48 protein-coding genes (2 of these 48 cut by a window edge) are annotated in these 57671 nt (G+C 59.8%); 25 read left to right on the forward strand and 23 right to left on the reverse strand.

Annotated features, from left to right (window positions below; all coding sequences use genetic code 11):
- On the forward strand, nt 1-2028 hold the 3' portion of the coding sequence (locus ACVWY8_RS09565; RefSeq protein WP_457394354.1) for a PAS domain S-box protein. 1035 nt of this gene lie to the left of the window's left edge; 2028 of the gene's 3063 nt are visible here — the last part of the coding sequence; the start codon falls outside the window, past its left edge; its stop codon occupies nt 2026-2028.
- A complete protein-coding gene (locus ACVWY8_RS09570) occupies nt 2025-3035 on the forward strand; it encodes a response regulator (protein WP_414380964.1) in 1011 nt (336 codons plus the stop codon). The genes ACVWY8_RS09565 and ACVWY8_RS09570 overlap by 4 nt, the downstream gene beginning before the upstream one ends.
- Here ACVWY8_RS09570 and ACVWY8_RS09575 read toward each other — a convergent pair whose 3' ends face one another.
- Complete coding sequence (locus ACVWY8_RS09575; RefSeq protein WP_457394351.1) at nt 3036-4202, reverse strand: septal ring lytic transglycosylase RlpA family protein; 1167 nt, start codon at nt 4200-4202, stop codon at nt 3036-3038. It abuts the gene before it with no gap.
- 144 nt (nt 4203-4346) lie between these two features.
- On the opposite strand from ACVWY8_RS09575, the gene purM reads away from it, so the two are divergent.
- The 5 genes from purM to ACVWY8_RS09600 all read left to right on the forward strand — a co-directional run bounded on the left by purM (nt 4347) and on the right by ACVWY8_RS09600 (nt 10529).
- Nucleotides 4347-5411 (forward strand): phosphoribosylformylglycinamidine cyclo-ligase, encoded by a 1065-nt coding sequence (purM, locus tag ACVWY8_RS09580; protein ID WP_414387809.1) that lies wholly within the window; start codon nt 4347-4349, stop codon nt 5409-5411.
- Nucleotides 5412-5626: 215 nt separating this feature from the next.
- Nucleotides 5627-6637 (forward strand): ABC transporter ATP-binding protein, encoded by a 1011-nt coding sequence (locus ACVWY8_RS09585; protein ID WP_457394348.1) that lies wholly within the window; start codon nt 5627-5629, stop codon nt 6635-6637.
- Complete coding sequence (locus ACVWY8_RS09590) at nt 6634-7419, forward strand: ABC transporter permease (RefSeq protein WP_011433262.1); 786 nt, start codon at nt 6634-6636, stop codon at nt 7417-7419. Before ACVWY8_RS09585 ends, ACVWY8_RS09590 begins: the two co-directional genes overlap by 4 nt.
- Nucleotides 7420-7466: 47 nt before the next feature.
- Nucleotides 7467-9026 (forward strand): GldG family protein, encoded by a 1560-nt coding sequence (locus ACVWY8_RS09595; protein ID WP_457394346.1) that lies wholly within the window; start codon nt 7467-7469, stop codon nt 9024-9026.
- 18 nt (nt 9027-9044) lie between these two features.
- On the forward strand, nt 9045-10529 hold the full coding sequence (locus ACVWY8_RS09600) for a DUF4340 domain-containing protein (RefSeq protein WP_457394343.1): 1485 nt from the start codon (nt 9045-9047) through the stop codon (nt 10527-10529).
- Between the two features lie 4 nt (nt 10530-10533).
- Here ACVWY8_RS09600 and ACVWY8_RS09605 read toward each other — a convergent pair whose 3' ends face one another.
- The 4 genes from ACVWY8_RS09605 to rpsF form a co-directional block, all read right to left on the reverse strand.
- Entirely contained in the window at nt 10534-11067 is a 534-nt protein-coding gene (locus ACVWY8_RS09605; RefSeq protein ID WP_457394340.1) for a universal stress protein, read from the reverse strand.
- A 209-nt stretch (nt 11068-11276) separates the two neighbouring features.
- Nucleotides 11277-11975, reverse strand: coding sequence for a M14 family zinc carboxypeptidase (locus tag ACVWY8_RS09610; RefSeq protein ID WP_457394338.1), 699 nt, complete (start codon nt 11973-11975; stop codon nt 11277-11279).
- Between the two features lie 27 nt (nt 11976-12002).
- On the reverse strand, nt 12003-12401 hold the full coding sequence (locus tag ACVWY8_RS09615; protein ID WP_414332102.1) for a single-stranded DNA-binding protein: 399 nt from the start codon (nt 12399-12401) through the stop codon (nt 12003-12005).
- 73 nt (nt 12402-12474) lie between these two features.
- Complete coding sequence (gene rpsF / locus ACVWY8_RS09620) at nt 12475-12765, reverse strand: 30S ribosomal protein S6 (RefSeq protein ID WP_011433268.1); 291 nt, start codon at nt 12763-12765, stop codon at nt 12475-12477.
- A gap of 231 nt (nt 12766-12996) precedes the next feature.
- On the opposite strand from rpsF, the gene ACVWY8_RS09625 reads away from it, so the two are divergent.
- The 4 genes from ACVWY8_RS09625 (at nt 12997) to ACVWY8_RS09640 (ending at nt 15737) form a co-directional block, all read left to right on the forward strand.
- Entirely contained in the window at nt 12997-13242 is a 246-nt protein-coding gene (locus tag ACVWY8_RS09625) for an acyl carrier protein (protein ID WP_414343279.1), read from the forward strand.
- Between the two features lie 33 nt (nt 13243-13275).
- Nucleotides 13276-14556 carry a beta-ketoacyl-ACP synthase II gene (gene fabF / locus ACVWY8_RS09630; RefSeq protein ID WP_457394335.1) on the forward strand — a complete coding sequence of 427 codons (1281 nt, stop codon included), beginning with the start codon at nt 13276-13278 and terminating at the stop codon, nt 14554-14556.
- Between the two features lie 12 nt (nt 14557-14568).
- A complete protein-coding gene (locus ACVWY8_RS09635; RefSeq protein ID WP_011433271.1) occupies nt 14569-14838 on the forward strand; it encodes a hypothetical protein in 270 nt (89 codons plus the stop codon).
- Between the two features lie 77 nt (nt 14839-14915).
- Nucleotides 14916-15737 carry an HAD family hydrolase gene (locus tag ACVWY8_RS09640; RefSeq protein WP_457394332.1) on the forward strand — a complete coding sequence of 274 codons (822 nt, stop codon included), beginning with the start codon at nt 14916-14918 and terminating at the stop codon, nt 15735-15737.
- Here the strand turns inward: ACVWY8_RS09640 and queA are convergent.
- The 4 genes from queA to ACVWY8_RS09660 form a co-directional block, all read right to left on the reverse strand.
- A complete protein-coding gene (gene queA, locus ACVWY8_RS09645; protein WP_457394329.1) occupies nt 15734-16912 on the reverse strand; it encodes a tRNA preQ1(34) S-adenosylmethionine ribosyltransferase-isomerase QueA in 1179 nt (392 codons plus the stop codon). The genes ACVWY8_RS09640 and queA overlap by 4 nt on opposite strands.
- Before the next feature lie 83 nt (nt 16913-16995).
- Nucleotides 16996-17577: a dCTP deaminase gene (dcd, locus tag ACVWY8_RS09650; protein ID WP_011433274.1), complete on the reverse strand. Its 582-nt coding sequence runs from the start codon at nt 17575-17577 to the stop codon at nt 16996-16998.
- 123 nt (nt 17578-17700) lie between these two features.
- Complete coding sequence (locus tag ACVWY8_RS09655; protein ID WP_457394327.1) at nt 17701-18408, reverse strand: cob(I)yrinic acid a,c-diamide adenosyltransferase; 708 nt, start codon at nt 18406-18408, stop codon at nt 17701-17703.
- A 1074-nt stretch (nt 18409-19482) separates the two neighbouring features.
- Entirely contained in the window at nt 19483-20694 is a 1212-nt protein-coding gene (locus ACVWY8_RS09660; protein WP_457394324.1) for a phosphodiester glycosidase family protein, read from the reverse strand.
- 323 nt (nt 20695-21017) lie between these two features.
- Between ACVWY8_RS09660 and ACVWY8_RS09665 the strand changes: the two genes are divergently transcribed.
- Nucleotides 21018-21944 carry a D-isomer specific 2-hydroxyacid dehydrogenase family protein gene (locus ACVWY8_RS09665; protein WP_414380950.1) on the forward strand — a complete coding sequence of 309 codons (927 nt, stop codon included), beginning with the start codon at nt 21018-21020 and terminating at the stop codon, nt 21942-21944.
- Nucleotides 21945-22000: 56 nt separating this feature from the next.
- Here ACVWY8_RS09665 and ACVWY8_RS09670 read toward each other — a convergent pair whose 3' ends face one another.
- The 4 genes from ACVWY8_RS09670 to gltX form a co-directional block, all read right to left on the reverse strand.
- Nucleotides 22001-23083 (reverse strand): isocitrate/isopropylmalate dehydrogenase family protein, encoded by a 1083-nt coding sequence (locus tag ACVWY8_RS09670; protein ID WP_414330085.1) that lies wholly within the window; start codon nt 23081-23083, stop codon nt 22001-22003.
- 167 nt (nt 23084-23250) lie between these two features.
- Entirely contained in the window at nt 23251-23559 is a 309-nt protein-coding gene (locus tag ACVWY8_RS09675) for an ATP-binding protein (protein ID WP_457394321.1), read from the reverse strand.
- On the reverse strand, nt 23490-24683 hold the full coding sequence (locus ACVWY8_RS09680) for an RNA-guided endonuclease InsQ/TnpB family protein (protein ID WP_457394437.1): 1194 nt from the start codon (nt 24681-24683) through the stop codon (nt 23490-23492). The genes ACVWY8_RS09675 and ACVWY8_RS09680 overlap by 70 nt, the downstream gene beginning before the upstream one ends.
- A 224-nt stretch (nt 24684-24907) precedes the next feature.
- Nucleotides 24908-26347 (reverse strand): glutamate--tRNA ligase, encoded by a 1440-nt coding sequence (gene gltX, locus ACVWY8_RS09685; RefSeq protein ID WP_457394318.1) that lies wholly within the window; start codon nt 26345-26347, stop codon nt 24908-24910.
- 234 nt (nt 26348-26581) lie between these two features.
- Between gltX and ACVWY8_RS09690 the strand changes: the two genes are divergently transcribed.
- The gene (locus ACVWY8_RS09690; protein WP_457394315.1) at nt 26582-26932 is read left to right on the forward strand and encodes a hypothetical protein; all 351 of its coding nucleotides are present in this window, start codon (nt 26582-26584) and stop codon (nt 26930-26932) included.
- Between the two features lie 286 nt (nt 26933-27218).
- Here the strand turns inward: ACVWY8_RS09690 and miaB are convergent, their stop codons facing one another.
- Nucleotides 27219-28553, reverse strand: coding sequence for a tRNA (N6-isopentenyl adenosine(37)-C2)-methylthiotransferase MiaB (gene miaB, locus ACVWY8_RS09695; RefSeq protein WP_457394313.1), 1335 nt, complete (start codon nt 28551-28553; stop codon nt 27219-27221).
- A gap of 121 nt (nt 28554-28674) precedes the next feature.
- On the opposite strand from miaB, the gene ACVWY8_RS09700 reads away from it, so the two are divergent.
- The 3 genes from ACVWY8_RS09700 (at nt 28675) to argB (ending at nt 31080) form a co-directional block, all read left to right on the forward strand.
- On the forward strand, nt 28675-29109 hold the full coding sequence (locus tag ACVWY8_RS09700) for a BlaI/MecI/CopY family transcriptional regulator (RefSeq protein WP_414344770.1): 435 nt from the start codon (nt 28675-28677) through the stop codon (nt 29107-29109).
- A complete protein-coding gene (locus tag ACVWY8_RS09705) occupies nt 29106-29987 on the forward strand; it encodes a M56 family metallopeptidase (RefSeq protein WP_414423599.1) in 882 nt (293 codons plus the stop codon). The genes ACVWY8_RS09700 and ACVWY8_RS09705 overlap by 4 nt, the downstream gene beginning before the upstream one ends.
- A 154-nt stretch (nt 29988-30141) precedes the next feature.
- The gene (gene argB / locus ACVWY8_RS09710) at nt 30142-31080 is read left to right on the forward strand and encodes an acetylglutamate kinase (protein ID WP_457394311.1); all 939 of its coding nucleotides are present in this window, start codon (nt 30142-30144) and stop codon (nt 31078-31080) included.
- Here argB and ACVWY8_RS09715 read toward each other — a convergent pair.
- A complete protein-coding gene (locus tag ACVWY8_RS09715) occupies nt 31077-31886 on the reverse strand; it encodes a hypothetical protein (protein ID WP_457397050.1) in 810 nt (269 codons plus the stop codon). The two genes, argB and ACVWY8_RS09715, sit on opposite strands and share 4 nt — an antisense overlap.
- A 230-nt stretch (nt 31887-32116) precedes the next feature.
- On the opposite strand from ACVWY8_RS09715, the gene ACVWY8_RS09720 reads away from it, so the two are divergent.
- Nucleotides 32117-33985, forward strand: coding sequence for an ABC transporter ATP-binding protein (locus ACVWY8_RS09720; protein WP_457394305.1), 1869 nt, complete (start codon nt 32117-32119; stop codon nt 33983-33985).
- 21 nt (nt 33986-34006) lie between these two features.
- Here ACVWY8_RS09720 and ACVWY8_RS09725 read toward each other — a convergent pair whose 3' ends face one another.
- The gene (locus ACVWY8_RS09725; RefSeq protein WP_041436551.1) at nt 34007-34213 is read right to left on the reverse strand and encodes a hypothetical protein; all 207 of its coding nucleotides are present in this window, start codon (nt 34211-34213) and stop codon (nt 34007-34009) included.
- Between the two features lie 179 nt (nt 34214-34392).
- Here ACVWY8_RS09725 and ACVWY8_RS09730 point away from each other — a divergent pair, with 179 nt between their 5' ends.
- The 3 genes from ACVWY8_RS09730 to ACVWY8_RS09740 all read left to right on the forward strand — a co-directional run bounded on the left by ACVWY8_RS09730 (nt 34393) and on the right by ACVWY8_RS09740 (nt 36949).
- Complete coding sequence (locus tag ACVWY8_RS09730; protein ID WP_041436554.1) at nt 34393-34764, forward strand: hypothetical protein; 372 nt, start codon at nt 34393-34395, stop codon at nt 34762-34764.
- Between the two features lie 198 nt (nt 34765-34962).
- Nucleotides 34963-36474, forward strand: a complete 1512-nt coding sequence (gene ycf46 / locus ACVWY8_RS09735; RefSeq protein ID WP_457387285.1) for a stress-responsive protein Ycf46 — start codon at nt 34963-34965, stop codon at nt 36472-36474.
- Nucleotides 36475-36598: 124 nt separating this feature from the next.
- Nucleotides 36599-36949: a DUF1257 domain-containing protein gene (locus tag ACVWY8_RS09740; RefSeq protein WP_011433295.1), complete on the forward strand. Its 351-nt coding sequence runs from the start codon at nt 36599-36601 to the stop codon at nt 36947-36949.
- Nucleotides 36950-37072: 123 nt separating this feature from the next.
- On the opposite strand, the gene ACVWY8_RS09745 is transcribed toward ACVWY8_RS09740, so the two are convergent.
- On the reverse strand, nt 37073-38311 hold the full coding sequence (locus ACVWY8_RS09745; RefSeq protein WP_457394303.1) for a phosphoglycerate kinase: 1239 nt from the start codon (nt 38309-38311) through the stop codon (nt 37073-37075).
- A gap of 207 nt (nt 38312-38518) precedes the next feature.
- On the opposite strand from ACVWY8_RS09745, the gene pds reads away from it, so the two are divergent.
- From pds to ACVWY8_RS09760, 3 genes are all read left to right on the forward strand, one after another.
- Nucleotides 38519-39937 (forward strand): 15-cis-phytoene desaturase, encoded by a 1419-nt coding sequence (pds, locus tag ACVWY8_RS09750; protein ID WP_011433297.1) that lies wholly within the window; start codon nt 38519-38521, stop codon nt 39935-39937.
- Nucleotides 39938-40093: 156 nt separating this feature from the next.
- A complete protein-coding gene (locus ACVWY8_RS09755; RefSeq protein ID WP_414388869.1) occupies nt 40094-40981 on the forward strand; it encodes a phytoene synthase in 888 nt (295 codons plus the stop codon).
- A 75-nt stretch (nt 40982-41056) separates the two neighbouring features.
- Nucleotides 41057-41872, forward strand: a complete 816-nt coding sequence (locus tag ACVWY8_RS09760) for an ABC transporter permease (RefSeq protein ID WP_414342371.1) — start codon at nt 41057-41059, stop codon at nt 41870-41872.
- On the opposite strand, the gene ACVWY8_RS09765 is transcribed toward ACVWY8_RS09760, so the two are convergent.
- The 5 genes from ACVWY8_RS09765 to ACVWY8_RS09785 form a co-directional block, all read right to left on the reverse strand.
- Entirely contained in the window at nt 41869-46923 is a 5055-nt protein-coding gene (locus ACVWY8_RS09765; protein ID WP_457394300.1) for a DEAD/DEAH box helicase, read from the reverse strand. The genes ACVWY8_RS09760 and ACVWY8_RS09765 overlap by 4 nt on opposite strands.
- A gap of 268 nt (nt 46924-47191) precedes the next feature.
- Nucleotides 47192-47587: a type II toxin-antitoxin system VapC family toxin gene (gene vapC, locus ACVWY8_RS09770; protein WP_011433301.1), complete on the reverse strand. Its 396-nt coding sequence runs from the start codon at nt 47585-47587 to the stop codon at nt 47192-47194.
- Between the two features lie 2 nt (nt 47588-47589).
- Nucleotides 47590-47793 (reverse strand): type II toxin-antitoxin system VapB family antitoxin, encoded by a 204-nt coding sequence (locus tag ACVWY8_RS09775; RefSeq protein WP_011433302.1) that lies wholly within the window; start codon nt 47791-47793, stop codon nt 47590-47592.
- Between the two features lie 43 nt (nt 47794-47836).
- Nucleotides 47837-52438 carry a DUF559 domain-containing protein gene (locus ACVWY8_RS09780; protein WP_457394297.1) on the reverse strand — a complete coding sequence of 1534 codons (4602 nt, stop codon included), beginning with the start codon at nt 52436-52438 and terminating at the stop codon, nt 47837-47839.
- On the reverse strand, nt 52435-55329 hold the full coding sequence (locus ACVWY8_RS09785) for a helicase-related protein (protein ID WP_457394294.1): 2895 nt from the start codon (nt 55327-55329) through the stop codon (nt 52435-52437). The genes ACVWY8_RS09780 and ACVWY8_RS09785 overlap by 4 nt, the downstream gene beginning before the upstream one ends.
- 97 nt (nt 55330-55426) lie before the next feature.
- Between ACVWY8_RS09785 and ACVWY8_RS09790 the strand changes: the two genes are divergently transcribed.
- Nucleotides 55427-55987 carry a Crp/Fnr family transcriptional regulator gene (locus ACVWY8_RS09790; RefSeq protein WP_187147224.1) on the forward strand — a complete coding sequence of 187 codons (561 nt, stop codon included), beginning with the start codon at nt 55427-55429 and terminating at the stop codon, nt 55985-55987.
- 156 nt (nt 55988-56143) lie between these two features.
- On the forward strand, nt 56144-57163 hold the full coding sequence (gap, locus tag ACVWY8_RS09795) for a type I glyceraldehyde-3-phosphate dehydrogenase (RefSeq protein ID WP_011433307.1): 1020 nt from the start codon (nt 56144-56146) through the stop codon (nt 57161-57163).
- Nucleotides 57164-57197: 34 nt separating this feature from the next.
- On the opposite strand, the gene ACVWY8_RS09800 is transcribed toward gap, so the two are convergent.
- Nucleotides 57198-57671, reverse strand: partial view of a 2'-5' RNA ligase family protein gene (locus ACVWY8_RS09800; RefSeq protein ID WP_457394290.1) — the 3' portion only. The gene runs 87 nt beyond the window's last position; 474 of the gene's 561 nt are visible here — the last part of the coding sequence; its start codon lies off the right edge, out of view; it ends in the stop codon at nt 57198-57200.

The raw sequence follows: 57671 nt of genomic DNA on the forward strand, positions 1-57671 counted from the left end.
AACCCCCAAGCCTGGATCCGCCAGATCCACCCCGACGACCGCTGGTTGTTCCCCACCATCCTCAAAGCCCAATCGGAGGGCAAATCCACCGATGTTGTCTTCCGCATTTATCACACTGATGGCCGCCTGATTTGGCTGCGGGAACGCACTTTTCCCATCGCCGACAAAGAGGGCAAAATCTATCGGGTAGCAGGGATCGTCGAAGACATCACTGAGTCCAAGCAACTGGAAGCCGAACGGCGTCGTATAGAGCAAGCCTGGCAACAAAGCGCCAACCATTTTCGGCAGATTTTTGAGCTGGCCCCCAATGGAATTGCCCTTGTGGACTTGCAGGGGCGATTTATCCAGGTCAACGATGCCTTTGCCCAGATTGTCGGCTACACCCCCGAAGAATTGAAACATCGGCAACAACTGGACATTCTCCACCCCGAAGATGTCAACCCACTGCTGGGGGCCAATGAGGCTTTGCTGGCAGGGAAGGTCTCCGTCAGCCAGCGCCAGATTCGCTACACCCACCGTTCCGGCCAGGTTGTTCATGTGCTGTTTCAGGCCACCCTGCTCACCGACGAGGAAGGACAGCCCACCCAGTTTCTCAACCAGGTGATCGACATCAGCGCCCGCGTGGAGGCAGAAATTGCCCTCAAAGAAAGTGAAGAACGCTTCCGCCAATCCTTTGAATGGGCCCCCATTGCCAAGGCCATGACCCACGTGGATGGCACCTATTTGCAAATCAACGCCGCTTTTACCGAAACCCTGGGCTACACCCTGGAGGATCTCAAAGGGAAAACCGTCCTCGACATCACCCATCCCGACGACATCGCCACCACTCTGGAAAACAGCAACCGCCTGCTGGCCGGCCAGGTGCATCAGTGCGAACAGGAACAACGCTACATCCACAAGAACGGCCAAATAGTCTATGCCATTCTTCGCATCACCCTGGTGCGCACGGCCCAAGGGGATCCCAGCTACTTTCTAAGCCAGATTTTGGACATTACCGAGCGCAAGCAAGCCGAGGCAGCCCTTCGCCAAAGTGAGCTGAGTTTACGGGGCATCTTCCAGCAGTCAGCCCTGGGCATTTCCATCGTCGATCATCGGGGCCATTACCTAAAAGTGAACCCCGCTCTGGAAGAGATCTTGGGCTATAGCGCTGCCGAACTGACCCACATGAGCTTCTGCGACCTCACCCATCCCGAGGACATTCAGGAAGATTGGCAACTCTTCCAGGAGGTTTTGAACGGCCAACGGGATCGCTACCACCTGGAAAAACGCTACATCCACCGCAGCGGAAAGGTGGTTTGGTGCCGCCTGGCAGTCTCTGCAGTCCGGGATCCCGAGGGCAAAAACCTCTTCATCATCGGCATTTGTGAAGACATTACCGAAGAAAAACGGGCAGAGCTGCAGATCCAGGCCGCCCTTCAGGAAAAAGAAGTTCTGCTGCGGGAGATTCACCACCGCGTCAAAAACAATCTGCAAATTATCTCCAGCCTGCTGCGGCTCCAAGCTGACCAGATCAAAAGCCGCAAGTACGCCCGCGTTTTTAAGGATGCCGGCAGCCGTATTCAAGCCATGTCTTTGATCCACGAAGGTTTGTACCAATCCAACAATCTGGCCGCTGTGGATCTCAAGCAGTACTTGCACAATTTGATCTCCAACCTCTTTCACTCTTACGGGGTAAACCCCGAGAGCATTCGCGCCAACATCCGCGCCGAAGGGATCCGCCTCAACCTGGACGATGCGGTCTTGTGTGGCCTGATCATCAACGAGTTGGTGACCAACAGCCTCAAGTATGCCTTCCCGAAGGGCCGCAGCGGGGAGATAGAGATTCATTTCAGCCAAACCCGCAAATATACTCAGTTGCGAGTCTCCGACAATGGCGTTGGCTTGCCCCCGAACTTTGACTTCAAGGAAACTCAATCTCTGGGTTTACAACTGGTTGCAACCCTCACCGATCAGCTACAGGGCAAGATACAATTGAGAAGCAAACCGGGTACCACCTTCATCATTACCTTTCCGAGGAGCGAGCCTTGAAGAGAGTTCCACCCCTTGTCAAAGGCAGTATTCTGGTCGTCGAGGACGAGAAGATCATCGCCAAGGACATTGCCAACGTTCTGAAAAAATTTGGCTACGCTGTGCCCGCCATTGCTTCTTCCGGGGAAGAAGCAATCCGAAGGCTGGAAGAGATGCCGGTGGACTTGGTCTTGATGGATATCGTCCTAAAAGGCGATATCGATGGTATAGAAGCCGCCAAGCGGATCACCGAGCGCTTCAACATTCCGGTGGTGCATCTGACGGCCTACGCCGACGAAGACACCCTCTCCCGCGTCAAGGAGACCCGGCCCTTCGGCTACATCATCAAGCCTTTCAAAGAGCGGGAACTCTACACCACCATTGAAATTGCCCTGCACAACCACCGCCAGAGCCTCGAGAACCGCAAGCTGGAAGAAAAAAGAATCGAAGAGCTGCGGCAAAAACTGCAGCAGCTGCAGCAGTTCTCGGAGGTGAAGGGCACTCTGTTCAAGAAATTCTTGCAGGATCTGAGCGAGCCCCTCTCGAACCTCAGCTTTGCCTTGGGTCTGCTCAAGGATGCCGAGTCGGAGCAGAAGCGGGAGCACTATCTGCAGGTGCTGGAGGATGAGTTTCGCCGTGAGCTGGAGCTGATCCACCAGACCTCTAACCTGGAAAATCTTTTAAACCTGGAAAATGTTGGCCTGTTGAGCCAGTTCAGCCTGCTGCGTCCCCAGGAGCCCAGCCGTAGTCACCGGTTGGAGGAGGAAGCGCCCACCCCTGCAGCCACGGCCCCCCAAGAGTCGGCAGGCTCTGCCCCCACACCCAGCCCCACCGCCGTTACGGCGCCACGGGCACCGCTGCGCCCCCTCAACCAGACTCAGTTGGCGGAACGGTTGGGGGTGGTGGTTTCCGCCATTACCTACTGGAAATTCAAAACCGGGTTTCCGGAGTGGAGCCGCAGCCGGGATCCCGAGGGCATTTCTTGGCGCTATTCCCCCGATTCCAAGCGCTTTTCGCCCGTGCCCTAGCTAGCGTTGCACCACTTCCACCCGCACAGGCGCCAGCCCTGAGCGCACCATCCCCAACACCTCTGCCGCCCGCAGGGAAAGGTCGATGATCCGACCGGGAATAAAAGGGCCGCGATCGTTGATGCGCACCACGGCCTGGCGGCCATTTTTCAGGTTGGTCACCCGTACCTCGGTGCCAAAGGGCAGGGTGGGGTGGGCAGCCGTCATCTCATGGCGGGTTGGGTGCAGGTCATACCAAGAAGCAATGCCCTCTTGCACAGGCCCAACCACGCGGACGGGGGCGGGTTCCTGTTGAGGGGCTGTTTTCGGCTTGGAACCTGCAACAGCGGCTTTGGCGGTCAGAGCAGCCGGTTGAGGCAGGGCCGGAGCTGAAATGGGCGGGGCATCGAGCAGCAGACGGCGGAGACGGTTGGCGGCCAAAACAGCCACATCCACCGGGCGCTGGTTGTCGATCAACAGCACTCCATCGTCGATGCGCAGCAATTCCTTGTTGTTGACCTGAATGGTGTAGAGAGGAACACCCAAGCCTTGTTCGGCCAATTCCAAACCTGCCCAACCTAGGGTGATGGTGGTGTCTTTCAGGGATCCCTGGGCCATTTGGTTGAGCTGGGCCACAAGGGCGCTGGCCCGCATGAGCGGTGGCTCCAGCCCAGGGTGCTCGACAAAGCTGACAATGGGCAGATCCCGCACATAGACAGTAACCACCTGTTGCCCGTCCATCTGATAGTCGTAGAGGGTGGAGATGGGCTGGTTGGTGTGCTGCTGTTGTTCGCCGATCTTGAGAATGGGTTCTTCTGCTCGACGGGGCAGGATCGCCTGGCGAGATCGGTTCAAGGGATGATCCAAGTTCAGGGTACCCAGTTTGGCAGGGGCAAGACCCTCGTGGCCGGAGATAGGGGTTTGGGGGGTTCTCGGCAGCGTTCTGACTGGGGCTGCGGCAGCAGGGAGGGGTTGGGAAGGGGTGGCCGGGGGGGGCAATTTGGATGCAGGTGACAGCTCTGCTGCTCGGGTGTTGGGGGATCCGGTTCGCGTTGAGGCTTGTGCTCGCGGGGCGAAGCTGCCCAACATGCCTGCCGGCAAGCCCAAAGCCGTGACACAGAGACAGCTGACCAAGCCCATTTTGCGGGCGGGATCCAGTCCCTGTCCAAGCTGTTTCCAATTTCGCATGAGGCCGCGCTCCTCTCCAATCCTGTACAACTTCCAAGGCGACGGTTAAAACAGAAGTTAATGTACCATAGGTTTCTGAGTTGACCAGTTTGCACAGTCGGGCACAAAAGCCCAAGTCTTGATAGCATAAGGGGTTTCGGCATCTTGGACTACCGCTCAGCAGGGGTTGACATCGATCTGGGCCAGGCCTTTGTCAGGGGGATCCGCGAGCGCGTTGAACGGATTCAAGTTCCGTCTTCAGGTTCTTCAGAAACCTTGGGTGGCATCGGCGGCTTTGCCGGCCTGTTTGAGCTGCCGACAGGGTATCAAGCGCCGGTGTTGGTGGCGGGCACCGATGGGGTGGGGACAAAGCTGGACATTGCCCAGCAGTGGGGTCAGCACCAGGGGGTGGGCGTCGATCTGGTGGCGATGTGTGCCAACGATGTGCTGACGGTGGGGGCCCGGCCGCTGTTTTTCTTGGACTATGTGGCCACTGGCAAGCTGGAGCCAGAAGCCCTGTGGCAGGTGATCGATGGCATCTTGGCGGGCTGCCAGGAAGCGGGCTGCCAACTGCTGGGCGGGGAAACGGCGGAGATGCCGGGGTTTTATCCCCCTGGGAAGTACGACCTGGCCGGGTTTTGTGTGGGAATTGTGGAGAAGGCGGCCATTCTGGATGGGTCGCGGGTACAGCTTGGGGATCGGTTGTTGGCTTTGCCCAGCAGCGGCCTACACAGCAACGGCTACAGCTTGGTGCGGCGGATTGTGGCCGACCGGGGTTGGCGCTGGGATCACCGGCCTCCCGGCTGGGATCGGCCTTTGGCGGAAGTATTCCTCACCCCCACCCGCATCTACGTGCAGGCGGTGCAGCGGCTGCAGGCAGCAGGGATCGCCATCCACGGCATGGCCCACATCACTGGCGGCGGGATCCCGGAAAACTTGCCCCGCTGTTTGGCCCCCAACCAGGCGGCGCGGCTGCAGCCCCATAGCTGGCCCATCCCACAGGAGTTTCTCTGGCTCCAAGAACAGGGCCAGGTGGAGACCTTGGAGATGTTCCGCACCTTCAACCTGGGGGTGGGCTATGTGCTGGTGATCCCCCCTGAGGCGGAAAATCAGGTGAGATCCCTGCTCCCCGAAGCCTTCCCCATTGGGGAGGTGGTGGCGGCCTGTCCAGGGGAAAGCCGCGTTCTGGGACTGGAACAGTGGGGATCCCTCACAAGCCCTGCCGACTAGCCAACCGATGGATCCCCACCAAAAGGGGGAAAGGGATCCCAGTTCCCTCGACTCATCCTCGCCGTCGCTATGCTAAGTTGGCATATGGCCTCAGCGCTGTTGCCCGCCTTCTTGCCCGAGCCTGCTTCCCGACACTTGTCCTCTTTGGGAATAGGGGTAACTCGGCCTTGGACCGTTTGCTAATCGCTGCTGACCCTCTAGGTTAGGAGTTGCTGATGACAGGTTTACCCACTGCTCGTGCAACCGCGGGTGCCATCGAAGTTGAGCATCTGAGCAAAACCTACGGCAGCTTCACTGCCATCCGCGATGTTTCCTTCCAGGTGAACGCCGGCGAGATCATGGGTTTTTTGGGGCCGAACGGAGCCGGCAAGACCACATCCATGCGCATTTTGGCGGGGTATCTGCCTGCCAGCGAGGGGACGGCGCGGGTGGCCGGGTTTGATGTTCACGAAAACTCGATGGCGGTGCGGCAGCGCATTGGCTATCTGCCGGAAAACCCACCCCTCTACCCCGACGTGACGGTGGAGGCGTACCTGCACTTTGTGGCCCAGATCAAGCGGGTCAGCGCTGGCGATCGGCCCGGGCGGGTGGACGAGGCGATCCGGCGGTGCAGCCTGGAAGAAAAGCGCCACACCCTCATCCGCAAGCTCTCCAAGGGGTTTAAGCAGCGGGTGGGCATCGCCCAAGCTCTGGTTCACGACCCGCCGGTGATCATCCTGGATGAGCCCACCATTGGGCTGGATCCCAAGCAGATTATCGAGGTGCGCAAGCTCATCAAGAGCCTGGCGGGGGAGCACACCATCATCCTCTCCACCCACATCCTGCCCGAGGTGAGCATGACCTGCGACCGAGTGGTGATCATCAACCGCGGCCAGGTGGCGGCCATTGGCACGCCTGCCGAGCTGACAGCCCAGCTCCAGGATCGGCAGCAGGCAAAGCTGGTGGTGGGGGCAACCGAGGCAATGGCCATCCGGACGGCCCTGCAGCCTTTGCCCCAAGTGGAGGTGGTGAGCCTACAGCCCTTGGCGGCGGATCCCTCCCGCTGGCAGGTGCAGCTCAAGAGCAACGCTGCCGCGGACGGCTGGATCCCGGAGGTGGCCAGGGTGCTGGTGCAGGCGGGGATCGACCTCTACGAGATAGGCCGCCCGCAGGCTTCTTTGGAAGAGATTTTCCTGCAGCTCACTACGCAAGAGGGATCTGAGGGCGCATTGGAGGAAGCGGCATGAACGGAGTGGTTGCCATTTTTCGCAAAGAGCTGCGCGGCTACTTCACCTCCCCCATTGCCTATGTGGTGGCCGCGGTGTTTTGGGGACTGGCGGGGTTTTTCTTCTTTAATATTCTGGTGCGGGTGATCAGCTTTTCTCAGCAGGTGGATCTTTTCGCCCAGTTCGGCCAGGAGAACAATTTCGACGCCGCCACCATCCTGTCGCAGCAGTTTCTCAACCTCTTGGGCACCCTCTCCTTATTTCTATTGCCCATCTTCACCATGAGCTCCTATGCCGAGGAGCGGCGGCGAGGCACGATGGAGCTGCTGGCTACTTCTCCCATCACCAACTTGGAGGTGGCCCTGGGCAAATGGTTGGCGGTCTGGGTGTTTTTCATCACGCTGCTGCTGCCGCCGCTGGTCTACCATGTGCTGGTGCTGAGCAGCGCCAACCCGGCAGTGGACTACCGCCTGACCCTGATGGGTTATGTGGGCCTAACCCTGCTGGCGGGTAGCGTTATGGCCTTGGGGTTGTTTATCTCTTCTCTGACAGACAGCACCCTCATCGCAGCAGTGGCCACCTTTGGCTTGATTTTGTTGCTCTGGGTGATCGACGCGGCAGCCGGCCAGGAGGAGAACTGGATTGCCGCGACGCTGCGGCATGTGTCTTTGCTGCAGCAATACAGCAACTGGGTGCAAGGGATCCTCAGCAGCAGCAGCCTCATTCTTTTCTTGAGCATCATCGTCCTGGGGCTGTTTGCCACGGTGCAATCGGTGGAAAGCCTGCGCTGGCAACAGAGCTAGGGTCAGATGGGAGGAGTGTGGTGTTTGCGGCAGCGGTGCGGAGCATTATGAAGGACTGGCGCGCGTTAAAGGACTGGACAGGGATCCTGGGCATCGGCGTCATCGCCATTGGCCTGGTGGTGGGATCCGCCTTTACCGGTTGGACGGCTGTGCCCCTGAGCATGCTGGCAACAGGTTTGGCCCTGATGGTGGTTTGGGGCATCACCCACCGGCAGGAGGTGGGGGTCTTCCTCGGTCTGCGTTCCACCCAGACCAACGCCAACATCCTGGTGGCGGTGGTGGCAATGGCCGTCATTCTGGTGCTGGTGAATGTGGTGGCGGTGCGCTACGACCTGCGGCTGGATCTCACCGAGGAGGGCCTGTTTACCCTCTCGACCCAAACCCGGCAATTGGTGCAGGGATTGGTGCAACCGGTCAAAGTTTGGGTGGTCACCACTGCGCCGGATCCCAACTTGCGGGAACAACTGGAGCGCTATCGCCGCCTCAACCCCAACCGCTTCCAGTTTGAGTTTGTGGATCCCAACCGGGATCCCTTGACCATTCAGCGGCTGCAGGTGACCCAGAACAACACCCTGGTGGTGGAGGCCGGAGAAAGCCGGCAACAACTGCCTCAGCCCCCTGCCCCTGATCTGGAGAGCAAACTGACCCCCGTCCTGTCCAAAGTGGTCAACCGAGGGGAGTTGCTGGCCTATTTCGTGCAAGGGCACGGGGAAGTGGGGCTGGAAGCGAGGGAAGGTACTCCAACTCTGGCCCAGGCGGCGGCAGCCCTGGGTCAGGAAGGCTATCGGGTAGAGCCCCTCAACTTGGTGCAATCGGGGATCCCAGAAGAGGCGGATGTCCTGGTGCTGGCGGGGCCACAGCGGGCTTTGTTCCCCGGCGAGGTGGAGAAACTGCAGGATTATCTGGCGAAAGGCGGACGGCTGCTGTTGCTGATCGGGCCGCGGGTGGAGGCTGGCCTGGATCCCTTGCTGGAAGAGTGGGGCGTGGTCTTGGGGGATGACATCCTCATTGAGGTGAGCAGCGTCAGCCAACTGTTGGGGACAGGGCCGGCGGTTGCCCTGGTTACTACCTACGGGGATCACCCCATCACCGCCCCCTTGGCGGCCCAGCGGCTAATGACCCTGTTCCCCCTGGCCCGCTCTGTGGAAACCGAAGCCCGCGAAGGGATCCAAGCCACGCCCCTACTGCGCACCAGCCCGCAAAGCTGGGGGGAGACCAGTCCTGAGCTGGAAAGTGGCCCCTTGCAATTCGATCCGGATCAGGACAAGCCCGGCCCCCTCACCTTGGGTGTTGCTTTAACCCGCCGTTTGGACGCCGACCAGGCCGACACAGGATCCCCGCAGGAGGCCCGCCTGGTGGTGATCGGCAATGTCAACTTTGCCCTCAACGGCAACTTGCGGCAGCAGGGCAACCGGGATCTCTTCTTGAACACCCTCAACTGGCTGACTGAGCAAACGGAGCAGATCTCCATCCGCCCCAAATCCATCACGGATCGCCGTCTCACCCTGACCGGTCAAAACTTCCGCTGGCTGGTGCTGGGATCGACGGTCCTTTTGCCCTTGGCGGCCCTGGGTTCCGGAGCTGCCCTGTGGTGGCAAAGACGGTAGAGCTGGAGGAAAGCAGGCATGTTCAAGCGAACCACCTGGATTCTCCTGGGTTTGGCGGTGGCCTGTTTGCTGGGCTACTTCCTCTTGGACAACATCCAGCAACTGCGTCAGGAGCAACAGGCGGAGCGAGCGCGGCTGTTCCACTTTGCCACCGACACCATCGCCCGCATTGAAATCCGCCAACAGAAAGAGGGGGAACCCGTTCGCGGCAGCGGTGCGGAGTACTTGGAAATCCTTTTGGAGCGCAATCCAGAAGAAGAGGGATCCCGCTGGCGGATCGTCGGTCCCATCCAGTCGGCGGCGCTGGACTTCCCCATTGAGCAGTTGCTCAACACCTTCTCCCGCCTCACTCCCCAAATCACCCTAGAGGGGGCCACCGACCTAGCCGCTTTTGGCCTGGATCAGCCGCGACACCAAATTGCCCTTTTCCCCAAAGAAGGGGATCCCTACCGCCTAGCCATCGGCAACGACAACTTCGATGGCTCCGGCTTCTACGCCCAGCCCGAAGGGGGACAGGTGGTGCTTCTAAGCAGTGCCCAGAAGGGATCCCTGTTGCCCTCTCTCTTGGCTTTGCGGGACAAGACTTTGCTTCAGTTTGATACAGCCGAGGTGAAAGCCCTGCAAGTGCAGTTGGCAGAGGCGGAGCCGGAAGTTGTTCGCCTGCAGCGGCAAGACGTTCGCGCCAGCGGTGCGGAGCACTTTACTTGGCAGATTGTCCAGCCCCGCGAGCTGCCTGCCGATGAGATCAACGTCAACCGCTTGCTCAATACTCTGGCCCGCCTGCAAGCCGTGGAGTTCCCCGCCGAGACCAAAGACGAGCTCGCCCCCTATGGCCTGGAGCAGCCTTCCGCCCGGCTGACGGTGGAGCTGGAGGGCGGCAAAACCCTGAACGTCGCTTTGGGATCGGAGAAAGATGGCCAGGTGTACGTCATCACCTCTGAGCACCCGGCAGTGGCCACCCTGCTCACCAGCACCGCCGATATTCTCCGCTCCGACTTGGAAGAGCTGCGGGATCACCGCATTGCCCGCCTCAACGCCAACCAAGTGGGCCAAGTCACCTTAGAATCCCAAGGGGAAAAGGTCACCCTCACCCCTCGGCCTTCAGAGAAGGGATCCTTGGAGCTGCGCTGGGAAAACTCGGAGCGACCGGGCCAGCCTGTGGATCTCGGCTCTCTGTTCTCCAGCCTGAATGCTGCCCGCGCCAAAGAGTTTGTGGAACAAGCTGATGCAGAAGCCCAGAGGGTGTTGTCTGATCCGGACCTACGGCTGACCTTTGAGCCCAAACCCGACGCCGAGCAGGATCCCTTGGCCCTGAGCTTGGCCTCCTCTGGCTTGCGGGCCTATGTGCAAAGCAGCCGCCAGCCGGACATTGCCGTGATCGAGCTGAGCACCTTCAACAGCCTGGAAACCGAAGTGAATCGCCTCTTGGAAGGCCAGCCGGAGAGCAAGGACTCCGCCCCACTCACGCAACCGCCTTCCACCCCCTCGCCCCCGAGTTCCTAGAGCCTTAGCCAGCAGGGGTAGCTGTCTTCTCCTCCGCGGTTTGGGTTGCTTTTTTCAGGGCTTCCCCTTGTATCGTCAACACCGAGCAGGGGGCGCGGTGCAGCACGTAGTTGCTGACGCTGCCCAGAAACAGCTCGCTCAGGCCGGAGTGGCCGCGGCGGCCCACCACCACCAAGTCCGCCTCCCAAGAGCGGGCCAGATCGCAGATGACTCGACCGGGGTTGCCGTAGTTGAGGCTGTACTCAGCACGGATCCCGTGCTCAGCCGCTTTCTCCACCAGCGAGCGCAGGTAGTCCATCTGGTTTTGCTCGAAGATGGCGCATTGCTCCCGATAGGACTGCCACAGCTCGGCGCTGATGGTGGAGCTGTAATCTACCCCCAGGATCATCGGCGGCTCTGGGGCACCCGGCTCTTCCTGAGACAGAACATGGAGAATCATCATGCTGGCCTGCATGGCCTTGGCCACTTGGACGGCCTTTTGAAATACTCCCTGGCTCAGCTCCGACCGATCCACTGCCACCAAAATCCTGCTGAACATATCGGCTTCCTCCAGATGGCTAACAGCGGGGCACAAGGCAGAAGCAGCGTGACTTCGGGGTTGACCTCTGACCCCTTTTCCCTCGACTCCAAGCTCCCCTCTGCTCTGCCCCATCTATCTGTGTTGTAGAAGATTTGGGCGAGAAAACCCCAGATATCTTGAACGAACTAGGCAGATTGGCAACGAAAGTTCAGAGATCTTGACACCGGTCAGAAGGCATCGCCTTGGGCTGCCCACTCCAACACCGCCTGCAGCGCCTCGGCCTGCTCTTGCCAGACTTGATCGAGGGGAGTGCCCCGCAGGATTTCCAGCGTTAGGGTTGGGATCCGCCGTTCCTGCCCTGCCCAAGTGCCCAGAGAACCGGGGGTGGGATAGCCAATGTCGGCGGCGACGGGCAAGCCGTTGCAAGCGGCCATCACCTGGGCCAGCTCAAGGGCAGGGCCGTTGTAGTTCACACAGGGGTGTGCCTGACAGGAGTGGGCAGAAAGGATAAATTGGGGCTGAATCCGGGCCAAACTCGTCAACAACACTTGCGTTTCGGGCTCGGAGCCTGGGGCTGCTCCGGGCGGATAGCGAGCTTCCAAAGAGGCCGGGATCCAATCTTGGGTGGGCAGATTGCGGTTGAGATCCACACCGTTGGCATTGAGACGTTGCCCCAGGGCACAGCCATCCGGGTTCAAGCGAGGGATCGCCCACAAGGTCGCCTTCCCGGCCAAGGATCCCCATCTCCCCGAGGCCACATAGCGCTCGATCAGAGTGTATCCTTCCACCTCGTCCCCGTGTACTCCGCCGATCAGCAGCAAGGAGCGGATCCCTTGGGTGAGCTGCCAAAGGTGAATAGGACGTCCCTGCACCGAGTAGCCGATGACCTGCAGGGATCCCAAGGGTTCGCCAAGTTTTTGAGACATGGGGGATCCCGGCAAGTCTCGCAACCGTTAGAACGGGAGATCGTCCGGCTCCGGTGGGGAAACCACATCCCCCTCAGAGGATTCCACAATCGCCGGTTCGCCCATCCCCGTCAGGGAGAGAACGCGAGCGGATCCCAGTTGATGGACACGGCGCGCGGTGATCTCGGCCAGCTTTTCCTTGCGCCCATCTCGCTCCACCACATTCATGTGCAGTTGGCCTTCCACTGTGATTTGGTCGCCCACATGGCAGGTGTCCACCACCCTTTTGGCCAGTTCTCCAAAAGAGGAAACGCGCACCCGGTAGGGCGGCTCATCCGGGCGCAAGCTGGGAAAGCCAATCACCAAGGACGCAACAGCTAAGTTATCAGGGGTGTAGCGCAGCTCTGGCTCAGACAGAACCTCGCCCATCAACACAATCGAGTTCATAACGGAGCCATCCAGGGATAAGGGGCAGCTCAGGGCACTTCCATCATGCCCGCAGGCCAGGATGCCGTCAAACCTAGCCGACGCGGAGAGTCATGTGGCGCAGCACACTCTCGTTGATGCGCAGGTTTTTCTCCCAGGCAGCCACCGCATTGGGTTCGGCTTCGTAGTTGAACTGGATGTACAGACCCTCCTTGAACTTTTTCATCTCAAACCCGGCAAAGCGGCGCTTGCCCCTATTGGTAATCTCCACGTGGGTTACTCCGTTCTCTCGCAGGATTGCCTCCTGACTGCTGAGCAGTTGTTCGAGGGGTTCATCTGACAGATCAGGACGCACAATCAGCATCGTTTCGTAAGCGCGGGGCATGGAAGCAAGTTCTCCTTAGAATCCAGTGGTAGAGACGCAGTGGACTATACTAGCTTTTCTTTCCCACAACCGAAAAGGCTGCCGCCCAATTCCCATACCCTGGCCGCAGCAGCCAATGCAGGTGAGGCTGCTCACAAGAGGGGATCCATTGTCCGATACAATAGGGATTGCTTCATTGGCCGCTGGTTGGCCCGGCCAAGACACGCTGAATCGAGAGTTGGGATTCCAAGCATGAGCGCAGACGAAGTTTATAGCCGTGTTCGCAAGATCGTGTCCGATCAACTGGGCGTGGAAGATGACAAAGTGACCCCAGAAGCCAATTTCCAGAACGACCTGGGGGCCGACAGCCTTGATACGGTGGAGCTGGTCATGGCTTTTGAAGAGGAATTCGACCTGGAGATCCCCGATGAAGATGCAGAAAGGATCGCCACCGTGCAAGACGCTGTCAACTACATCCTCTCGAAGAAAGCTGCCTAATCTGCCTCCATACCCCTGGGCTAACACCGGACGATGGCTACTCTGGATCCCGCCACTGCTCTCAGGCCAACCCGCCGCGTTGTGATTACGGGCCTGGGTGCGGTCACCCCTATCGGCAACTCTCCTGCCGAGTTTTGGCAGAGCTTGCTGGCAGGGCGCTCCGGCATTGGGCCGATTACCCATTTCGATGCCTCCCGCCACGACTGCCGTATTGCCGGAGAGGTGAAGGGATTTGATCCCCTCGACTATTTGGATCGCAAGGATGTCAAGCGCACCGACCGCTTTGTGCACCTGGCGATGGCGGCCACCCGGCAAGCCTTGGAGGACGCTGACTTTCGCATCACCGCTCTCAACGCTGAGCAAGTGGGGGTGATCTTGGGCACCGGCATCGGCGGCATCCGCGTCTTGGAAGAGCAGCAGACCATCTATCTGCAGAAAGGGCCGGATCGCTGTAGCCCCTTCATGGTGCCCATGATGATCGCCAATATGGCTGCGGGTCACCTGGCCATTCATTTTGGCGCCAAAGGCCCCAATTCCTGCACAGTTACGGCCTGTGCCTCTGGCTCCAACGCCATTGGCGATGCCTTTCGGCTCATCCAGAGGGGAGAGGTGCAAGCGGCGATTACAGGTGGCACGGAAGCGGCGGTTACCCCTTTGTCCATGGCGGGGTTTAGTGCCATGAAGGCCCTTTCCACCCGCAACGACACCCCGGAGCAAGCCTGTAGGCCCTTCGATCGGGATCGGGACGGCTTTGTCATGGGGGAAGGAGCAGGGATCCTGGTGCTGGAGGAGTTAGAGCACGCCCGCGCCCGCGGGGCCAAGATCTATGCGGAGATAGTCGGCTATGGCCTCACCTGTGATGCCCACCACATGACCAACCCTGCCCCCGGCGGCGAGGGAGCGGCCCGGGCGATGCGGCTGGCCCTCAAGGATGCCGGGCTTCAGCCTGGGGATGTGCAACACATCAATGCCCATGCCACCAGCACCCCTGTAGGGGATATTGCCGAGGTCCAGGCCATCAAGTCGGTCTTCGGCGAACATGCCCCCCGTTTGGCCATCAGCGCCACCAAGTCCATGACCGGCCACCTGTTGGGGGGAGCGGGCGGCATTGCCACGGTGGCCACAGCTTTGGCCATCCACCACGGCTGGGTTCCTCCTACCCTCAACTTGGACAACCCCGATCCCGAGTGCGAAGGGCTGGATTTTGTACCCCACAAGGGGCGGCAGATGGCTGTCGAGGCCGCTTTGGTCAATGCCTTTGGATTTGGTGGGCACAACGTCACGCTGGCTTTGCGCCGCTACTCTCCCGATTGAAAGGCTTGGCCTATGTCTTCTCCCGAAAGTTCGTCGCCCTCAGTTCGCCAACAAGCCTTGGCCGCTTTGACGGCGGAGCTGGCGCAGCAAGGTCACCCGCCCGAATATGCTCAGCACATGGCGGCGGCGGTTATTTTTCAAGCGGATTTGGATCTGTGTGCAGCTCAATTGGCGCGGGTGCTCAGTTGGCTGAAGCAAAACCATCCTCAGCTCTATCCAGAGGCAGTGCAATTGGTGGACACCACTCGGGAAGAGTTCGAGCGTCGCGTCCAAAATGGATAGACAAGCCATCTGCTGTGATCTGAAGCAGGGATCCGGCAGTTGGGTTGCGGTCGTTAGCAGAGGGTGATGTCCCCCCTATGGGACTGCAAGGGGTGATCTTGAGCTGGAGTGGAGTGGTGGCCGATGACGAGAGCCTGCACCTACAGGCCATCAACCAACTGCTGGTGGAAGAGAACCTGCGCCCCTGGAACCTGTGCTGGCCGAAGTCGGGATCCCCTGGGCAGCGGGAGCTTTACCGGCTGCAATACCTGGGCCGACCGGATCGAGAGCGCCTGCCGGCTCTGTGGGGGGATCAAGGGCGGGTGCTCAACCCCAAGCAGCTGGAAGAGCTGCTGAAACGCAAGGCCCTATACTACCAGCAAGCTTTGCAGGGGCAAAGGGAGCTGCCTCTCATTCCCGGCCTGAGGGAAACTTTGGAGACGCTGGAGCGGCTGCAACTGAAGGTCGGCCTGCTGTGCGGCCAATCGGCAGCCGAGGTGACCGCTTTTCTGGAGCGTTTCCAGTCCTGTTGCCCGGCCCTGATACAGTTGACCGATGTGGGCTCCTATCAAGTGACGGGGGATGATGCAGGCCCAATATTTTCCCCAGGACACTTGCACCGCCTGCTTTTGCAGCGGATGGAATTGCCTGCCCAGGAGTGCTTGAGCATTGAGGCCACCTACCCCGGCATTCAGGCAGCCCGTTCGGCAGGGATCCCGGTGCTGGCTCTGGCCACCTTCTTTCCTCTGCACATGCTGCAGCGGCGGGCCAATTGGGCGGTGGACGGCTACCATCAGGTGGAATGGGATCGCATCCGGAACTGGTTTGCCGGCGGGCAAAACCGTCCTTCGACCCCAGTTGAAGCAGAAGCGGAGGCCGGTTCCTTCAAGGGATCCCAGGGAGGTCAGCCCCAGCCCTAGGGCAAGATGAGCATGCCATCCCCAAAGGAATAGAAGCGATACCCCTGCTCGATGGCCTCTCGGTAGAGATCCAGCAGCCTTTGCCGCCCAATCAGCGCAGCCACCAGCATCATCAGGCTGGAGCGGGGCAGATGAAAATTGGTGACCAGTCCTTGAATCACCCGCCAGGAGTAGCCGGGGTAGATGAATAGATCGCTTTTCCCCTGCCAAGGCTGCAAGGTGCCAGAGGCTGCCGCGGTTTCCAAAGAGCGCACCACAGTCGTTCCCACCGCGATCACCCGCCCCCCTCGGGCTTGGGCTTTTTGGATGGCTGCCACCGTTTCTGCCGGCACCTTGAGCCACTCGCTGTGGAGACGATGCTCGGTTACCCGCTCCGCTTCCACCGGTCGGAAGGTACCCAGGCCGATGTTCAGGGTGATGTAGGCCGTTTGGATCCCTTTTTGGGCCAGCCGCTCCAGCAGCTCCTGGGTAAAGTGCAGCCCTGCCGTGGGAGCAGCCACCGAGCCGGGGTGTTTGGCCCAGAGGGTTTGGTAGTCTTCAGGGCGAACTTGTCCTGAGCCCGGGGATCCGGAAGTCTTGATGTAGGGAGGAAGCGGGATCCGGCCCACCTGTTCCAGGATTTCCTCAAAAGGTTGCGCCCCTTCCCACTCAAACTGCACCACTCGCCCGCCGGTTTCCGGGTCCAAAGCCAGAACAGTGGCCCTCAGCCCAGAGGGGGATCCCTGCTTGCTCCAAAAACCAATCCGATCCCCCACCTTCACCCGTTTGCCCGGCCTGACCAAAACCCGCCAGCTCCACGCCTGATCCGGCAGAGGTTGCGCAGCGGCAGGGATCCCTTCCAGACAAGGCTCCAGCAGCAACACTTCGACCCGCGCCCCGGAGGGTTCCTTGGCCCCGAACAGGCGGGCCGGGATCACCTTGGTATCGTTGAGAACCAGCAGATCCCCCTCCCGCAGGTAGTCGGGCAGATGGCAGAAGCGGCGATGCTCGTGCCTATCTGGGTACACCACCAGCATCCGCGCCTGATCCCTGGGCTCCACCGGCGTTTGCGCAATCTGGTCTGGAGGGAGAGTGTAATCGTAGGAAGCTGTAAGCAGATCGGGATTGGACTCCCTATCGCCCAAAGGCTCGGCCTCACTGGGGGGAGCAGCAGCAGGCGAAAAAGAGTCAGGCATGGAGATGAATCAAGATGGGGTTCTACGTGGATCCAGCATAGCCAACCGGATCCCGCCAACCCTCTCCCTTTTGAGGGAAGCAGCTAAACCTTGGCCACCACCACCTGCTGCGGCTGATCCTGATACTTGCCGGCGCGGTCGGCGTAGGTCACTTGGCAGGGATCCCCTTCCAGAAAAAGAAGCTGGACCACCCCTTCGTTGGCGTACACACGGCAGTCGGCGCTGGAGGCGTTGGAAAACTCCAGGGTGAGATAACCCCGCCATCCCGCCTCAGCGGGCGTCAGGTTGGCAATCAGGCCCACCCTGGCATAGGAAGATTTGCCAATGCAGATCACGGTAATGTTATCCGGAACTTGCAGCCGCTCCAAAGACACCCCCAACCCATAGGAGTGGGCCGGGATGATAAAGTAATCCCCCATCTCGTCGTGGTGCAGCTCCACCGCTTCCAGATTCTTGGGGTTAAACCGCTTGGGATCCACCACCGTGCCGGGCACATGGCGAAAGATCTTGAACTCCACCGGCGACAGGCGGATGTCGTAGCCATAGGAGGACAGCCCGTAACTCAAAACAGGCCGAGACTCAACAGCGCGCACCAGCTCAGGACAGAAGGGCTCAATCATCCCTCGCCGCGCTTGCTCACAGATCCAGCGGTCGTTTTTCAACATGGCTACAGCCGGCTTCCTGGAGAGTGAGGGCACATCTGGTGGACAAGCTCCAGTCTTATTGGGACTCCGCCCCCCTGACGCGACCCGTGTTGCCTAGGTCTTTCGGAGCGGAAACTGTTTGCGCTAGCGGTGCGGAGCAACATGGGCTGCTGTAGGCATAGCACCTGTGCCGCTGACTTGAGGGGGATCCAGAGAACAGGCAACATTCCCATCGGCAGTGCGGAGCCCTGGGCCTGGGATGCCACGTAGGCGCAGCTGCGTGATCAAGTCGGCCCGCTCCAGAAACGAATCTGGCATCTCCGGCCCGGTGATCACCATGTCCATGGAGATGGGGCGTTGGTCGATTAAGCTCAGCACTTCCGCTTCTGGGATCAGGCCCAACTTCACAGCCAAGCTCAGCTCATCCAACACCACCAAGTCATAGCGGCCACTCCTGACAGCCTCCTGGGTAAATTGCCACAGCTCATCCAATGCCACCCGCTCCTCAGGCTCTAGGTGAGGTGTATCGATGCAGCGGTGCAGGCAACAACGAACCCACTCCAAGGATCTGCCCAGGGAGAGACGATTTGCGGGCCCCTGATTGATCCCACCCTTGAGAAATTGCACGATCAGCACCCGCGTTCCCTGGCCTGCCAAGCGCATCGCCTGAGCCATGACGGGCGTAAACATGCCCCGGCTGGGGTGGGTGTAAAGCTGCAGGGATCCCTGGGGAACCAACTGGGCGGAGAGGGATCCATTCTGCTGAAGGAAAAGCTCGCCGGCAGCAGGGCTGGCTTGAGCCGCAGGCTGTTTGGCGCGGGCTACAGGAGCGGCATCCTTGGAGGAAGGCATAGGATTTGGAGAAGCAGTGCAAACCACGTTCTATCTCGCGAGCAGGCTAGAGAACACGGCCCTAGGTTACAAGGCCTACAAGTGGTGGAGAGCGTCGGCTATGGATTCCATGAAACACCACCTGTGCGTATCCGTCAATGAGTCGGTTCTGCTTCTAGCTGGCATACAAATCATCCCCAATAGAGTAATAGAAAATACAATCCTTGCCCATCCTAGCCTTTTGGCACAAGAGGCAATACCTGAAAAGCTTTGACAGGGGATCTCAATAAAATTTCAGGCCTAGCCCAGAAGCTTGTGTGCAGGGCTATCTCACTTGAGTATAGAGGTGCTCTATAAAAATTTGAGAAAAAGATCAATTTCTTCCAAATAAGATTAACTCTCACAAACAGGAATGCCAGTACCAGCAGCCCACCCACGAGAGAGGAGCAAGGGTCAACCTACCCCAAAAGCCTTGTCCACCAGGAGAGATAGTCATTTTTAAAATAACTATACATTTGGTCGGGAGCCGGGTAGGCCTACACATTAGCGAACATTCGTAGTAGAGAGAATTGTAACCAAAAGTCCAAGGAGTTAATTTCTAACCTCGAGAGTGAAGAAATATAAATTCGTCAATCATCTTCGTCAAAAAATGGATTATTGACAATACTTTTTTGAAAACCAGCATCTGATTTAGCAGAAGCGTAAAGAATTGCGTGCCTTTTATACTCTGAGGTCGTCTTCTTCAAGAGATCGCCTCTTTGATCATTTTTCTTACCGGTCTCAAGGCCAATGTTTTCTACTTAATTTAATCTCTATTTCTGTTATGAGAAATGAGCATTGGGCGTTCAGTTTGGATCCCACTTAAAATTGACCTGAAAAAGCTCTGGGGCTTTGGGTGCTGAGATTGCCGGGATCCCATTGCGCAATCAAAGCCGAGTCCTTCCTCTGGCGAGGAGAGATTTTTGTTGAGAAGGTAGATCCAATCCTGGAGAATACTTGACCCCTCCTCCAATCAGCCAGAAAGTCCGGGGATCCCACCCTCGATCCCTGGATCAAAGGGAAAAGACTCTATCCCGCCGGCACAAAAGTTTTCTGTCACCGACTTGGGCTTGGGAAAAACCCTAGGCCATTGTGAACTCGGGGTGTGCGCCGCCGGGAGGGACTGGGATCCGTCTCACTGTTGGGTGGGCTGGCTTCTGGGTGTCGGTGTTCCAAATTGACGGCTTCTCCCCCCAGCACCAAGGTGGAAGCATTGCCCCCATCCAAGTTCAGGGCATGGCGACAGCCCAATTGCTGCATCAACTGTGCCATCTCCAGCAGGGTGAGCCCTTGATTTTCCTGGGCATTGCCGGCGGTAACCAGCAGCAAATGTCCGCTGTCCAGTTGGCCGATGGCACTGCGGGCGGCTCGCTGCCTGCGAAAGAGAGGCTGAAATCCCTCCAATCGGGCATCCAAAACCACCTGCCCATCCAAGAGCAAGAGCGGCCCTGCCCCTAGGATGTGGGGATAGGCCTCCAGCTCGGGCGGATCCAAGCGCAGATGAAGGCTGAGGCGATCCCCGGGAACCAGCTTGCGGGCTTCTAGGGCACCTTCTAGCCCCCGCCCTGCCAATACATACCCCTCACTGGGAATCTGTACCGTCAAACTGCCGGCCAGGCCCGCCACCAGAATTTCTTGCACCTGATCCTGCCGCACCATCACGAGCATTTCGTCGTCCGTTTGGGTGGTGTAGGTGGATCCCCAGTCGGGGGTGAACTGGGAGATGCCGGGCAGGATATAGCCTGTATTGATGCCCACCACTGGGATTTGATCCCCAATGGCATTGCGCAGCTCTGCTTGCATCTGCAGACGGGCAAAGCGCACGGATCCCCCTTCTTGCCCTGCCGTCCCATCCGACCAAGCGATGACCCCACGACCCAAAATGGGGCTGGAGATCCAGCGGCCATCCCGACGAATTGCCCCCAGCGGCTGACGGGTGTTGCGGTTGAAAAACCCACCGTTAATGGCGGCTACTGCTCCCTGTTCGGGGCCAAAGGAAGACAGCTCCCCCAGACCCACCAGCCCCGCGCGTGCAGCCCAGATAGGCCGCAGTTGGCCGGCTGCGAGAGAAACCACCACGATAGAAACGGGGATCCGATTGTCTCCAACCCAAACCTCCTTCTGGTACAAAGGGATCCCTTGCACCACCCGCACCGGCTGCACACCGAGGGTCACCTGAGCTTGAGCAGCCACGCTGGGCAAAAAGAGAGCAGCAGTGCAGGCTAACCCCCAGCCCATGACCCAGGCGCTCAGCTTGGTTTTGGACATGTCTTCACGTCTTTAGGGCTTCACCATTGTCATTGGGAGATGCTCATCCCCCTGCGGCAAAGGTTCCCATCACAATGAGCGACAACAGGATCCCGGGAAAGAGCAGCGTCACCAAGATCAGCAGTTCGGATAGGGTCATTGGGGAATGCTACCTACTTAAGGATTGAGCCAACACAGCAGCCCTAATTTTCACCCTAGCGATCCTATGGAAGTGGCCCAGGATCCCTTTGGGATCCCTTAACACTCGATCACCGGTTTGGCTGCCCGTGCACGCCATCTCCGGCAGTATCCTGGCAAGGGGAAAGCCTCATCCAACGGTTCCTATGGGCATCCAAGGCAAACGCATTGCCGTCGAACCCGGCCATCTTCGCCCCTGGCTCAAAGAGGCTGTTTTGGCAGGGGGCGGCGAAATTGTGCCCCTGGCAGAAGCAGAAGCCTTGGTCTGGGCCGATGCCTTTGATGTGCCTGGCCTGAAGCGTTGTCTGGCGGAAGGGAAAGGGATCCGCTGGGTGCAGCTGCCCTGGGCGGGGGTAGAGCCTTTTGTCCGGGCAGGGGTTTTGCATCCTGCCTATGTGTGGACTTGTGGCAAGGGAGTCTATGCTCAACCGGTGGCAGAACATGCCTTGGCCTTGACCTTGGCCGGCTTGCGCGACTTGAAGATCCGCGCCTTGGCCCAAACGTGGCAGGAGGGCTCCGGTACCAGCCTCTGGGGCAGCCGCGTGGTCATTTTTGGGGCCGGGGGCATCGCCCAAGAGTTGATCAAGCTGTTGCAGCCTTTTCAGTGCTCCATCGACGTGGTGCGTCGCAAGGCGGATCCCTTGCCGGGGGCCACGCGGGTGGTGACACTCGCGGAACGGCAAACGGTGTTGGCAGGGGCAGATGTGGTGATCCTGGCTTTGGCCCTCACGCCGGAAACCGAGGGGATCATCGCCCAAGCTGAGTTGGAGCAGATGGGATCCCAGTGTTGGTTGGTGAATGTGGCGCGAGGCAAGCACATCGTGACCTCCGACTTGGTGGCCGCCCTGCAGCAGGGGGTCATTCGCGGGGCCGCCTTGGATGTCACGGATCCCGAGCCCCTACCGGATGGGCATCCCCTCTGGAGCTTGCCCAACTGCCTGATTACCCCCCACACTGCTCTTACCGATGCCATGATTGTCCCAGCCCTCTCTAAGCGGGTGCGAGAAAATGTGCGGCGCTTCCGGGCCGGGGATCCCTTGCTAGGGGTGGTGGATCTGGCTTTGGGGTACTGAGGCCCCCAGTCCCTCCCTTTTGAGGAGCCTGGGATCAGAACATTTGACGCCAAACCCTACTGCGGAGCCATCTCCTGCACGCGGGCAGCAATGGCCTCTGCCATCTCCTGAGTGCCGACGGGATCCCCTGTGGCCAGGTCATAGGTGACCTGCTTGCCCTCGGCGATCACCGCCTGCACCGCCGCCTCCACCCTTGCGGCAGCCTCCCGCTCTCCTAGGTAGCGCAGCATCATCGCCCCGGAGAGGATCAGAGCGCAGGGGTTGACTTTGTTTTGGCCGGCATATTTGGGAGCAGAGCCGTGAATGGCCTCAAAAACCGCAATGCCGTCGCCAATGTTGGCTCCTGGCGCCACCCCCAGCCCGCCGATCATCCCCGCGCACAAGTCGGAAATGATGTCCCCATAGAGGTTGGTGAGCACCAGCACATCGTAGAGCTGCGGCTTTTGCATCAGTTGCATGCACATGTTGTCCACGATGCGATCTTCAAACTCGATGTCGGGGTACTCCTGGGCCACCTCCCGCGCCACCTGCAAAAACAAGCCATCGGTGAACTTCATGATGTTGGCTTTGTGAACTGCCGTCACCTTCTTGCGGCCATTCTGGCGGGCGTACTCAAAGGCAAATTTGACAATGCGGCGGCTGCCGAAGTCCGAAATGGGCTTGATGCCAATGGCGGATCCCTCGCGGATGGGTTTGCCGGAGAGGCGCATCATTTCCTCCCGCGCTTGGATGGCTTCCGGCGTGCCCCGTTCAAACTCGATCCCGGCATAGAGATCTTCAGTATTTTCCCGCACCACCACTAGGTCAATGTCTTGAAAAGGGCTTTTGACACCGAGCATGGATTTGGCCGGGCGCAGATTGGCGTAGAGATCCAGCTCCTTGCGAATGGCTACGTTGACCGAACGAAAGCCAGTACCTACGGGAGTGCCAATCGGCCCTTTGATCGCCACTTTGGTTTCCCGAATGGACTCCAACACCTGGGGTGGCAAGGGGGTGCCGTATTTTTCAATCACCTCCACCCCTGCCTCTACCGGGATCCATTCGAACCGAACCCCAGTAGCCTCCAAGACCGTGGTCATCGCCTTGGCCACTTCCGGGCCGATGCCATCCCCAGGGATCAAAGTCACACGATAGGCCACAGATGCTTCTCCTCGCAGTGTCAACGACAGTGCAAAAACTCCGTCCTGCCGGCGTGAGAGGATCCCTCCACCAGACAGGTTAGAGAACCGGGAACCCTTGAGCTTAAACGACTATAGAACAGGTTGAGACTGAAAATGCTGCGTCTGCTACCTCAGAAAAGGGGGGGCTAGCCGCAAGATCGGGGACTCGGCGGCAGAGGGACTCGCAGCTCTACAACTGTGCCACTGCCAAAGCGGCGATTACGCCAAGCAATGCTTGCCCCGATCAACTCGGCTCGGTAGCGCATGTTGAGCAACCCGTGTCCATAGCCAGACGGCTGGGCGGGATCCACCCCACTCTTGGACGCCGGCATACCACAGCCATCGTCGATGATCTTCAGCTCCAAGTGGGTGTAGGGAGCGTAAACTACCCGACCCTGACTGCTTCGCAGTACAGGGCGGGCTTTCGGTAGCCCTGCAGTTGGCAAGCCAACCACGAACCTCTAGGCTGGTTTACGACAGCCCCCAAGAGCGCAATCACATTCGCACCATTCAAATCCGCATCCCCTTCCCATCCACAGTGCCCACACTTGAACGACTTGCCACTGCGGTAGGATTGCGCAGGATCGGGATGGATATGCAAACACCGGTGGCAGGTCTGCGACGTGTAGGCGGGCGGCACAAGAATCAGAGAAACCCCTGCAACCCTCGCCTTGTACTCCAGAAACTGACGTAGTTGGTAGAACGCCCAACTGTTGGTCCTACGCCGCTCGGCTTTGCTGCGTGGCTGTTGATTGACCCTTTCCCGGATCCCTGTCAGGTCTTCCAGAGCAATAGCGCTGTTGGTAGCTTTTGCCCTAGAGACAATAGCTTTGGAGATGCGATGATTGACCCACGTTTGAAAGCGTCTCTCCTTGCCAGACAGCCGTTGCAACAGTTCTCTGCATCTGCGCCGCGAACTGCGTGTGCCCTTACTGGCTTTGCGTTGGAGTACCGCCCTCAACCGGGAGTAGTGGTCGCGGACTCTGTTCAACTGCTGTCCATTCCAGTTGTCCCCCTCTGACGTATGGGCAATATCTGTCCTTCCCAAGTCCACCCCGATCACCTTGTCGGTATCTTGTTGCTTGGGTGGTTTTTTCTCTACGCAAATCTGGATGGAGTAGGAGCCATCCTTCCGCTGGACTAGGGTGGCCGATTTGGGGTTAGAGCCAGCCAGCATTCCCCTCTGGTAGTTACCAATGGCTAGCTCAAAGCGTTCTCTCCCTTCAACCGTGGTCAGCGACACCGTCCAGTCTTTCTCGCGGAATGAAAAGATACGTGCGTCGTAGGTAACGAACCTACGCTTGAACTCTTTAACCGGACGGTTGCGCTGTCTCGCCACTTTGCGAGCGCCGGCCACCCGTCTGCACACCTGTTGAGCCAAGTTACTGGACAAGCCGAACCGGGCTCGAATCTCGTAGTAGCAAAGGGATTGCAGTTTGACCGCGTTGACGATCTTCTCCGGCGTGTTCTGGTTGACCCAGTTCAAGGCTTGGCCAAAAGCCTCCATCGTCGCGTCCAATTTGGCGGCTTGCGACTGGGACGCCTTGAGCTTACAGGAGACGTTCAGGACTTGGCTCATAAGTTCATTGTACTTCATCAAAGCGCATTCCTCCCGGCACTGACCCTACGGGTACAGTGCGGGGCTCCTGCGATTTCTAGCTGAGAAGAGAGCAGCACCAGTTCTTGGACAATTTGGTTTGCAGCCTGTAGCTGGCCTAGCAGCATGGGATCCCATCGCGGCAGCGGTGCGGAGCACTTTCAACAGAGGCAACCGAAGGCTTAACAGCAAGAGATAAACTTCCATCAACAAGAAACCAACTTCTGCACAGCCTCTAACCGCCCCAAGGCCCAGCCCCGCCGCTGCAGAAGCGCAAAAGATTGCAGCAAATCCGGCCCCTCTAGATCTCCTGTCAGGGCGGCCCGCAAACTCTTCATCAGCAGGCCCTTTTTCATGTTCTGGGCTTTGGCCACCTGATCCACCAGCGGTTTTAAGCTGTCCGCCGAAACCTGGGGCAGCTCGGCAGCAGCCAACGTGGTGGCCATTGCAGCCATAGCCTCTGCCACCCCAGGCAGGCGCAACTGTTCCAGAGCTGGCAACGTGTAGCAGAGGGGCTCCTGAAACAAAAAGCGGCTGAGCGGAGGAGCTTCTGCCAGGTGGTCGATGCCATCGGCAATCAGGCGGGCCACATCTTCTAACCAGGTGGGATCCGGCACCTCGGAAAGGTCAAACCCTGCCGCCTGCCAAAAGGGGGTGAGCCGCTCCACCAGTTCTGGCGGAGAAAGCCGCTTGATGTACTGGCTGTTGATCCAGTTGAGCTTGTCCCAGTCAAAGCGGGCAGCCGCACGGTTAACCCGGTCAAAGTCGAACAGCGCAGCCGCCTTTTCCAAAGAGAAAAGCTCTTCCCCATCCGGGGGCGACCAACTGAGCAAAGCCAAATAGTTCTTGAGAGCTTCCGGCAAAAAGCCCAGTTGCTGGAACTCTGCTACCGAAGTTGCCCCATCCCGTTTGGAGAGCTTTTTCCCCTCCGGGTTCAGGATTAAAGGAGAATGGGCGAACTGGGGAGGTTCGTGGCCAAGAGCGCGGTAGAGCAAAATCTGCTTGGGGGTATTGCCGATGTGATCTTCGCCGCGAATCACATGGGTGATGCCCATGTCGATGTCATCCACCACCACCGCCAAGTTGTAGAGAGGGTAGCCATCCGCTCGGGCAATGACCATGTCTCCTCCCAAATCCTGGGTGTTCCAGGTAATGGGGCCGCGGATGAGATCCACCCAAGACACCTCTAGGGGCTCCTCGATTTTGAAGCGGATCACTGGCTGCCGCCCCTCGGCTTCGTAGGCTCGTCGCTGGGCTTCGGTGAGAAAGCGGTGGCGGTTGTCGTAGCGGGGGGCTTTGCCGGCAGCCTTCTGGGCAGCGCGCATCTCCTCCAGCTCTGCCTCGCTGACGTAGCAGCGGTAGGCCAGCCCTTGATCTAGAAGCTGCTGCACCACTGCTTGGTAGCGCTCGATGCGCTTGGACTGGTAGACCGGCCCTTCGTCCCAGTCTAGGCCCAACCAGGCCAGGCCCGCCAAAATGTTGCGGGTGTAGCGGGGCAAAGAGCGGTCGCGGTCGGTGTCCTCAATGCGCAAAATGAACCGGCCACCGTGGCGACGGGCATACAGCCAGTTGAACACTGCCGTCCGGGCGGTGCCGATGTGCAGATTTCCAGTTGGACTGGGGGCAATGCGAACACAAACACTCACAGGTCTAAGGATCCCAAGCAGAGTATCCCGATCCTAGTCGGCGGCGAGATCCTTTGTCATGTTGGCCCTCCATTGGGTTGCAGGCGGTTGCCAATCGAGGCATTTCGAGTAGAATCCGCCTTAGCTGCCGGTCAAAAGGTAGGCTTCATGGGGATCCAAGTCAATGAGCAACGTTCAAACCCCGCTTTTTTCCGGTATTGAGGAAAAGCTGTAGCGCAGGAGGAATCCCAGCACATGCGTCTGACTTCGGCCATTCTTCTGGGTTGTCTGTCCGCCGGGATCCCGATTGGATCCGCCTTGGCCCAAATTGCCTATCCTTCCTATCCGGTGGGAGATGCCCTAGACAGGATCCTGTTGGATACAGGTAGGAATGTGGATCCGGTCACTTTCCCTGAGGAGGTGGTACGCTCCCAGGCCCGGCAGACCACCGCCTTCTTCACCACGCTGCTGAACCAACGCACCAACATCCCACCCCTGCGCTCGCTAGATTTGCCCAGTCCCTATCAGGCTTCGGTTCGTACCCAGGCCGGGTACTACCGCGTGACCCAGACAGAGCCCGTTTTGGATTTTGAAATCTTGCGCTAGGCAGGGCAGGTATTCGGGGCCTGTTCCAGCGCCGGCCTGTTGCTGTTGCCAAAACGTTGTGTATGAAGCTCCGTTCTACTGCTGCGCGGAAGAAAGCTAGCTAGGGCGGTGGTTGTGCCCTGGTCGGCGTGGCGGAAAGGGCAGTGACTGCCTGGCGGTTGCCTTAAAGCTGTTCACCCAGGAGGGCATGGTTTTTCTCAGCGAAACAGCTCCCTGGAGAGGCGCTCCGCCGGCGCAATCGGACAAGAGGGAACTGGGGAAAGTTGTGTTTGTGAGAGCCTTCATCCTATGGCCCGCTCGCGCGGACGGTAACTGCCTCTCCGGTCAGCGAAAAAGCTCGCGTGGCGGTAATGCGCACCGGCACCAGGGATCCCTGCAGTTGCTCCGGATCCCCTTCAAAGAACACCAAGCGATTGCCGCGGGTACGCCCCATTGCCTGGCGGGGGTTTTTCGGGTTGGGGCCTTCCACCAGCACCTCTTGCACCTGGCCTAGGAGTCGGGCACTGCGGGCGGCGGCCACCTCGGCCACCAGTCGGTTCAGCCGTTGCAGGCGGTCGCTTTTTTCCTCCTCGGGCACTTGGTCGGGCCACTCAGCGGCGGGGGTGCCGGGACGAGGGGAGTAGGCGGCGGTGTTCACTTGGTCAAAGCCAATGTCCTGCACCAGTTGCAGGGTTTCTTGGAACTGAGCTTCGGTCTCTCCCGGGAAGCCGACAATGGCATCGGCGCTGATGGCCGCTTCGGGCATGTATTGGCGGATGAGCTGGATGATCTGGCGATAGCGCTCGTGGGTGTAGCCGCGCCGCATCCGCTTGAGCACTTCGTTGCTGCCCGCCTGGAAGGGGATGTGGAAGTGCTCGCAGACTTTGGGCAGCTCGGCGCAGGTGGCGATCAGCTCCTCGGTAAAGTAGCGCGGGTGGCTGGTGGCAAAGCGAATCCGTTCAATGCCTGCCACCGAATGGACGAAGCGCAACAAGCTGGCCAGGTTGGTTTTCGGATCCAGATCCCGTCCGTAGGCATCGATGTTCTGCCCCAGCAACGTCACCTCTCGATAGCCTGCTCTGGCCACGTCTTCGATTTCGGCGCGGATGGCCTGGGGCTGGCGGGACTGCTCTTGCCCTCGCACCCGCGGCACGATGCAGTAGGTACAACGCTCGTTGCAACCGTAGATGACATTGATCCAAGCAGTGACCTGGCTGTCGCGGCGGGGCTTGGTGATGTCTTCTGGGATCTCAACCGGCTCGGTGGCCACCACCTGGTTTCCGGCTTCCACCTGCGCCAGCAAATCCCCAAGGCGGTTCACGTACTGGGGGCCCATGACCAGATCCAGCTCAGGGACGCGGCGCAACAATTTCTCCCCCTCTTGCTGGGCCACACAGCCGGCCACGATCAGCTTGATGGCCGGGTTCTTGCGCTTGCGCTGTGCCTGGATGCCCAGGTAGGAATAGACCTTCTGCTCAGCATTGTCGCGGATGGTGCAGGTGTTGTAGAGAACTAAGTCCGCCTGCAACTCATCTTCGGTGGCCACATACCCCAGGGACTCCAGGATCCCGGCCATGCGCTCGGTATCGGCGCGGTTCATTTGGCAGCCGAAGGTGATGGTGTGGTAGGTGGGAGCAGCCATGGGAAGAAACAGTACGAAGAACCACCATCTTCGAGCTTAGCGGATCCTTAAAATGGCTGAGGGGTTTGAGACTGCAACAGTTAATCTAGCTAGATAGAAATTCCTACACCGGCAAAGGCTCATGTTGCCCAAGCATCGTCCCAAGCAACTGTCGCTGGGCCCTCTGGAGTCGGAAATCTTGGAGATCCTCTGGGATCTGGGCAGTGCCAGCACCCGTCAAATCCACGAGCGCATCTTGGCCGATCCGGATCGGGAGCTGGCCTATGCCTCCGTGACCACAGTTTTGCAGCGCTTAAGCCAGAAGGGCTGGGTGAGCTGTGAGCGCCGCACCGATCCCCAAGGGCGGAATCTGCCCATGCTGTGGCGGCCTCGTCTTTCGCGTCAGGAAGCGGCCAGCCTCAGGGCCTTCACCCACCTGCAGCAGTTTTTGGCTGTAGGGGATCCCGATACGGTGGCAGCCTTTGCCGATAGCCTGGATCAGGCCAGTGTGTCCCAGTTGCAGGCGATTGCCGAACGGCTGCGGGCAGCCCGTCAAGCCAGGAGGGATCCGCGATGAGCCACTTGGGCATGTTACTGCTGGGCTTGGGCCTCAGTTGCCTGTGGCGAGCCCAGGTGCGCCTGGACAGGAGTGGGGGATGGGGCCGACGTTGGCAGCGGGCTTGGATCCACTTCTTGCTGCCCCCGCTGCTGTTGCTGACCACTGCTTTGGCCTTGGCCTGGATGGGGCCGTGGGGACAAATGGCCGGGGTGGGGGGCTGGTTCTGCTACGGCTGTGCTCTGCTGTTGCTGGCCGTGGCCGGCGGCGTGGCCTTGCACTGGATTTGGGAATACTGGCGCTCCTATCGACGCGCCCACCTGCAAGCTCTGGCCCAGGTGGATTTGCATGGCTCTCCGGCCTATGTGCTGGATTTGGAGATCCCTTTTGCTGCCCAAGTGGGGGTGTGGAATGCCCAGTTGGTGGTCAGCCGCGGCCTGCTGGAGCAGTTGGATGATGAGCACTTGCGGGCCGTAATCGCCCACGAAGAGGCCCATCGCCACTACCGCGATACCCTGTGGATGTTTGGGGTGGGCTGGCTGCGACGCCTCACCGGCTGGCTGCCCAACACCGAGGCCCTCTGGCAGGAATTGCTCACTCTGCGGGAACTGCGGGCGGATCGCTGGGCGGCCCAACGGGTGGATCCCTTGCTGTTGGGAGAGGCCCTGCTGCAGGTGGTGGGCTATGGCGTGGTGGAGCAACCGGCGGCGGCCTGGGTTGGCTTTGCAATGGCCGTGAGTTCAGACTCAGGGCAACGGCTGCAGGAGCGTATCGATGCCCTGCTGCAGCAGGCAGAGTCAGGGCCCGTCGATCCCCTACCCCATTCTTCTTCCATTCGGGGTTGGGCCTGGTTGGGGTTGTCCCTATTGCCTTTGCTGGCGATCCCGTTCCATACCTGAAGATTGACGGCGATTCCTCAACCAAATTGTCCTTGGGTTGGGGAAGCGAGCTTGAAAAAAAAACACCAGTTGACGCCCAAAGCCTGAGATCTGCTTTGCAAGCAGAATGGGATACTCTAGGTCAGGTTTTCTGGACTTCTAGGGACTTACAGCAGTGCAAACCAACTCTTCCCTTTCTGAGGCGACCGGGTCGGCGTGTGATCCCCTTACGCGGGCGCAGATCCTCATCGAGGCTTTACCCTACATTCAGCAGTACCAGGGCCGCGTTATTGTCATCAAATACGGCGGCGCAGCCATGGTGCACCAAGAGCGACGGGCCGAGGTGCTCCGAGACATCGTCTTTCTGGCCTGTGTGGGGATCCGCCCGGTGTTGGTGCATGGGGGGGGGCCGGAGATCAACAGTTGGCTACAAAAACTGGACATTCCCTTCAAGTTTGTGGATGGCTTGCGGGTTACCGATGCCGCCACCATGGAAGTAGTGGAGATGGTGTTGGTGGGCAAGGTCAACAAGCAGATCGTCCAGCTCATCAGCTTGGCCGGCGGATCGGCGGTGGGGCTGTGCGGGCGAGATGGCAACTTGATCAAAGCGCGATCCCAGGGCCGGGCAGAGATCGGCTTTGTTGGGGAAGTGAGCAGCATCAACCCCCAGTTGCTGCAAACCCTATTGGAAGGTGGACAGATTCCGGTGATCTCCAGTGTGGCTGCCGATGAGACGGGCCAAGCCTACAACATCAACGCCGATACGGTGGCGGGAGAACTGGCGGCTGCTCTGGGGGCAGAAAAGCTGATTTTGCTCACCGACACCCCTGGCATTCTCAAAGATCCTCAGGATCGCAGCTCTCTGATTACGTTGCTGGATATCGAGACGGCCCGCCAGCTTATCCAAACAGGTGTGGTCAGGGGCGGCATGATCCCGAAGGTGCAGTGTTGCATTCGCGCCTTGGCACAAGGGGTACGGGCAGCCCACATTCTGGATGGGGGATCCCCTCACTCTCTGCTGCTGGAGATTTTGACCGATGCCGGGGTGGGCACCAAGCTGGTTCCTTCTCAGTTTTCCGCTCAGTTGGAAGGACTGAACAACGGATCCCGCTAGGCTTCCTTGATGAAGCGCAGGATCTCCCGCACATGGCCGAGAAACTGGCTATCCACACTGAGCTGAGCCACAGCTTGGTGGGTCTCCTGGCGCAATTGCCTGTGCTCCAGCTCGTTGCTGGCCCGGAACTGTTCCAGTTGGGCCTTGAGCGCGGCCAGCTCCTGCCGTAGGTAGCGCCGGGTTTCTTCCTCTTGTTGGGCCCAAGAGCCAGGTTTGCCGGGATCCCATTGCTCCTGCAACTGCTCGACTTGGCGCTGCAACTGCTCTAGTCGTTCCGCCAGCTCGAGGGCATCTTCGCGAGGGATCTGGATTTGCCCTTGCAACTGGGCCAAGCGGTCGGCCAAATACTCGTAGCCCCGGATGGCCGGGCGCAGAGCCGTTAACAACACCGCAGCCACGGCGCTGGGGTAGCCAATGGGGGTGACTTGCCCAGCGGCCAAGCCATAGAAAGCCAGAGCCGACAGCCCATGCAGGGCAATGGCTATGCGCAACGACCAGCGGCTGAGCTTTTGCAGGAAGGCAAACGTCGAATCTTCCACCGGGATCCCTCGTTCCTGAGACACGACCGCCTCCTGCTGAACGGCCTTGGCCTGAAAGTAGAGGTTCCAGGGAAGGGTGACGATCACCACCAGCCACCAAAAGCTGGCGATCCCAATGGCCCAATCGGCCAGCTCCCCAATGGGTAGCCCAAAAGCCCGCAGCAGGACAAACAGGATCCCGCCGCCGATCAACAACAGCAGCCCCGCCACCCAAACTGGGAAAGAGATTTTCGAGTAAGACACGGAGTAAGAGGTTGAGTAAGACATTGCCGGTTTCTCCTCATCAAGCTGCCTACAGCCTGCCCGAACCGAGCGGCCAGAAGCTCCTGAAGCGGCCAGTTTTCCGTCCGTCCCAGAGCCATTAGGGGTGCAGCTATAGCCATTCCCAGTGGCGAGGAAACCCTTGCGGATCCCAAACTCCCTCTCCCTCAGGGAGAGCGCTTAGAGTAGATCAGTGCTCTCTATGAGTTGTCTTTGTTGTTCTCGGGTGTAAGCCTGTGAGCCTTGCCGCCTCTCCCCCCGATACCGATTTAAGTAGGGATCCCCGCCCGCGGCGAGCCAGCGATTGGCGGCTGCTGCGGCTCCTCTGGCCCTACGCCCGTCGGCACCTGAAGCTACTGTTGGCCGCCTTGGCCTTTCTGCCTCCCTTGGCGCTGGCGGATGCGGTGCAGCCCTTGATTCTGCAGCGGGCTCTGGATGGCCCCATTGCCCGAGCGCTGGAACGAGGTGAGGCCGGGATCCTCTCCGACCTTTGGCCCTATGTGGGTCTGTTGATCCTGACGGTGCTGGTTCGCTGGCTCTTCCAAGCCCTGGAAGGGTATGTCAGCCAAAAGCTGGGGCAGTTGATGACCCGCGACATCCGCGACGATCTCTTCGCCCACATTCTGGCCTTGCCGGCTCAGTTTTTCGACCGCACCCCGGTGGGCAAGTTGATCACCCGCATCACCAGCGACGTGGAAGCCTTGGGGGATGTCTTTTCCACCGGTGCCGTCGGCATTGTCAGCGACCTGTTTACTCTGGGGGTGATCGCGGTGGTCATGCTCAGCCAACGCTGGGATCTGGGCTTGCTGCTAATCCTCATCGTCCTGCCCATCAGCGCTGTTGTCCTCGAGTTGCAGCGCCGCTTTCGGGATGCCAACTTTCGCGTGCGCGAAGAACTCTCCAAGCTGAACTCCTGGATCCAGGAGAACATCTTGGGCATTACCGTGGTGCAACTGTTTCGCCGGGAGCGGCTCAATAGCGAGATTTTTCAAACCATGAACCGCCGCTACATCCGGGAAGTGGATCAAACCATCCTCTATGATTCCGCCCTTTCTGCCGTTTTGGAGTGGGTGTCTTGGCTGGCCGTGGCGGCTTTGCTCTGGGTGGGCGGGCAGCAGGTGATGTCAGCCGGTAGGGGCTCACTTGGAGGGGGATGGACGGGATCCCTGCCCCTGCCCAGGGAACCCCTCACCTTCGGTAGCCTCTACGCCTTTATTCTCTTTTCGCAACGGTTTTTCAACCCGCTGCGGCAGTTGGCGGAAAAGTTCACCGCCCTGCAGGCGGGGTTCACCGCCGTCGAGCGCATCGATGCCATCCTCAGCCTGCCGGTCGCCATCCGGGATCCCGCTCAGCCCCGCCACTTGCCCCCCAATGCCAGAGGAGAGGTGCAGTTCGAGCACGTCTGGTTTGCCTACAACCCCGGGGAGTGGGTGCTCAAAGACCTCACCTTCACCATCCGCCCCGGAGAAAAAGTGGCCCTGGTGGGGCCCACGGGAGCCGGGAAAAGCTCCATCATCCGCTTGCTCTGCCGTCTCTACGACGTAACCCAGGGATCTATTCGCATTGACGGCGTTGATATTCGGGATCTCCCCCAGGCTGAGCTGCACCGCCACCTAGGGGTAATCCTGCAGGATGGATTTTTGTTTTCCGGGGATATCCAGCAAAACATCACCCTAGGAGAGAAGGCAGATCTAGCGGCAGTGGAGCAGGTCGCCCGCCAACTCAACCTGCATGACTTCCTCCGCAATTTGCCCCAAGGCTACGCCACCCCTTTGCGAGAGCGGGGCAGCAACCTCTCCAGCGGCCAGAAACAGCTTATCAGCTTTGTGCGGGCCATGTGGCGGGATCCCAAAATCTTGGTTTTGGACGAAGCCACCGCCAGCCTGGATGTGGGCACCGAAGCCCTCCTGCAATCCGCTCTAGACACCCTGCTGCGGGATCGCACCGCCCTGATCATCGCCCACCGCCTTTCCACCATCCGCGATGTGGATCGCATCTTGGTTCTGCAGCGGGGGGAACTCAAAGAGCAGGGATCCCATGCCGAGCTCATGGCCCTCAGCGGGCTCTATGCCAGCCTCTATCGGCTGCAAGATCTGGGCGGCTAGCAGGGTGCTTCTGCCCAACCGTCAGCGACTGGCGCCAAAGCGAGACCGAATTGCCTTTAGGGTGGTGAAGCTGGCATCCGCGAACGCGATGCGAGCCTTGCAGAGTAACAGATTGCCGTTATCCACGGCAGTGTCTCTCAAGCTGGCCAAACCATCGCTGGCCTGCACCAGGGCACGGCGGCCCCAGCTAGAGAAATTTTTGCTGAGGGTGTTGATCAAGCGTTCCATAGGGATTGGACATTCCGCTCCTTAGTCTTCCACCTAGCCTACTCCCCCAGCCGCAGGTATCCACAGAGGGCCATCAAGAAAATTGTTTGTTACAGATTGTTAAAAACTTGCCGTCAAGCCGGCAGACTGGCTATGATAGGCCCCAAGTTTGGCAAGCAATTCAAAGAAAGCGGTTAGCCATGAATCATCGGCCAGAGGTAGTGGAAGGCACAGAGTCCAAGCAGAAGGTGACCCTGTATCTCTCACCTGAGCTGCACCGGAATCTGAAGATTCGGGCTGCCGTGGAGCGGGAGCCGATGTCGGCAGTGGCAGAGAAGGCCATTACCTTCTATCTGCTTCACCCAGAGGTCATTGAAGGGGTACAAGGTAGCGCCTATCGTGTCCATCAATGTCCCAAGTGTAGTCACCCATTTGTTATCCGCGATGGAGAGGTGGTTTCCCTGCACCAGACATCGGCTGCCGAAGCCATCCTTGAAGAGGTGGAGCCAGAATACTGGGGATCGGCTGCTGGCTCGGAAGAGCAACGGCAGGATGCTCTGGTACCCTGCTAGAACGCTCCCAAGCGGGCCCCCTTCAGGAACTTGAGCTGATAGGAGCAGACAGCAACACAGAAGGCTTCTAAAATCCTCTCAAAATCCATCCAACAAGGGCGTACTCCCAAGTGCAATCCAATACCTAGGCAACTCGAACCCCATTTTTCAACCGTTCTGGCGGCTCCTGAAATTTCCCCTCTGCAGTTGGTGTTTCCCATGCAAGAGCTAAGCATCCTCATTCAAGCTCAATACCCACTGCTGTACCTGCTGACTCCAGAGGAGGAACGGGCAGAAGCGGCTCTGGCAGCAATTGCCCGCACCCTTAAGCCTCAGCGTCGCCTATTCATTTGGACAGTTACCCACGGCATCGTCGAATACGGCAACCCCCGCAGCCTCACCCAGCACAACACCCAATCCCCCCAGCCCGCCATCCAGTGGGTAATGGAGCAAAAGGATCCCGCGATCTGCGTCTTCAAAGACCTACATGACTTCTTGGACAACACCGAGGTGAAGCGCTGGCTGCGGGATGCTATTGCCAGCCTGAAGGGATCCCACAAAACCATCCTGCTCATGTCGCCGGTGCAGGTGATCCCGGTCGAGCTGGAGAAAGACATTTGCGTAGTGGACTTCCCCCTGCCGGACATGGCCACATTGGAGCGCGCCCTCAACCGCCAGCTGGAGCAGATCCCGCGCTCCCTGCCTTTGGCTCCTGATACCCGCGAAAAGTTGCTCAAGGCGGCCCTGGGCCTAACGCAGGACGAGGCAGAAAAAGTCTACCGCAAGGCTGTGGTGATGCATGGTCGCCTCACCGAGGCAGAAGTAGACATCATCCTCTCTGAGAAGAAGCAACTGATCCGGCGCAACGGCATTCTCGAGTTTATCGAAGAGGACGAGACCATCGACGCCGTTGGCGGTCTGGAAGAGCTGAAGCGCTGGCTGCTGCAACGTTCTGAGGCCTTCACCGAGCGGGCCCGCGCCTATGGACTGCCCCAACCCAAGGGTATGCTGATCCTGGGCGTGCCTGGCTGCGGTAAGTCGCTGATCGCCAAGACCACTGCCCGTCTCTGGGGCCTGCCCCTGCTGCGTCTGGACATGGGCCGCGTTTATGATGGCTCCATGGTGGGCAAATCGGAAGCGAATCTGCGCAGTGCCCTGCGAACTGCTGAATCTCTTGCCCCTGCCATCCTTTTCATCGACGAGCTGGACAAAGCCTTTGCTGGATCAGCAGGCTCCAGCGATTCTGACGGGGGCACCTCCAGCCGCATCTTTGGCTCTTTCCTAACCTGGATGCAGGAGAAGCGCTCGCCGGTCTTTGTTATGGCCACCGCCAACCGTGTGGACCGTCTGCCGGGCGAATTCTTGCGCAAGGGCCGTTTTGACGAAATCTTCTTCGTGGACTTGCCCAACATCAACGAGCGCATCGAGATCTTTCGGATCCACCTGCAGAAGCGGCGGCGCGATATCAGCCGCTTTAACCTGCGCCAGCTAGCTGCCGCCTGTGAAGGCTTCTCCGGCGCAGAGATCGAACAAGTTTTGATTGCTGCCATGTACGAAGCGTTTGCCCAGAACCGCGAATTTACCCAACTGGACATTTTGGCAGCAACGAAAGCAACTCAACCGCTATCTCGCACCATGACGGAGCAAGTGGTAGCGTTGAGGGAATGGGCCCAGCAGCGGGCTCGGCCTGCAGCGGCCTCTGTAGCCGAGTACCAGCGGCTGGAGTTCTAGGAGGAGGTGAGGATCCAAAGCTACCTTGACAGAAGCAGGGACGGCAGGGCCCAAACCTTCCCCAAAGAACAGTGCCCATTGTTTGTGTCGATGTTCCAACCCCTATACAAAGGAGAGAAACACCATGTCTCATTTTAGCACCCTGCGTACCAAAATCACTGACGGTCAAGTCCTGATCAACTCTCTGCGCGATCTCGGCTACACCGTTAAGCTGAACGCCGACGTGCGTGGCTACAACGGCCAGCGTGTTCGCGCTGACATCGTGGCTCAGTTGGAAGGCGACTACGATCTGGGCTGGTCGAAGAATCCCGACGGTTCCTACGACCTGATTGCCGATTTGTGGGGCGTGGCCAAGAAGCACAACCAGACCGAGTTGATCAACTCCATCAACCAGAAGTACGCCGTCAACAAGACCTTGGCCGAGGTGAAGCGTCCTGGCCTGAACAACGCCAACGTTAAAGTGGTGGTGCACTAAACCGGATCCTGTCTCGCCATCGCTGCAGCGATCTACACCGACTAAAGTTAGTAGGGGCTGAATCCAGCCCCTACTTTTTGGCTTGGTTTTTGGATTGGAGGGGCTGCGGCCCGAAGGAGGAACCTACGCTTCTGTGAGAGCGGCAATGCCGGGCAGCACTTTGCCTTCCAATAGCTCCAGGCTGGCTCCGCCACCGGTGGAGATATGGGTCATTTTGTCGGCCAGGCCCACTTTTTCCACGGCAGCCACCGAGTCTCCCCCGCCGATGATGGTGGTGGCTCCCGCTTGAGTGAGATCGGCCAGGGCGCGGGCAATGGCTTCTGTGCCCAGGGCAAAGCGGTCGAATTCGAACACGCCCATTGGCCCATTCCAGACCACGGTTTGGCACCCCTGCAGGGCAGCCTGGAAGGCTTTGATCGATTCCGGGCCGATGTCCAAGCCCATCCAATCCTCGGGGATGGCGTGGATGGAAACGGTCTGGGCCTGGGCATCTTTGTCAAACCTATCGGCTACCACCACATCCACCGGCAGCAGCAGCTCCACCCCCCGCTCTTTGGCTTTTTCCATCAGGGAGCGGGCCAGATCCAGCTTGTCGGTTTCCACCAAAGACTTGCCGGTTTGGATCCCTTGGGCTTGGTAAAAGGTAAAGATCATGCCGCCGCCCAGCAGGAGCTTGTCCACTTTTTCCAGGAGCCGCTCAATGACGCCGATCTTAGTGGAGACTTTGGAGCCGCCGATGATGGCCGCCAAGGGGCGCCGCGGATTCTCGATGGCGCCCGAAAGAAACTGCAGCTCCTTTTCCACCAGGTAGCCGGCCACAGCAGGCTGGAGGTAGGCGGTGACGCCGGCAGTAGAGGCGTGGGCGCGGTGGGCACTGCCAAAGGCGTCGTTGACGAACAGGTCGGCCAGTGAGGCCAACTTGCGGGCAAATTCCGGGTCGTTGTCCTCCTCTTCTGGGTAGAAGCGGACGTTTTCCAGCAGGGCCACCTGGCCGTTTTCCAGGCGGTTCACTACCGCCTCGGCCTCAGGGCCGATGCAATCGGGGGCAAAGGCAACCGGCTGGCCCAGCAATTGAGAAAGACGGGTGGCTACGGGGGCCAGGCTATTGCCCTCGCGGGCGACCTTAACCGCGCCTGTCTCTTTGTCCTTCTTGACGGGGCGGCCCAGGTGGCTGGTGAGGATCACTTTGGCGCCTGCCTGGGTGAGGGCCTGGATGGTGGGCAGGGAGGCGCGAATGCGGGTGTCGTCGGTGATGTTGCCCTGGGGATCCAACGGGACGTTGAAGTCGGCGCGCACCAGCACGCGCTTGCCGTTTAAATCAAAGCCAGATGACAGCAGGGATCCCAGTGTTTGTTTGGCCATCGTTGTTTTCCCCCGGACTGCAGAAAATCTTTATTTTTTCTTCCGTATGTATCCTACCAGCGATTGGGATCCCGGCAGTGAGACAGATGGGCTTCGGGATCCCCTTGTTCCGCTGCTTTTGCTGGGTCGGCCTTCCGTCTGCCCCTTGGCCCCGGCAATTGTAACGGTTTGCAAATAGAATAAAAATGTTGCTTTGTCGTTACCCTCATGCGTGTTGCCATTGCTGGTGGCGGGCTGGCCGGGCTGGCCTGTGCCAAGTATCTCTGCGATGCCGGGCATCAACCGCTCCTCTTTGAGCGGCGGGATGTTTTGGGTGGCCTGGTGGCTGCCTGGAAAGATGCCGACGGCGACTGGATCGAGACGGGGCTGCACAACTTTTTTGGCGCCTACCCCAACACGTTGCAGCTGTTCCGGGAGCTGGGCATCTCCGATCGCCTGCAGTGGAAGGAACACAGCTTGATTTTCAACCAGCCGGACAAGCCGGGCACCTATTCCCGCTTTGACCTGCCGGATATTCCCGCTCCTTTCAACGCCATTGTCGGCATCTTGCGCAACAACGACATGCTCACCTGGGGGGAAAAGGTGAAGTTTGCCCTGGGGCTGGTGCCGGCCATGATTCGCGGCCAGCGCTATGTGGAGCAGATGGATCGCTATAGCCTCTTGGAATGGCTGCGGCGGCAGGGTATTGACGAGCGGGTCAACACCGATATTTTCATTGCCGTCTCCAAGGCCCTGGCCTTCATCAACCCGGAGGAGATCTCGGCCATGGTGCCCCTGACGGCCTTGAACCGCTTTTTGCAGCAAAAAGATGGCTCTAGGATTGCCTACCTAGACGGCGCTCCCCCAGAGCGGCTCTGCCAGCCGATGGTGGACTACATTGTCGCCCGTGGGGGGGAAGTGCATTTGAAGGCGGCGTTGCAGGACATTCGTCTCAACCTCGATAACAGCGTGGCCGGGTTTTGCTTAGCCACCCCCTCTGGGCCGGTGGAGGTGACTGCCGATGCCTATGTCTCGGCCCTTTCGGTGGACGCGCTCAAGGAGCTGCTGCCGGCGCAGTGGTGGGGGATCCCCTTTTTCCAAAAGCTGCGTGAACTGGAGGGGGTGCCAGTAATTAGCCTGCAGATCTGGTTTGACCGCAAGATTACTCACATCGATCACTCCTTGTTTTCCCGCTCGCCGCTATTGAGCGTGTATGCCGACATGAGCAACACCTGCCGGGCCTATGCCGATCCGGAGCGGTCCATGTTGGAGCTGGTGCTGGCTCCGGCTGCCGAGTGGATTGATCGCGGCGATGAGGAGATCTTTGCCGCCACGCTGGAGGAACTGAAAAAACTCTTTCCCCAGCACCTTACCGGCCCCAACCCCGCCCGCGTGCGCAAGTGGGTGGTGGTGAAAACGCCGCGCTCGGTCTACAAGGCTACCCCTGGCAGACAGCAGTATCGCCCCACTCAAGTTACCCCTATTCCCAACTTCTTCTTGGCGGGCAGCTACACCCTACAGCCCTTCCTGGGCAGCATGGAGGGGGCCATCCTCTCCGGCAAGTGGGCGGCGGAGGCCATCAACAAGGGGATCCCATTTCAACGCGCTTCTGTCTCGGCCTCAACTCTGGCAGCTGCGGGGGTCTAGCTCTCCGCCGTCCGCCTCCTATGCCTTTTGAATCTTTCTTTTCCCCACAACCTCTTCTAGGCTATCCGCGGCGTCCGCTTTCCCGTAGTGTTGATATGTGCCCTCGCCGTTCCTCTTCCTTCTCTATCCTGGCCCTGTGCTCCTGGAGATAGCCAGATGAGTCCGCTTGAGCAATCTTTTGCCCTCTGTCGCCAGATTACGGCCAAGCACGCTAAGACTTTCTACCTGGGATCCCTGCTCTTGCCCCAGTCCAAACGGCGGGCCATCTGGGCCATCTACGCTTGGCTGCGGCAAACCGATGAGTTGCTGGATGGACTGGAAGCCAGCCAGGCAGAGGTGGAGGTCACCCGCAGCAAGCTGGAGCAGTGGGGATCCCATCTGGAGTCGCTCTTCCAGGGAGGCGAGCCGCAAGTCCCCACGGACCTCGCTTTGATCCACACCATCCGCACCTACCGCCTTTCCATCGAGCCGTTTCGCGAGATGCTGCGGGGGCAGAGCATGGACTTGGATACGCGGCGCTACGCCACCTGGGAGGATCTGCGGGTCTACTGCTACCGCGTGGCCGGGGTGGTGGGGCTGATGTGCTCGGAGATCATGGGGTTTGTGCCGGGCCGGGATGGCCGCGAGGAGGCGGTGGCGCTGGGGATCGCCATGCAACTAACCAACATCTTGCGGGATGTGGGAGAGGACGCCCGCCGCGGGCGGATCTACATCCCCCTGGAAGATCTGCGCCGCTTCAACTACTCCGAGCGGGACCTGTTTAACTATGTTATTGACGAGCGCTGGATGGCTTTGATGGACTATGAGATCCGGCGGGCTAGAGAGCTCTATGCCCAAGCGGAACGGGGGATCCCTACCCTGCAGCCGGACTCCCGCTGGCCGGTAGCCGCTTCCTTGATGCTCTACCGGCAGATTCTCAACGCCATCGAGCGCAACCACTACCAGGTTTTTCGCACTCGCGCCTACGTATCCACCCTAAGCAAGGCGTTGGCGCTGCCGGTGGCCTGGTGGCGGTCGCGGCGCTCCAACTACTACGGTTACTAGTAGGGAGCAGCAAGCAGTTCCCCACGGCCGCGGCAGCAGAAAACAAGAAGACCTCTAATACAGCGAAGAAAACCTATGGTAAGCCGTGCCCTGACCCTACCCTATCAGCGAATCTGGGAAGACAGTTTAACCATCTTCTGGCGCGACTGGCTGGATCTGCGGGGGCGAGTTTGGCAGGTGGTGGCCTCGGGGCTGGTGGCTCCCCTCATCTACATTGTTGCCTTTGGGGTGGGCCTAGGGGGATCCCTGCGGGCCGAAGCTTTGGCCGAGGTGGCCGGATCCACGGCGGCAGGTTCTTATTTGCGCTTTATCTTGCCGGGGATGGTGGCTCTTTCAGCCATGACCATCAGCTTTGCCGGCACCACCTTCTCCATTTGTGGATCGCGGCTATTTACCAAGAGCTTTGAAGAGCTGCTGCTGTTGCCGGTGCACCCCTTGTCTTTGCATCTGGGCAAGGTGCTGGCGGGCATTGCCCGCGGCCTGCTGACGGCCTTGGGGGTGTTGGCGGTGGGGGTGCTGGGTACGGGGGCCTGGGGCCTGCTTCACCCCTTGTCGCTGTTGGTTCTACTTTTGGATTGCGCCGTCTTTGCCGGCATTGGGGTAATTGCTGGCTTGAAGGTGCCCAGCCTGGAGAGTGTGGGCGTGCTAACCAACTTTTTGATTACGCCCATGTCTTTCCTAGGGGCCACCTTTTTCGATCCCGCCCAGTTGCCGACCTACCTGCAGGTGCTGGTCTATTGCCTGCCCCTTTCCTACGCCAGCATTGGCATGCGGGCAGCCGCCTACCAGCCGCTTGCGGAGTTTCCCTGGTACACGGTGGGAGTTTTGGGCGGCTTGGCGGTAATCCTGGCTTTTGTGGGAGCTTATCTGTTTTCCCACCAGCAGGACTAGCTGCCCTTGCCAAATACTTCTGGGTAGCGAGCCAGCTGCTCTTGCAAATCTTGGTTGTAGCGCAGAACAAGCACGCGGTAGCCCCGTCCCTGCAGCTGCGAGCGCAGTTGGCGATCCCGTTCCGCTTGGGCAGGCTGGTCGTGGACTGGGCCATCGCAGAAGATGCAGATGTTGGGGCTGTAGAAGAAGTCAACGACGCAGTCGGGATCGGCAATGGCTTTCTGGGCATCCTCAGGCAGCCGATACCCTCCTGCTGCCAGCGTTTCGAGAAAGCGGCGCTCCAGTTCAGAGCGAGGGTCCAGGAGCTGGCGCAGCCACTCCAGGTGCTCTTGACGGGAGCGGCCCAGGGAGCGCAGCTCGGTGCGGCTGTTGGCCAGCAGGCCCAAAAGATCCCGGATCTGATAGCGGTCAAGCTGCAGCGCTTCCCGTTGGTTGGCATAGCTGAGCAGGCATTCGTAGCAGGCTGCTCGGCATTCGGGCCACAGGTCTTGGATCCCGGCCTCTGAAAGCTGGAAGTGACAGATCTCCAGCGCCACTTGGGCCACTTCCGCTAGAGCCTGGGGCTCTTCCACCAGGCGCCGCAGGACGCCAGCGCCCCCTTCTGCTGTTTCGTAGAAGAGCATGGCCTGATGGGATCCCTGGCCGATGCACTCGGCGGCCAGCTCTGTCTCTTCTAGCTCAAAGGTCTCTTCGATCCCTCGCTTGAGGGCATAGCGCAGGGTGGTCTCCAGGGCCTGCGGATTCTCCACCCCTGGCTGAACTAGGCGCACCAGCAACAGGTTTTGGGTACTGCGCACCGCCAGGCGAATGGACTGCAGGGGGACTGGGTTGGACGAGCCTGCCCTGTTCCGCTCAAGCTGATCTCGCGAGGGAACTTCCCCATTTTCAAAGTTGACCAAAAAGCCGCGCCCTCCACTTCCCCGCCAGCCGTGGTTGATGCGTAGCAGGGTGGCCGCCGGGGCATAGCGCAACTGCAGCAGGGGAGTTTGTCCGCTCAGCACATCAGCTTCTTGGACGCGGTAGCCAGAGCTTTCGGGAGCAAACTGGAAGAAGGTCTGCAGCTCGTAGCCTTGCCGCCGCCGCTCCTCTTCGTCAGCTGTGATGCGATCCCGCCGCCGCATGCGCACATTGGGCATTTCCAGAAGCTGGGTAAAGAGGCTGTTTTGCCCATCGAACTGGGTGCCGCAGACGGGGCAGCAATCCAGGTGGGGATCGGCAAAGGCCCCACAGCTAAAACAGAGCTTGTGGCTACTTTTGCGCTCCTCCAGGCCGCCGGGCGGAGCCTGAAACGCCACTGCTTCCCACTGGCAGCCCTCATGGTAGAGGAAGTTGTGGGGAGCAAACTCGCGGATAGCCAAAAAGCGAGGCCGGGCGATGAACTCGCCCTCGCTGCCGCGGGGCACCCAGGCCCGCACCGGCAAGGCAGGGAAGTTGTAGCCGGGCAAGAAGCCTTCGCTAGCCAAATAGCGGTAGGGATAGAAGTCGCTTTCCTCCCGCTGGGTTCCAATCTGCAGCAGCAAGTTGCGCTGGCGCAGGGCTTCTTGCTGGCGGCGCTCGGCTTCCTGTTGGTCTTTCTTTTGGCGAGTCGTCTGGAGCTGGCGGTTAGCGGCTTCCAACTGCTGCGTGGCAGCCCGATAGAGCTCTCGCCAGCGATCGAAAGCTCGGTCAAAAGCCTGGGGTGCCTCTTCAATGACCTGCTGAAGCCAGCGCTCGCTAAACCAGCCGCTTTTATCTAGGAGTTGGCGATCGGCGGCCAGCAGCTTCTGCACCTGCTCCTTCACTTGTTGGCGGGCAGACTCCTCAAGTTGGATTTGCTGGGCCACTGTCTCCCTGAGGGGCAGCTCTTCCCGATCCGCGTCGATGACGGTTTCAATGGAATTGCCTAGGGGCAGGCGCACCTGAGCCAACCAAACGGCGTGGATGTGAGCGCGCAGCAGCGATTCGTTGGCTAGATCCAGGCGGGGAGGGCGCACGCGACCGGCCACCATCTCGGGGCGGCGGCGGAAGTAGTACTGGTCGTGGCTATTGAAAGCCCCGCAATAGGTGATGATGAGTCCCGGCTGCCCCTGGCGGCCTGCCCGACCGCTGCGCTGGGCGTAGTTGGCGGGTGTGGGGGGCACGTTGCGCAGATGCACCAGATCCAAATCGGCAATATCGACCCCCAGCTCCAGGGTGGGCGAGCAGATTAGGTAGGGAAGGCGGCGATCCCTCTCCTCGCCGCGAAAGCGCTTTTCTCGCCGCTCCCGCTCCCCTAGGCGAACCACCTGAGCCGTGTGCTCTCTGGCCTCCAGGGATCCCAGCCCTGCTGCCCCGGCCTGGTAGAGGCGCTGGAAAAAGAGATTAACGGGGCGGCGGGCAGAGGAGTAGCCGCTCTGCTCGGCCCGGCGGGAATACAGAGGATCTGGCGGCGGCGAGCCATCGCCCAGGCACCAGCGCAGACAGCCAGCGTTGAGCTGGTAGGCTTCCTGGCCATTCTCCGAGTGGCGCCGCAGCAGGTCGTAGCTAACTAGGAGAGAAAGCAGGGATCCCAGAAGCTCGTCGTAAGCTTCTCTGGTCAGCTCGAGATACTTGATGAGAAAGCGCCCAATAGCGCTGCGGTGGCCCAGGCTGAAAGTTGTTATGTCCTTTCCGTCGCAGCTTTGGCGGGCAAACCAGGTGGCCGTCCGCAGCTCGTCGTACTCTTCTAGGCCCCAAAACTCGTTGAGATGTTGCTCGGCCCGCCGGCGCAGCGTTCTCTGGGGTTCTTTCTCGAGCAGACGGACATCGATGGCCAATTTCCGCCGAAACTGATCCAATACGGCCCGCAGCAGGCCCTCTCGCTTGCCAACGGTTGCTTGGCCAAACCAGGGGTGAAGGGAAGCCAGGGCAGGGCTTTGGCAAAGCTCTTCGAGCCCGCGGTATTCGATTTTCAGCAGCCCCACCTGTTCCAGGTTGGGATGGGTGACCCGCCAGCCGCGCCGCAGATCTTCGTAGAGACGGTATTCTGTCAGGTCTGTAAAGGTCTGCCAAACGTCCTGAGCAAGGGAAGACTGGGGATCCAAATCGGGGTTTTGGGTAATGTCGGCAAGGCTCAAGCCTGAGGCCTGCACCACTGCCGGGGCTACCTCTGAGAAGTCCAGCTCTTTTTTCTCCTGCAGGGCAGCATAGAGCGCGGCCCGCAGAAGGGCCACATGCACAAAATCGTTGAAGTGGCCGGCCTGCAGGGAGGCGTCCTGGCGGTTGTCGGTAAAAGTCAGCAGCTTGCTGCAAGCGGCCTGGGTTTGCTCGGCATGGCGCAGCAGGGAGGTGGCAAGGATGGTGGTGGCGCTGGAGCGGCCTTCGCTGGAGAGGGAAGCCAGCTTGACAAACTCCCGCTCGCGGCCACTGTAGTACTCGCCGCAGGCCAGGCACAGGGAAAAGGGGTGGGGCTGCCACCACATCTTCTGCGCCTCCGCCTGGGGGTACTCGGAAAAGGAGCCATCCGGGCGCACCCAGACGGCTTGGGGGACGCGCTTTTTCCAGTGGGGTTTGAGCCGGTTTTCAGGGGTGTACCAATCTTCCGGGATCTGCTCCAGCGACCACTCGTTGTCAAGAGGATCCAAGCTGAGGTAGCCGGCCTGCTGGTCTTCGCCTTCCTCAACCTCTTCCCCCAGAGGATAGGGCAGGAAGTGAGTCTTTGACCTGAGGACGTGGTAGTAGTCCTGGCCACAGTGGCGGCAGAACTTGACGGGGAAAAACAGCTTTCCTTCCCCTGCTTGCACTTGTCCTTCCAGGGAAAATTGCCGCTTTTCCCGACTTTCCAGGGTGGCATAGAGGGTGCGGCCCTGGGAGATAAACTGGTGCAACTTCAAGGCCGGGCCGCGGCTAGAGCCCTCCCGCAGGCTGCTGGGGTGGGCCAGAAACTGGCGTAGGGACTCGGTGCAGCTCTCAGGGGTAGTGCTGGTCAGCTCTGCCAGTTGGGCGGCCACCTTGGAGAGCTCCCTGGGCACGCGGCGCTTGAGGCTGCCGTCAGGACTCTCCAGGCCCAGCTCGTACTCCAGCCAGCGCATTAGGGGGTGGCGGCGCAGGGTGGCCAGGTCTGTTGGCCAGGGCGGATCGAGGGCGTTCTTTAGCTCTGCTGGGGTGGGGGGGCCGCCTTCGCTGAAGGGAGCCAGGGTTTCTTCAATAACATCCTCCAGCTCAAAGCAATGGCCGAAAAAACGGCTGGCAAAGGCGGCTACAGTCTGGCGGCGCTCCTGGGCGTCGGCTTCTGGTCGGGAGATCATGGTGGCGCTGGTGCCGATGTGAACCAAGTCCTTGGCGGCGCAGCGTCCCTTGAGGCGGCGAACCAGCATCGCCACATCGGCCCCCTGCCGGCCTCGGTAGGTGTGCAGCTCGTCAAAGACCAGAAAGCGCAGCCCTCCCATCTCGGGATTCAAAAACCGCTGATCTTCAGGACGAACCAGGAGGAGTTCTGCCATCACATAGTTGGTGAGCAGAATTTGAGGTGGATCCCGCCGTAGCTGGTCTCGTTCGTTTTCCGAAGTTTCCCCGGTGTATCTGGCAAAGCGCAGCGGAAAAGGGCGATGGTAGGCGCGCTCGTAGCGCTCGCGCAGAGTTTGTAAAGACTGGTATTGGGAGTTAACCAGGGCGTTCATGGGATAGACCACCAGGGCCGTCACCTGGCCCAGGGATCCCCCCTGGCGAATCCAGTTGTCAATGATGGGCAAGAAGTAGCAAAGGCTTTTGCCAGAGCCGGTGCCGCTGGTAACGACAAAACTCTTGCCTGCTAGGGCCTTGGCAACAGCTTCCTCCTGGTGGCGGTAGAGGCGGAAGGGTCTGCCATCCTCAAAGCGGAAAATGCGGGCTGTTTCTTGGGCAATGCGCCCCGCCTTGGCCAACTCGTCAACGGTTGGACCAGATACATAACTAGGGCTGAGCTGGAGGAGGGGTTCTGGCCAGAGGTGGATCCCTTCCTCTAGAGCTTGATTCACAAAGGCTTGCGCCCGTTGGTCGCCAATGAGAAAAAAGGAGCGGACAAAATCGCGATAGTCGTCCAGAACAGTGGCGTGGAGATCAAAGATGGTGGACATCGAATCTGCCCTTAAGGCCCGCTTGGTTAGCTCAAGCCTAGCTTGAAGATGCCGCAAGTGGTGTTTGAAACCGCACCCACCAAGATCTACGGCCCGCTGAACGGCAAAAAGATATCTCCGAAGTGGGATCGGCAATGCGCCAGCTTCCCCCACACCTCCAGTACCCGCCGACGGCTGCAGCGTTCTCCGAATGCAGGAACCAGAATCCCTTGCCTTTAGGCAGGGGGTATGTCAAGAGAAAACTGGTCTGCAGAAGGCCACCTCTGCCTCATGGACGAATAACCCGCAATCCTAGATGCGCCTCGTAGCCATCGAAGTCACTGTCGTGGTGGAGGAGCGGAACATTGTTCTCAATGCACCAAGTGGCAATCAAACTGTCTATTGTTTTGCGCACCGTCACGCCTTTGCGACGCAACAAGCGAAAGTTCTGCGCACTTTTCACCGCCAGGGAGGGGTTAACCATTTGCACCTGATGCAATTTCACCAGAGCACAGCGAGCCTGCTCGAAATCGGCATCTTTGCGAAAGCCCTGCAAGACTTCTGCCAAAATCAGGTCGCCCACCAGGATAAGAGTTTGATCCAGGGCCCAATCCAGATAGTCGGTGTGAAGCGATGAAATGCCGTTGAAGTAATCAATCCAGATGGTGCTGTCCACCAGGATCATCCTCAGTCCTGCAGGCACGACAGGCGTTGCTGCTGCAAATTGCCCTCCCATTTCAACTTGCCGCGTAAGTTGCGGATCTCAGCTTGCTCGTGTAGGCGAATCAGGACACGCAGCGCTTCGTGAATCACCTCGCGCTTGGTCTTGAGGCCGGTTACCTGGCGGGCACGCTCGATCAGGTCGTCATCCAGGACGATGTTGGTGCGCATGAGGAGCCACTTGTGTGTATAGAAATGCAGATCTATGTGTATTCTAAGCTTTTATTGAGTGCTGCGCCAGCTTCTCCCACGCCTCCAGTACCAGCCGCCGGGTGCAGTATTCGCCGTATTGACGTATCTCCTTCTCCTTCAGCACGCGAAAGGTTTCGCCGGGGAAGGTGCTAGCGGCAACACGGGCAGCATACCCCGCCGGGTCGAGCAGGTCGCGCACCTCTTCCCACGGATCGAGGATGTCGGCAAGTTCGCGTTCGGTCAAATCCGCCGGGTCGAGGATGTAGCGCAGTTGCTTGCGCGTCAGGCCGTAGAGCTGGGCGTAGTACGCATCGAGTTCGGCACGCAGCACCGCGCGGCGGTCTTCGTCCCAGCGAAAGGGCGGAAAGGGGATGCCCTTCTGCGGGTTGGTTTCGATCTCCGGGTAAGCGCTGATCCAGGATGGCAGGCGCCATTCATGCCTGCCGACAGCAATACGGTTTGCATCCCACGCAACATGGATGGCTGCCCGCAGCCCGTCATCAGCTTCGTTCCACACATCGTCGGCGAAGGGCTTGAGATCCCAGGCAGTATAGGTCAGTTCCAGTGCGCGCGGCACAATGAAGGCGAGATCGGCGGGGGTGTAGGCAGTGGGGGGAAAAATAGGGAGTTGGCGGAGGATGAAGGAACTAAGATGCGTCCCACCAATTTTCTGGCGCAATGCCCAATCAAAAATCAGGACATTTAGATTGGCTAGAAAACACGAGAGATGAATAGCCGAAATCTCACCCGTAAGGACTATGGGCATCGTATGTCCTACCCCAACTCTGGGCAGCAGGCTGAAGATGGCAGTGCGCTCGTTGGTGGCGTTGGTCACATCGCGGAAGCCGAGCAGCCAGCCGCGTTGCCACGCGCCCAGGCGGGCTTGCACTTCTTCTGCCGATACCCAGTACCAGGGCTGGACGAGGAAGTGCGGATCGGCGTGCTGGCGCTCGTCGGGGGTGGGCAGTTGGGTGCTGGAACGCGAATCCACTCCTTCATACGTGCCGTAGCGGTGGTCATAGTGCCAGATCATCTTGGCTTCGTAGAGGGGGAGGTAGCCCTCACCCCCGGCCCCTCTCCCAAGGCTTTGGGAGAGGGGAGAAGGATGCTCGTAGGAATGGGCAGTGACATAGGCAGCAATTTCTTGGAGGACTTGTTCTGTGTGGTCGAATATCTGCTCATTGGTAAAGCGCAGCATGGCAAAGCCATGTTCGCGCAGGATTTCCTCCCGCAAACGGTCGCGTTCCTGCTGAGTGGGTTCACGGTGCACGGCGCCATCTATCTCAATGATCAGGCGGGCATCGTCACAGAAGAAGTCGGCGATGAATTGTCCAATCGGATGTTGACGCCGGAATTTTCGGCCTAGCAGCCGACGGTCACGCAACAATTCCCAGAGCAGGCTTTCGGCGGTCGTCGCCTCGCGACGCAACTGCCGCGCCCTGGCAATCAGTTCCTGGCTGGCCTTGGGTAATTCGTACCCTCCTTCTCCCGCAGCGCGAGAAGAGAGGTCGGGGGCTGCGATCCTTCCCCCCTCTCCCGCAGCGTGAGAGAGGGGGCTAGGGGGTGAGGGCACAAACACATTCCCCACCAGCCGGTAACCTTGCTTTTCCAGCTCTGCACGGGTGCGGAAGAGGTGCGAGTCGTTGGACATTTGGAACATCGCCATGAAGCGCACGCCCCAAGAGTTTTCTCCCGTGTGTTCGTTAACCAACACCGGCACGCGCTGATAGATGGCGCGGGTCAGGTCGGCATCCTGGCGAGTGCGGAAGACGGGCAGGGTGCGGGTGTTGGGGTTGATGCGGGCAATGTCGTCCGCTGTGAGGGTGAGAACGCGACGCGGGTCGCGCAGGTGTTCAGGGCGGGTGGCGAAAAATGAGAACGTGAGAGCGGGAGAGGTCTCGTGTTCTCCTGCTCTCTTGCTCTCCTGCTCTCCACAAAGGGTGAGCAGGCAGAATTTCATGCGGCTGTCGACCGCCGGGAAGAGTTTTTCACGATTTTCGAAGTCGAACAGGCTGAGCAGATGTCCTTTTTCCACCAGATCGGCGAAGAAGAACTGATTGGTGGCGTCGGTGGCAATGCCGGTGGGGACGATGATGCCCGCCCGTCCCCTCAGCAGGTGACGCACGCGCTCGGCGAAGACGGAGTAGGTGTTGATGCGCCCGCGGCCGGTCAGGGGGTACTGTCCGCTCGCGCGCAGGAAGCGGCTGGCGCTTTCGGCGTTGTGCAGGGCGCGCTGGTAGTCGTGCCAGAGGGCGGGGTTGGTCTGGGGCAGGTCGGCAATCAGGCGTTTGCGGGCGGCGGCGTTGGGCGCGCGGGCAATGGCGGTATCGCGGCTGGCGAAGAATTCTTCTTCCTCCAGTTGGATTTGCTCCCAGGGCGGGTTGGAGAGGATCACATCAAAGCCGCCACTTTCAAACACCTCTGGAAACTCCAGCGGCCAGTGGAAAAACCGGTTCTCGACGGCGAGGGCCTGAGCAGTGGCAAGGGCCTGGGAGGGGGTTCTCTCCTGCAGTCGATCAGCCACGGCTTGGGTGGTAATGGCCCTAGAGAAGTCAGGGATCAAGGGCTGGAAAAAAGCGGCTGTCCACAGGTTGCAGGCTTCCACTAGCTTTTGGTGTTGCGGGTCTTGGCAGTAGCGGCTGTAGAGCTGCTGCTTGCGGCTAACCTCTGCCGGGGAGTTGTCTGGAATGGCTTCTAGCTTCTGTCGCTCCTGGCTAAGCTCAGCCACCACCTGGTCAGTGTCAAAAGCAAGGGAAAGCTGCCCTGTTTGCAAACTCTGGCACTCGGTGCGATTGCGCTGCTTTAGCGAGCGGGCAGCCTCCTTGGAGTCAGCGCTAACCGGGGTAAAGGCTTCATCGGGGATGCCCTTTTCCAAAATCGCCAAATCCAAGACGCCCACCAGCGAATCGCCGCACTTGATGTGGTGATCCAGGAAGGTGAGGGGCTTGCCGGCGCAGTGGGCCTCCAGCCACAGGGCCACCCGACAGAGCTCCACCGCCAGCGGGTTTTTGTCCACGCCGTAGATGCAGTGCGCCACCACATCGCGGATGGCCTCGCGGACACGCTCGGGGACGGGTTCCTCTTCGCCGGTGCGGATCTTTGCCAGTTCCTTGCCCAACCTGCGGGCGGCAGCAAGCAGGAAGTGACCGGATCCGCAGGCGGGATCACACACACGGATGGACAAAATCGCTTGCTCTTTTTCCTCAGGTGGGCAAGCGGCTTTCAGCCGTTCTTCGATCACTGGCTCCAGCGCCGAGCGGATGAGTTCGGCCACTAGCTCCGGCGGGGTGTAGTAGGAGCCTGTGCTCTTGCGCTCTGAGCCGTAGCTCAACTCAAAGCGAGGCGCCCCTTGCCCAGTTACAATCTGAGGCTGGTAGTCGAGCAAGCTTTCGTAGACGGATCCCAGTTCTTCTACATCCAGCGCCGCGTAGTTGACCCGCCGAAGGGGAGAGGTGGGGTTTTCTCGGTAGTAGGCTAGGTGCGAAAAGGCTTGCAGCAGATCCCGGTTGCTCAGGCTGCACTCATCCAGCTCCAGAGGGGCAAACAGCTCTCCGTTGAGAGGAGCAGCCCCCAGCAACTCCGCCAGCTCCTCTTGGGAAAGCACCCTCCAGAGCACCCGCAAGCTGCACCAGAGATCCTCGTGTTCGTCTTGGGCACTTTGCCGATCCAAAAACCGCCGCAGCCGCGTCACGCTGTAGTGCTCGCGATAGAGCGCCGCGCTGCTCATCAACCCCCGCTCTTCGGAAACCAAGAGGAACAGGAACCGGTAGACCAAGCGCAGCAGTTGGCGGTAGAGCTCCCTGGGATCCGACAAGAGCCGCGCTCTCAGCCTCTGGTTCTTGGGATGGGCCAGGAACCCATTTGCCAGCAACCTGATGCACTCCTCAACCCCCTCCCGCAGCCGTTCCCGTACCCGGCCACCCTGCTCCAGGGCCTGTTGGTAGTACTTTTCCAGCAGACAATCCCCTGCTAGCTCTGCCGTTTGGGGCAAGCGGCTGCGGTGCAGCAGCCGAAAGAGGATGGCAAAGTCGTTAAACCGCTGCTCCTCTAGGATCTGCTTCAGGTCAAACTCCACATAGGCCTGCCGACGCACATAGGTGGAGTCCCGCAGGAGGCGCAGGGTCAATCCGTTGGTAACAATGCCCCAGAGGTGCTCGCTGCGGTTGAGATACTCCTGCAGCAGCGAGTGGGGTGCCAGGCGAGGCCGGCCAGAAGCCGGCACGCGGCCCAGCTCCTGGCGCGCGCCGACGATGTGCACCGGTGGCGCGTCTTCCGCCTCGCCCATGCGATGCGAGATGGGGAAGTTCATTCCGTCCACCTCGCAGGCGCGCGGTTGATAGCGCACCTCGATCCCCAGCAAACTGAAGAAGGGGATCGCCCAGGCATCGCGGGTGATGCTGGTGGCGAGATCGCTTTCGGGCAGGCGCTGCAGGCGGCTCTGGAAGGCCTCCCAGTACTTTCGACAATCGGCAAAGACCGCGGCAATCTCTTCGACTGGGCTGCGCTTGCTGTTAAAGCCGAAGTCTTCTGGCTTCTGTCCTGGCAGATCCCCTGCCAGCAGCTTTTCGAGAATATCGGGCCCCAACAGGCCTCCTTCGATGCGTACCCCAGAAAACTCGCTCATCGGCAAACCACCGGTTGGAGAACAAGGAGTCCTAAAAGATCGGGGGGAAGCTGCGGCTTCACCTTCAGCCCCCGCCCCTGTAGGGACACGGCTTGGCGGATGCGCCTATGGGCAGCCTCCAGCTCAGCAGCACGCTGCAAAATCCGCTCCCGCGCCGCCTGCTGCAGCCGGTGATCCCTTCCCCAGTTTTCCTCTGTCTCCTGCCACGGGCCGAGACAGGCCAGGAGATGCTGAACCAGCTCCCGCTTTTCCGCTAGCGGTAGGTTCTCATCCGGCTTGGCCGTGGCCAGCAGTTGGAGAGCTGCGCCCGTCTCCAGCCAGCGGGCCTCGCCGCTCTCCAGGCCAACACCGCCTAGCACCAGCACCTCTTCCGCCAAGAGAGGCTGCCCCTGGGGTTGCTCCACCAGGTAGCGCACCCGCAGCAGCAGTAGAGTTGTAAGATCAACTACCGCTCGGGTGCGTAGAGCGCCGCAGCGGGAGACGACAGCATCCCCTTTCTCTGGGTTGTCGAGAGCTTCCTCCAGCAAAAACTGGGCCAGGGCAACCACGACGCGGTGGTTGCGGCCAATGTATTCGGCACCTTCGGGCGTGGGCGAGTCGAAGCTGATTAGCCAACGCCCGCCTTTGGGAGAGGGCAGGGCCAGGCGAATGGCTTCCGGCAAGGTGGCAGTGGCTTCGGAGCCGACGCTAACCTGGTAGACCCCCGACCGCTTCCCTGGGGTTATGGCTAGGTTGAGGCGCTGGGCGGCAGCCAGGAAGAATTCGCGCACAGCTTCGGGATCCCCTAGCACGGCATCGGTGGCCTCCAGCTCCCGCTGCACTGCCTCAGGCTTGAGGGCCCGCTGGGCAAAACGGGTGCGGTTGCGCCGCTCCTGTTCGACAGAGCGATCCCAGCGCCGGTGAAACTCATCCACTTCCGGCACGCCAAGATCGAGGGTTAGCTGGCGCTCGGCGGACCAGTGTCCCTTGCGCAGGAAGAGGGCTTCGAGCACAGCCTGGGTAACGCTTTCGCTAGCCTCCGGCACAGGCACGTGGGTGCCCAGGGTGCGGTGGATCTCCCGCGCTTTGTTGAGCAACACCTCCAGTACCACGCCATCTACGGGGTTGTCGCGGCCAAAAAAGCGGATGACCTTGACCCGGCTGGCCTTTTGGCCGTAGCGATCCACCCGGCCCTCCCGCTGCTCCAGCCGATTGGGGTTCCAGGGCAGGTCGTAGTGGATGACGGCTGTAAACTTTTCCTGCAGGTTGATCCCTTCCGAGAGGCAGTCGGTGGCCACCAGCACCCGTGGTCGGTCAACTTCCAGGTTCGCGATCTTGGCCTCCCGCTCCTCGTCTCCCATCCTGCCCGTTACACAGGCTACTTGGGCTGGGGATCCCAGCTGTTGCCGAAGGTAACTGTCCAGATACTCCGCAGTGGCAACGTAGCGGCACCAGAGGATGGGATGAAAACCTTCCTGAAGCAACTTTTTCACCAGCTCGATGGCCCGCGCCAGTTTGGTGTCGTGCTCTGGGCCCTGGAGCTGTTTGGCCAGACGGGCCAGGGCCTGCAACCAGCGGCGGTCGCTATCCGGCAGGGTTGGGTCTGCGGCTTCAAGAGCTGGCGTTGGCAGCTCATCGTCGGTACGCTCTTCTGCCGACTCGAACACCCAGCGGCTCAGTTCTGCCTCAACCTCTTCTTCTGCCTCCAGGGTTGCTCCGCTGCGATTGTGCAATGCCGCTACTGCTGCCGCCGGGCTGGACATTACGCAGCGCAAAAGGGCCAGCGCTCCCCAGTAGCGCACTCGCTGCTGGCGCTTCTCTAGTTGCTGCCCTGTGCACACCAATTCCGAGCAAAACCCATAGGTGTCCTCGAACAGCTTGCGCTGCCCCTCAGAAAGGGTGTAGGTTTCATCTTCAGCTTCCCGGGTTGGAAAACAGGTGAGCTCCTGCCAAGTTTCCCGAATATCTCGCCGCGTGCGCTGGACAAAATGACGGGCTAGCTGGACGCGTTGGTCTTCGTTGAGATCCTGGAGATCCCATGTCTCGAACTCGGGCCGCAGCAGCCCCAGCAGCGAGCGGAAGGCCTCTTCGACACCGCTGTGGGGAGTTGCCGTCAGCAGGATCAGGTGGCGGTTGGGGTTTTGGGCCACCGCTTTGAGCAGACTGTGGCGCTCCTGCTGGTTTTTGCCATGGGCCGCCGCTGCCCCATGGACTTCGTCGGCAATGACCAGCTCAGGACAAAATTGCAGAAATGGGTGGCGGTTGCGCTCGGTCTTGACGAAGTCAATGCTGGCCACCTGGACAGGAAAGTGCTCGTAGAGGCTGCACCCAACAGGGGTTTTTCGCTCCAATTGCCCCACCGTTCCCGAGCGGATGACCACTGGCTCCAGGTTAAACTTCTCGGCCAGCTCGCTGGCCCACTGCTCGCACAAATAGGGAGGGCACAGGACACAAAGGCGTCGGATCTCGCCGCGATCCAAAAGCTCCCTGGCTATCAGCAGCGCCTCGATGGTCTTGCCCACCCCTACGTCGTCGGCAATCAATAGCCGCACCGGATCGAGGCGCAGCGCCATGAGCAAGGGCACAAACTGGTATACCCGTGGCCGAATCGAGAGGCGCCCCAGAGAGCGAAAGGGAGTTGCGCCCTCCCGTAAAATCAGCCGGGCCGCCTGCCAGAGGAGAAGGGTACTGGTGGCATCGGCAGGATGATCCCCAGAGGGCCAAGGAAAGGCGGTAGGCTCCACTCGCTCGAAGGGCAAGGTGCCGCCCACAAGGTTCATCAGGTGTCGGTGAATGCAAACCGCATCTTCTGGGGTGCCGGTGAGGGGCCGCAGCACCACAATTTCTTCTGAATCAGCGGGGAGCACCACCCACTCGCGGTTGCGGCAGCGGACAATTGAGCCAGGCTGCATGGGATCCCTGGGAGCGACCTACCTTTTCCATTGCATCTTAGATACTCTTTGGGGACAACTCTCTCCCATCTCCCAATACCCTGCCGGCAGCGGTAGGATGAAACGGAGCCGGCCTCAGGTACCCCTCTGGCCCACCGACATCATGAGCAGCCCCCGTTATCCGTTTGAGCGTGTTCGCGAGCACTTGCTCTTCCAATCTTTGGAAGATGCCGAGTGGAAGGCGCTGACGGCAGCCCTGTTGCCCAGCCGCTTCTCTCCTGGCCAGGTGATCTTTCAAGAGGGGGATCCCAGCAGTGACCTGTACATGATCCTCAGTGGAGTGGTGGAGCTGCGTCGCCAATATGTGCGACATCCGGGAGATTATTGGCTGGCTACGCTGCACGCCGGGCGTTTGTTTGGGGAACTTTCTCTGCTGACGGGGCGGCGGCGCTCCTTTACGGCAGTGAGCATGACCGAGGTGCAAACCCTACGCCTTTCCACCGAAGGGCTGATCCTGCTGCCCCTGGAAGTACAGGTGAAACTCTACCGCGCCTGGAGCCAGATCATCAGCGAGCACCTTTACTGGCTGGATAGTATGTTCACGGATCTTCTGGAGCAGCGAGGGGTAGAAAATGTAGCCTCGGCTATGGCTCTGCTGCACCAGCGCTATCCCGCTTGAAAGAGGCTCAATCCCTGCTCCGCATAGGTTTGCAGGTCAACGTCCACGAAGACAACCCCTTGGATCCCAAATTTTGTCTTCAGAATGTTCAGGGGTTGCGATATCATGTGCTAAGCAGCAGCCCCCAAGAGATTTCAAGCAGCGAGGTCAGGAGCAGTGGTTAGGGTAGCCATCAACGGGTTTGGTCGCATTGGTCGCAACTTTTTGCGCTGTTGGCTGGGTCGCTCCCAGTCCAACCTGGACATTGTTGCCATCAACGACACCTCAGATGCTCGCACGGCTGCCCACCTGCTCAAGTACGATTCCATCCTTGGGCCGTTGCAGGGAGCAGACGTTGAGCCTGCAGAAAACGGTTTGGTGGTGAACGGCAAGCATATCTATGCCGTTTCCGACCGCAACCCCAGCAACCTGCCCTGGAAAGAGTGGAAGGTGGATCTTGTTATTGAAGCTACAGGTGTTTTTGTCGACTACCAGGGTGCCTCTAAGCACATAGAAGCGGGGGCCAAAAAGGTGGTGATCACCGCCCCGGCCAAGGGGGGAGACATTCCCACGTTTGTCTACGGTGTTAATCAACACACCTACGACCCGGTGCGGCACAACATTGTCAGCAACGCCAGCTGCACCACCAACTGCCTCGCCCCGATCATCAAGGTGTTGCTGGACAAGTTCGGCGTCCTCCGTGCCACCATGACCACCACCCACAGTTACACCGGCGACCAGCGGATCTTAGATGGTGGTCACCGCGATCTGCGGCGAGCCCGGGCAGCAGCATTGAGCATGGTGCCCACCACCACGGGGGCTGCCAAGGCGGTGGCTTTGGTGATCCCGGAGCTGAAAGGCAAGCTGAATGGGGTGGCGGTACGGGTTCCCACGCCCAATGTGTCTCTGGTGGACTTGGTGGTGCAGACGGAGCGGCGCGTGATTGCCGAGGAGGTAAACGCTGCCCTGAAGGAAGCCTCGGAAACCACGATGAAAGGGATCATCGCCTACTCGGATATTCCCTTGGTCTCCATCGACTACCGCGGCCACGACTGCTCGGCCATTGTGGATGCGGAGATGACCAGTGTGCTGGATGGGGATCTGGTCAAGGTCATGGCTTGGTACGACAACGAGTGGGGCTACTCCCAGCGGGTGTTGGACTTGGCGGAATACATGGCCGCTCACTGGGTGGAGTAGGCTGCTTCGGTTGGCAACCCTCTTCTGTTCCCCATTATTCCCCCATCGAGAACTGGGCAAAAACCTGCCAACGTTTGCCGTCGTGGAGGAGGAGCGTCAAAGCTGACGCTACAAACGCACTCTGGAAAGAACGCGTCTTGAACTCTGGCCAGGCGGCGCGAAAGTGGGCGGGGGTTAGGTCTCGGAAGGCCACGGTTATGTGGGGCACAAACGGACGGGCTTGAGCGGTTGTCTCTTTCTGGTTGAGAAGGAGCCCCATGTGGTGATGGGCTTGAGCTTGTAGCTGCTGCAGTTCTGGGGAGGGCACGACGTGAATAAAAATGACACGCGGCGCGAAGGCCCCAAAGCCGGATAGCTGGATGGAGACGGGGGTCTGACGCCTGGCAAAGGCCTCTAGGGATCCCGTCAAGGCCGGCAGATCGGAACTGGGCCACTCGAACGGCGGCACCAGAGTGATGTGGGGAGGCGAGCGCAGGGCCGCTTGGCTGGCAAATTGCTCGGCAAACTG

Source organism: Thermostichus sp. OS-CIW-32, from assembly GCF_054060415.1.

Bases quoted from the DNA above. Each gene is read 5' to 3' on its own strand.
- ACVWY8_RS09575 (WP_457394351.1), bottom strand. From the start codon at position 4,202: ATGCGAAATTGGAAACAGCTTGGACAGGGACTGGATCCCGCCCGCAAA.
- ACVWY8_RS09585 (WP_457394348.1), top strand. From the start codon at position 5,627: ATGACAGGTTTACCCACTGCTCGTGCAACCGCGGGTGCCATCGAAGTT.
- ACVWY8_RS09590 (WP_011433262.1), top strand. From the start codon at position 6,634: ATGAACGGAGTGGTTGCCATTTTTCGCAAAGAGCTGCGCGGCTACTTC.
- ACVWY8_RS09595 (WP_457394346.1), top strand. From the start codon at position 7,467: ATGAAGGACTGGCGCGCGTTAAAGGACTGGACAGGGATCCTGGGCATC.
- ACVWY8_RS09600 (WP_457394343.1), top strand. From the start codon at position 9,045: ATGTTCAAGCGAACCACCTGGATTCTCCTGGGTTTGGCGGTGGCCTGT.
- ACVWY8_RS09605 (WP_457394340.1), bottom strand. From the start codon at position 11,067: ATGTTCAGCAGGATTTTGGTGGCAGTGGATCGGTCGGAGCTGAGCCAG.
- ACVWY8_RS09610 (WP_457394338.1), bottom strand. From the start codon at position 11,975: ATGTCTCAAAAACTTGGCGAACCCTTGGGATCCCTGCAGGTCATCGGC.
- ACVWY8_RS09615 (WP_414332102.1), bottom strand. From the start codon at position 12,401: ATGAACTCGATTGTGTTGATGGGCGAGGTTCTGTCTGAGCCAGAGCTG.
- rpsF (WP_011433268.1), bottom strand. From the start codon at position 12,765: ATGCCCCGCGCTTACGAAACGATGCTGATTGTGCGTCCTGATCTGTCA.
- ACVWY8_RS09625 (WP_414343279.1), top strand. From the start codon at position 12,997: ATGAGCGCAGACGAAGTTTATAGCCGTGTTCGCAAGATCGTGTCCGAT.
- fabF (WP_457394335.1), top strand. From the start codon at position 13,276: ATGGCTACTCTGGATCCCGCCACTGCTCTCAGGCCAACCCGCCGCGTT.
- ACVWY8_RS09635 (WP_011433271.1), top strand. From the start codon at position 14,569: ATGTCTTCTCCCGAAAGTTCGTCGCCCTCAGTTCGCCAACAAGCCTTG.
- ACVWY8_RS09640 (WP_457394332.1), top strand. From the start codon at position 14,916: ATGGGACTGCAAGGGGTGATCTTGAGCTGGAGTGGAGTGGTGGCCGAT.
- queA (WP_457394329.1), bottom strand. From the start codon at position 16,912: ATGCCTGACTCTTTTTCGCCTGCTGCTGCTCCCCCCAGTGAGGCCGAG.
- dcd (WP_011433274.1), bottom strand. From the start codon at position 17,577: ATGTTGAAAAACGACCGCTGGATCTGTGAGCAAGCGCGGCGAGGGATG.
- ACVWY8_RS09655 (WP_457394327.1), bottom strand. From the start codon at position 18,408: ATGCCTTCCTCCAAGGATGCCGCTCCTGTAGCCCGCGCCAAACAGCCT.
- ACVWY8_RS09660 (WP_457394324.1), bottom strand. From the start codon at position 20,694: ATGTCCAAAACCAAGCTGAGCGCCTGGGTCATGGGCTGGGGGTTAGCC.
- ACVWY8_RS09665 (WP_414380950.1), top strand. From the start codon at position 21,018: ATGGGCATCCAAGGCAAACGCATTGCCGTCGAACCCGGCCATCTTCGC.
- ACVWY8_RS09680 (WP_457394437.1), bottom strand. From the start codon at position 24,683: ATGAGCCAAGTCCTGAACGTCTCCTGTAAGCTCAAGGCGTCCCAGTCG.
- ACVWY8_RS09690 (WP_457394315.1), top strand. From the start codon at position 26,582: ATGCGTCTGACTTCGGCCATTCTTCTGGGTTGTCTGTCCGCCGGGATC.
- miaB (WP_457394313.1), bottom strand. From the start codon at position 28,553: ATGGCTGCTCCCACCTACCACACCATCACCTTCGGCTGCCAAATGAAC.
- ACVWY8_RS09700 (WP_414344770.1), top strand. From the start codon at position 28,675: ATGTTGCCCAAGCATCGTCCCAAGCAACTGTCGCTGGGCCCTCTGGAG.
- ACVWY8_RS09705 (WP_414423599.1), top strand. From the start codon at position 29,106: ATGAGCCACTTGGGCATGTTACTGCTGGGCTTGGGCCTCAGTTGCCTG.
- ACVWY8_RS09715 (WP_457397050.1), bottom strand. From the start codon at position 31,886: ATGTCTTACTCAACCTCTTACTCCGTGTCTTACTCGAAAATCTCTTTC.
- ACVWY8_RS09725 (WP_041436551.1), bottom strand. From the start codon at position 34,213: ATGGAACGCTTGATCAACACCCTCAGCAAAAATTTCTCTAGCTGGGGC.
- ACVWY8_RS09730 (WP_041436554.1), top strand. From the start codon at position 34,393: ATGAATCATCGGCCAGAGGTAGTGGAAGGCACAGAGTCCAAGCAGAAG.
- ycf46 (WP_457387285.1), top strand. From the start codon at position 34,963: ATGCAAGAGCTAAGCATCCTCATTCAAGCTCAATACCCACTGCTGTAC.
- ACVWY8_RS09740 (WP_011433295.1), top strand. From the start codon at position 36,599: ATGTCTCATTTTAGCACCCTGCGTACCAAAATCACTGACGGTCAAGTC.
- ACVWY8_RS09745 (WP_457394303.1), bottom strand. From the start codon at position 38,311: ATGGCCAAACAAACACTGGGATCCCTGCTGTCATCTGGCTTTGATTTA.
- pds (WP_011433297.1), top strand. From the start codon at position 38,519: ATGCGTGTTGCCATTGCTGGTGGCGGGCTGGCCGGGCTGGCCTGTGCC.
- ACVWY8_RS09755 (WP_414388869.1), top strand. From the start codon at position 40,094: ATGAGTCCGCTTGAGCAATCTTTTGCCCTCTGTCGCCAGATTACGGCC.
- ACVWY8_RS09760 (WP_414342371.1), top strand. From the start codon at position 41,057: ATGGTAAGCCGTGCCCTGACCCTACCCTATCAGCGAATCTGGGAAGAC.
- ACVWY8_RS09765 (WP_457394300.1), bottom strand. From the start codon at position 46,923: ATGTCCACCATCTTTGATCTCCACGCCACTGTTCTGGACGACTATCGC.
- vapC (WP_011433301.1), bottom strand. From the start codon at position 47,587: ATGATCCTGGTGGACAGCACCATCTGGATTGATTACTTCAACGGCATT.
- ACVWY8_RS09775 (WP_011433302.1), bottom strand. From the start codon at position 47,793: ATGCGCACCAACATCGTCCTGGATGACGACCTGATCGAGCGTGCCCGC.
- ACVWY8_RS09780 (WP_457394297.1), bottom strand. From the start codon at position 52,438: ATGAGCGAGTTTTCTGGGGTACGCATCGAAGGAGGCCTGTTGGGGCCC.
- ACVWY8_RS09785 (WP_457394294.1), bottom strand. From the start codon at position 55,329: ATGCAGCCTGGCTCAATTGTCCGCTGCCGCAACCGCGAGTGGGTGGTG.
- ACVWY8_RS09790 (WP_187147224.1), top strand. From the start codon at position 55,427: ATGAAACGGAGCCGGCCTCAGGTACCCCTCTGGCCCACCGACATCATG.